Source organism: Ignisphaera sp., from assembly GCA_038831005.1.
Lineage (GTDB): Archaea > Thermoproteota > Thermoprotei_A > Sulfolobales > Ignisphaeraceae > Ignisphaera.
This window is the reverse complement of the sequence record JAWBKZ010000002.1, coordinates 57,672-115,342: the sequence shown is the minus strand read 5'-3', so window position 1 is coordinate 115,342 and position 57,671 is coordinate 57,672. Positions and strand designations below refer to the sequence as shown.

Here is a 57,671-nt window from a genome sequence, read left to right as displayed (position 1 = left end):
GCTTAACCTAAGTATAACCCTATACGTTGTATCTTCTTGTCTAGTATTGATATAGCATGGAAGGATATCTACACCAACATCTAGTGCCTTTCCATGGAGTCTCTTTAGAACATATTTTGTGACAGCAGTTTTACCTGTACCAGTTAATCCATAAATGAATATATTGTTAGGTTTAGATCCTCTCAAAGCAGGGGCAAGTATAGAACCTAGTTTAGCCATCTGCTCTTCTCTATGTGGAAGTTCATTAGGTATGTAATCAGGTCTAAGAACATCTCTATTGGTAAATATCTTTGACTTCAGTGTTTGGGTAAATATATTATCAAGCACATCAAGACCTTTATTAACTGCTACCAACTTTCAGTACCCTAGATATATATAGTCTAAGCTACAGATATAATACGTAAAATCAATTAAAAAGTTGAGAACACTTAAAAACCCACCTAAGTTACTACATGTAGTGTTGACTGAGCATCTAGTTGGGCCGGTAGCTCAGCTGGAAGAGCACTCGGTTCGCACCCGAGGGGTCCCGGGTTCAAATCCCGGCCGGTCCACCAAACAATTACTTGATTTGATGGTTTAAATAATGGTAATAAATGTCTGAATCTTATTATCTACATCTAGAGAATTATGGTTAAAAAGATGATAAAAAATAATTGATGGAGAGATTCTATAGGAAGAGTAGATAGGGTATTAGGACTGAGGCTGCTACAGCCATTACCTTTATCATTATGTTTATAGCTGGTCCTGATGCATCTTTTAATGGATCTCCCACAGTATCTCCAACAACTGCAGCTTTGTGAGTATCAGAACCCTTTCCTCCTAGGTTGCCCATCTCTATGTACTTTTTAGCATTATCCCAGGTGTTACCTACATTTCCTTGGAATAGTCCTAGCAGTAGCCCTGAAGCTACAGCACCTATGAGTAAGCCTCCGACTGCTGCTGCTCCTCTCCACGGGTCTCCTGTTCCATAGCCAAGCACCATGCCTATGAGTATAGGTGTTGCTAATGCTAGTATTCCTGGAGCTATAAGCCTTCTTATGGCATAGAATGTAACTATCCTTACCGCTTTCTCGTAATCTGGTCTCTCTTTCCATTCAAGTATACCTGGTCTCTCTCTAAACTGTCTCCTAATCTCATCGACTAGTTTTCCTGCAGCTGCTGTTGTAGCTTGAATGACCATGGCTACAAAGAATGCAACCATTACAACACCTATGATTATGCCTCCTAAGAAGAATACTCCATAATCTATGTTGCCTATGTTGAATATCTTGCTCAAGACCATCTCTATACTCTCTTTCTTTATATCAGCTATGACGCTCACATAGCTGAATATCAGTCCTAGAGCTGTTAGAGCTGCTGATCCAATTGCATAGCCTTTAGATATAGACTTCATGGTGTTTCCAGCTGAATCGAGTTTATCAGCTAGATCTCTTACAAATTCTTCATAACCTGCTTGTTCAGCTAAACCTGCAGCATTATCTACCACAGGTCCATATGCATCTGCTGCAACAATGATCGGTGCTACAGCAAGCATACCTGTACCAGCTAGTGCTGCGGCATACATACCGGAGAGTAATGGTTCTCTTGTTATAGATGCTCCTAATGTGTAAGAGGCTATTACTGCTAAAGCTATTGCTATACTAGGTATAAACACGCTATAGAATCCCATAGACATACCACTAAGAATTGTTAAAGCAGGACCGAATTGCGAATGTTCAGCCACTATTTTAACAGGTCTGTATAGAGGTGATGTGAAGTAGTCTGATGTAAAGCCCACTATAGCTCCAACTATAAGCCCTAGTACACCTACACCCCATAGTGTTGCTAATGAAGGATTTACTGCAAATGTCGCTATACCGTTGATAAGTATAGCAAAGAGTATAGCTAGAATAGATGCTAGTGTTAATGTTTTGCTAGGCTCTTTGATAGGCGATATAGAGATGAATTGAGACGATATAAGCGATGTTACTAGAGCTATAGATGAGAAAAGTAAGGGATATGCCATTAGATCTGTATTCCCCACTATACTACTGAGTACACCGCCTATAACCATTGGCGCTATTATTGCTTCTACATATGATTCAAAGAGATCTGCACCCATACCAGCACAATCACCAACATTATCACCAACATTATCAGCTATAACGCCTGGATTTCTTGGATCGTCTTCCGGAATACCCCTCTCGACCTTGCCAACAAGGTCTGCACCTACATCTGCAGCTTTTGTATATATACCTCCACCAACTCTTGCAAAAAGAGCTACAGTACTTGCTCCAAAGGCATAGCCTAGAAGTATTTTAGCTGCTTCTACTTCACCTACATATGTCTTTAGGCATATGAAGAGTATTGATATGAGTAGTAACCCTATGCCACCAACCATAAAACCTGTAACAGAGCCTCCTCTAAATGCTAGAGATAGAGCTTCTCTCAAACTTTTTCTAGATAGTGTGTTCAAGACCCTTATATTGGATTCAACAGCCATAAGCATACCAATCACACTTACAGCCATGGAGCTTATACCACCAACAAGATACATAGCACCAGTAAGAACAACAGACATATTGTTGACAACAAAACCTCCAGCAACAATCAAAATTGTTATTGCTCCAACAACAGCCATAATGACTCTATACTGAGCACCTATATATGCTTTAGCAGCACTCATGATATACCCATGTATCTCTATAGCCCGTCTCTCTTCTTCACTATCTCTTGAAGGCAACCTCCTCTTTATATCAAACACTAGTGCAAGAACATAAAACAACGATACCAAACCAGCAACAATACCTAAGTATAGTGATAAACTTAGTATACTACTCATCTATTCATCACCTTCTATGAAACCAAAAAGCCAAAAAGAAGAGATAAAAAACTTAACGCATAAAATCTAGAAGAATATATCTAAAAACAATACATATCTAGACAAATAAACCCAAAAACCCACAAATAGTACTCCACATAGTACCACTCTCTCTGGGCCCGTAGCTCAGCCAGGAATAGAGCGCCGGCCTGCGGAGCCGGTGGTCAGGGGTTCAAATCCCCTCGGGCCCGCCAATCAATTAAGATCATTTGGCTATCTAGAGACATAAAATTATTAACCTAGATCGCTACTTCAGTTCAGAACGAATTAGATGTAGATTAAAGCACTAGATGCAATAGCTTTAGTAATGATGCAGTAGGTAAGGTATATATGTTTCAAATCTAGATAAAGATTCTTGTCACAATATTCTCTTACCTTGTTGATGAATACTGAAAAGAAAGTCTATATAATAAGTTGGGTTTAGCTATATAACGATACAGAGATTGCTGAAAGATGATATCATTCATTAAGTTGGACACATAATCCATCTACTGCAGTTAACTATAATCTAATCAATATTGTCAAGAAAATCGGTAGATATAGGTTGCTTCAGTAGATAAATAGATAATCTTTTTGAGTTAATAAGTAATCTGAGGTGCTTACTCTATGAAGAAGATTTTCGTTGGTCTTATTAGAGATCATAAGACTAGAGTTGGGAGAATTAAGGCTTGTAAAGGTGCATAGTTTTGGTTGTAAGGGTTAAGGTTAGGATTATCTGTGGTAGTAAAAGTATTGATGTAAGTGCTTTAGCTAATAGTGGTTACGAATCAGAAACACCACAAATTTTAATTCCTATACCTGTTGCCCAGACTCTAGGGCTTTGGCCTCCTACACAAAGCTTTGAAGAAACAGTTTTTGAAACTGCTGGAGGACCCTTAAGAGTCTGGATTGCGCCTAGGATCTGTAAATCTGTAGTAGTTGCAGAAGACACTATATCATCTGAAGTAGATATCGATATAGTTATATCGCCTCTAGCTGATGAGGTTCTTTTAAGCGATAAAACTATTAGTGAATTCCAACTTGTGTTAGAAGATGTTGGCAAAGGTTTATGGAGATTTAGGTGGGAACCTACCACCAAACTTAGAAAAAGTGAGCCACCAAAATACTGGAAATAAATGTTACATACTCTAAACATATGATAGAGCAGAAAGATGTCCATCTCTAACGATGAGAATCATTGAATGAGTAAAGAATGTTGCAAATCTCTAACAATTCTTATAGATAGAAGATTCTGACAAGCTATTAAAGCAAAAACATTAACTACTATCACGATTCTCTCACAGAGCTAACAGCAAACCATTTCTAGATACTCCACCCAGTTTTTCAAGCTCTTTCAAAATCTTCTCAAAATTCTCTTGAGCCTCTAACTTCCTCAAAATCTCTTCAATATATCTGCAACTCTCTTCAGCCAAGTTGACCCCATCCCTATACTTCTTCATCTTCTCCTTAACCTCTTTCCTAATTTTAATACTAAAAACAGTATCCACATAAACCACCCAGTATACCATAGTGATCTATCAGCCATCAAACTCTAGTCTTGAGGAGAGAGTTCTGGAGAGGGTTGGAGTTTCTTTTCATTTTATTGAATATCTTGGCTTGAACTAAAGCAATTGTTTAGTGTTTGTCTAGACTAGGTACTGAAATAGTCTACCTATTTCTGAAGGTTTGTAGACATTAGTTATTTTCCCATCTCTTAGTGTGCATATGTTTGTGCATTCTTTAGCCACTAAGATGTCGTGTGTAGCTACAATAAATGTCTGACCAAGCTTATTGTTGAGCTTTTTAATTAAATCTATAAGTTTCTTCGTGTTATCTGTATCTAGTGCTCCTGTGGGTTCATCCATAAGAATTATTGCAGGATTGACTGCTAGAGCACGAGCAATTGCAACACGTTGTTGTTCACCTCCACTAAGTGTATCTGGTGTTCTATTCGCTAAATGTTGAATACCTACAAGCTGGAGCAACTCTATTGCTCTCTCTTTCCTTTCTTTCTCTTTAACACCTAGAAGATACATAGGTAGCTCTACGTTTTCGAGTACCGATAATGTAGGTATTAAGTTGTAGAATTGAAATACGTAGCCTATCTTCCTGAGCCTAAACTCTACTAACTCTCTTTCATTAAGGCTACATAAATCAATTCCATCTACAATTACTTTACCTATATCAACTCTATCCAACCCTCCAATGATATTGAGTAACGTTGTTTTTCCAGAACCCGAAGGCCCAACTATACATACTATTTCGCTTCGTTGAACGTCTAGATCAATTCCTCTAAGTGCTTGAACGTACTGTTTACCGTATCTATAGGTCTTAACAACATTTCTTAGCTGAACAACAACACCCTTAGACATGCTTTAAAGCCTCAACAGGTTTTAGTCTATAAGCTCTATAAGCAGGATAAATACCTGCTATAATGCCTACAGCTATACCCAAGAATAGAGATAATGCTATCGTTAAAGGAGTTATCGATAGACTAAACTGGGTTTGTTGTAAATATGGTTGACTTAATCCTCTTCCAGGTGTGCTGAAAAATCTTTGTATACCTGCTTGAGCTAGTATAGGCGCTATAATATAGGATAGCACTAAACCTATGAATATACCTACGCCACCCCCGATAAAACCAAGAATCGTTGATTCTAATAGAAACAACTTCAAGATAAAACTATTGCTTGCACCAATAGCTTTTAGTATTCCTATCTCTCTTGTTCTCTCAGCTACAGCCATGGTCATGGTATTCATAACACCAAAAACTCCTGCAGTAATAGCCACAAGACCTATTATTGTAAAGAAGTATGTGACAGTATTGATTGCCTGAGATACATTTTGGATTGTGGCGATAGGTACAAATACTGATACACCTGGTACTAAGTTTGTTATTTGTTGCGCTACTTCTTGAGCCTGTGAAGGATCTACACATTTTATAAGTATCTGAGAAATCTTGTTGTTAAGTCCGCTTATGTTTTGCGCAATATCTATAGGAATATAGATAAAGTTTTCAGCAAATCTATTGAGACCCCTATATATACCCACAACAGTGAGAGTAGCACTCTTATTACCGAACTCGAGAACAATATTATCCCCTACAGAAATTTCTAACTCATCAGCTATAGCTCTACCCACCACAACCTCATATACATTTAGTCTACTTAAGAACCTCCCCTCCTCGATTTCGAGTAATGATACTGACATATAACTCGAAGGATCAATACCATAGACATCTACCTCAATCATGTTCCCAGATGACGATACACTAGCTCTATATAGCAGAACTGGTGATAAAGTGAGAATACCCGGAATAGCGGATATATGTTTTAAAGTCTCTATATCAATGTATTGATAAACAAAGGGTTGGAAAGATACACCCTGTCGAGCTCTAGACATTATACTTGTTGAGAAACCTCTAGTACCATTGTAAACAACTATATCTGCCCCTGATATTCTTCTAATAAGCTCTAAAGATCTTTGCGTACCAGATGCTGATATAGATAGAAGTGAAAACATTAATCCTACACCAACAGCTACACCAAGAATAGTTAGCACCGTTCTCGACTTTCTCTTAGCGATACTTCTTAATATGATGGTAAACACATTCATTATTTAAGAACACCTCCAAACCATCGATACCATAGTTAAGAAATTATAAGAATTGCTCACATCTTGTGAAGGGTCATAGACATCTGAATAAAGGTAACATGATGAATCTCGTGTAGCTCATCCACTCTCAAAGCTCTACACAAAGAATAGGTTCTAGAGTTTATCTAGAGTTTACCGACTAGCTAAACTATGAATAAACTCTACCTTTGTTAGGTTTAACCATCGATACTATAACCCAGTAGTTTTCGTTCCACAGATCCCTATCCTCCTACAACAATACTTACTGTAGGTTTAATACACGTAATACTATAACAATCTATAGATAGATCTGAAGTACTTGAATTCGATTCTGATATATTCATAACATTCTGTTTAAGCTAATCACTAACCCCAACAACTATGTCTTCTCACGAAACCATACCTCAATCGCTTTATGGAGTTCATTATGTTTGAAGGTACTGTTTCTTTGTGATGGAGAGAAGTTTTGCGTGATTGCATAGATATGTGATGTTCTTAATGTTTTGACTTAGATCTTGAGGTACACCTATAGCTCGAATATTAGGTTTCTCATTATTGGGTCTGGGATAGTATATGTATCTCCTTTCTTCTCTATTATTATAGCTTTCTCCAGATTTTGGATCATGTCGCTGAGCACTTTGCTATTTATATTCATAGCGTTCTTGAGTTCACTCCATCTAGCTGGCAAAAGCTTCAATAATTTTATGTATTTCTCAGGTATTTTACGCGACTCTAGAAATTTTTTGAGTTCTTCTAGAAGTATTTGTTTTCCTTCTTGATATACTTGTTCTAATGCTTCTTTATGTGTTAATCTACGTACACACCTCATATTTCCGTAGTAAGCTAGCCATCCTGGATATCCTCCAAGTAGATCTATAGCTTCTTCTAGCTCATTTAATGGTGCATCTAGTTTACATTCTCTGAATCCTTTAGAAAGAAATTCTAGGCTTTGCTCATGTGTAAAAGGCTTTAGCGTTATTTTAGCAGGCTGTCTTCCATATAAAGGGCTGTGAGGTGTTGGTTCTAGTAACCCAGTTATAAGCCCTACCATAGAGCCTGTAAAGATAATCCTTATATCATATGTATCCCACACCTTCTTGAGAAGTTTAAGAGTATAGTTCACAGGTAGATCTTGAGCTTCATCAAATCCTATCACCTTTCCATCAAACTTCGAGAAAACATCTTCAGCTAACCTAGACCAAGAAATAGTTAAAGGACCTACACTAACCTCTACACCAAGTTTTCTAGCATACTTCATAAGCTCTTCAACCAACCCTTTAACACTTCTAACACCAGAAAGATTGATGTAGATACCATCAACTTCGTGAAGGAATGTCTTAAGCAAAGACGTTTTCCCCATCATCCTCCTACCTAAGATAACAATCCATTCACTACCTACAAGCCTATGCAATATCTCTAACTCTTCCTCACGATCAAAAAGCTCATCTCTTCTCTCTTTAGGTCTAAGATCAAATAACATAAGCAGTTACCTAGGTAACTAGTTACCTAGGTAACTAATATCCTCTCTAGACAGACACTAAATCATTGTTTCAGTCCAAGCCAAGATATTCAATAAAACAAAAAGAAGCTCTAAACAATAAAATACAGTTTCTAATAAAGGTAACTTAAAATCGTCTCTACAATACCATAAGCCTTATGTTAACAACCTACTAAAAGATACTGTTAAAGGACGAGCTTTTACACAAACAATATTATAGAACTATGTATAGGATGTTTCGGGATCCATATCTATTCATATTGGTTAATGTAGATTGAGTTGCCGTGTTTCCTAGAATCATCGGCAAAGAGAGGTTCATAGAGCTTTACCCTTCGTCAACAGCTCACTAGCTCATCGAATCCGAACTATCCAAACCCTTGGCCATCTATACATCTTTAGGTAATCGATTCTCGGAATCCATAGAAGTATTCCCAATAGTTTAATTCTCGCGTACCTTGCTGAATTCTCAATAAACCTTTAATTTGTAAACATCTGTTTCCCCAATGTTTAGGATGTATTAGTATTTTATTTTCGAGGCTCTTCCAAGCCTTTCTATAGTATCATTATGTTTTCTCTACCATTTACTACACCTATGTATATTTGAATAATTGTAGATGTATTTTATCATAGACTTACGGACTTTAGAACATAGGCTTGTAATCTATGTAGTGATATCACTAGTTGTTGCTATATTAACGTATTTTTTAGCGATATTCATGAGTTTTCTGTCGTCGGTTACTAATGTTAGATTGTTTTTCATTGCGATATATATGTAGGATGCATCATAGATTGTTATCCCTTCTCTTACAGCTATATCCATAACATCTTTCTCGAAACCTCTTATTGTGTGTAGATCTAGTATGTTGAAGATCTTAGAGAGTAGCTCAATTAATTTATAGACTATCTCAATCCTTATCTTCTTAAGAAGATGGTATTCTTTCCAAATAGCATTGGCAGTCTCGTAGATAGCAAGATCTAAGGTATGTCCACCTAGGAGAACCCTTAATTCACCTCTCTTTACGAGATTAAGTATTGCATTTGCATCATAGAGATACAATACTATCTACCTTCCCTATCCTCTCTTATCAGCTCAATAATTTCTTCATCTGATACATGAGATAGCTCCTTAGAGAGCTCTCTAGATACTTCCTCAAGTTCTTCAAGCATTCGTTTTTTAACTTCTTCTTCAAGAGCTCTCCTAATAATAGGACCAGGCTTTATACCATATCTACTTAGAAGCTCTTTCAATTTCTTGGGGATTTTAGCAGATACTGTAACGTAATTCATAAACACACCCTAGGTAGATACTGCAGTAAACCTATATAAAGTTTACCTAATAGGAATACCTTTTTACTAACATAGTTTATCCATTCAATGACTCTCCTTGCTAGAGACAGACATCTTTCTGCCCTAGTTTTTGTGTATGTTATAGTTCTCTACTTAGATAGTGTGATAGAGTGTAGTGAGGTGTTAAGACCTCACAGAATGTAATCAGATCACCACCTACTTCTATATCTTTTAGTGTATCAATTAACTCAACCAAATCGTGTATAAAGATGAACCCTGTGGAAAAACTATTAGGGATTTTAGATATAGAGTTCAGCTACTTGATGTGCCTCAAAACAAGTTAACTAGAAGTGTCTTTCAGTGGGATGTTTTCAGCATTATTTAGAAATACATCAGCTTTTTCAATCCACTTAGTAGCAAGTTTAATGTTTTTCAAAACCCACCTTAATCCATAATCATTACACCGTATTATTAATAAATACTAAATAATAAATATACTGATTTAGAGTATTATAGTAAAGAGGTATACAACATTAACAACAATGCGTCTACTTTCCAAACAACAATATAATCAACATTTAAAGCCCTAGACATCAATTTACCTATGCCAAGATCTTCCTCAAAAACCTTTAGAGTCACGATGCTAAAAGTTTGTTACAGACTATATGGTGTGAAGGATAGAGAAGACCTTATCTATACATCTATACGTTAAGGGGTCTGAAGCCTCTAGCGGTTGGTAATTACCCTTATCCATTAGATAGATCATTTCAGTTATTTTAGGTACTTCAGTTTTTCCAATTCCTCTAGAGCCTTTTCTGATTGTTTCACGTCTCTTAACATTTATCGGGTTGAGCTTTATTATCGGTGTCTATACGACCTGTTCCTTGCTTATAGATCTCCGAGAATCCTCTTAACATCATCGATATCGGATACATCTACATCCATACCCATGTACTTTAGACTATTATTGGCTACACTATAGAAAGCGATAAGCGAATAGACATCTCTTCCGACAACCTTGTAGGCAAGTAGTCTAATGAACTCATTGCTCTTTGCGATTAGAACCACATCCCTTTTTACCCAGTCGACTAAACCCTTGCTGTCTATACATGTGTAGAAGGAATTCAAATCATCAACAGCCAAGTGTCTTTCACAATCGGACACAAGTCTCTTTATATCGTTCTCATCCACATTCATCACCTAAAAGCAGTGACATTCGGTACTTTCCCTGGTTGTCTCCCATCTTTATTTTATTTCGTTGGTTATAAGTTTTTATGGTAGGTTAGGGAGCTGTTTCCTGTCTATAAGTTTCTTCTATAGAGTTTGTGAAAACTATAAACTTACAGAAACCTTGGAATGAAGAACGGTTTTGGAAATCTATCGAACCTCATCAGGAACTGGAGGCTGTTTGATGCTGAGTATTTTGCTGCTGATTGTTTTATTGGTTAGTTTGCTAGTTTTTATACCTATAAAGAATATCTCTTTTACCCATAGCCGTGAATAGTAGAAGAATCTGTAACCAATGATACATCACAAGTTCTGTTACAACTTAAAGGCCTTGTCTTTCATAGTGTGGAGGAGGTTGAAGAGGAAACGGTCTATAACCATGTATAGAGTGAATGCTAAAGAACTTATAACACAATATAGCGAAGATATAGCTATATTCTCTAGTTCTTGCCGTAACATTGTTAAACCATGATGTATAGGAATGTGCTATAAATGAAAAGGATATACCATGAATTTCTTGATCAGTAGCTCTATACCTATATCTAGATGTTATATATGGTCATAGGTCTAGTGACTGTTGTTCTTGATTACATTAATTGATTAATATTTAATCTATATTAGCTTCATAGACAGTATAGGTTAAGAGGTATGCTTTGTAGGGAATATAATCTTCAATCAATACATGATCACAATACCTTATGTAGAATACTATGTTATCCGAGATGTGATTCCACTTGTTTTAACAGAAGGATTGAAGATATAGAGAGATCTGGTATAGATGCTGTATATAGTTTTGGTAAAATAGCTATATCTAGAGGTGTATATGTTGTTGGTAAAGGTCATTCATCTATTGTTGCTCTAGCTCATCATTCTCTGTATGGTGTTGTAGCTCTAAAGATTAGGAGAACAGACTCTAAGAGATTTTCTCTAGTGTGGGAAGCTGAGATGCTCAGTAAAGCTTCAGCAACAGGATTCGTACCTAAAGTCTATATGGCTACAGAAGATGTATTGGTGAGAGAGTATATTGATGGACCGACATTAGCAGAGTTTTTTATGAATATAAAGAATAATCGAGAGATATTGTTAAAAGTTATAGAGAGTTTGCTGAAAGCATCATACCATATGGATAAGATAGGGATAGATCTTGTCGAAATATCTAGACCTTTTAACCAAGTTGTGTATCTTTGTGAAAATCCCTCAAAACCTTTCTTCATTGATCTTGAATCCGCTAAAATATCTCTACAACCTTCAAATGTGACGAAGGTACTTGGATTCATAATCAATGGCACTATCAATGGTGCTAAGATTAGAGAAATCATAGGTATTGAGCCTGATAAAGTAGGTATACTGATGAATTTAGCTAAAAGCTATAAAGCTGACAGTATTTGGAAGAAGAATATTGTTGATGAATTAGTTAAGATCATTATAGGCTAGACTGATATAATAAAAATGTTTAAAAGCATTGAGAAGGTTATTATCATAAGCATAGCTCTTTAAAGTTAGTGAAGACTTTATGGAGTACTACGTATATAGATATATCAATGGAGTAACCATATCTGTTTGGGATGTTGAAGAAATTATCTCAAGGATCAAGAAGGGTGAGACAAGATTTAAAGTAACTGTTGATCTTGGTCTTAGAGAAACTGATATAGAGTATAGAAACGGTGTGGTAGTGATTAGTGGCGATACTATAGACATTAATGAACTTAATGCTGTACGTGAAGGTTTTCTATACAAGTTAATTGATGGTCGTCTCCATAGACTTGACATGTATAGCGATGGTAAGTACTATAAGCTGAGGCCTGTGGCACGAAATAAAGCTCCAACTATAGAGATCAACGGTATACATATGCATAGAATACAGAGTATAGATCCGTGGACCGATAGTTTTACAAAAATTAGGAGTATTTCTAGAAGGATAAAGAATGCTAGAGTTCTAGATATATGTACAGGTCTTGGCTATACAGCCATAGCTGAGGTCATGTTTGGTGCTAAATCTGTAGTTACAGTAGAACTTGATAGCAATGTTCTATATCTAGCATCACTTAATCCCTGGTCTAGAAAACTGGAAGACCCTAAGATCTCTATAGTTTTAGGAGATGCTTTCAATGTGCTAGATGAATTAGGTGAAGAAGACTTCGATGTTGTTGTACATGATCCTCCAAGATTTGAAATAGCTGGAGAACTTTATAGCTATGAATTCTATAAGAAGGTGTATAGAATTCTTAAAAAGAATGGAGTATTTGTACACTACACGGGAAATCCAGCTAAACATAGTAACATCGATATAATTAAGGGTATAAAGAATAGGTTAAGTAGAGCCGAATTTAGTGAAATTCATTGGATAGAAAGTATCAAAGGATTCAAGGCAATTAAAGTAACGTAGACTGTTTCTCTATAAAAGTTTTCAAGATGTTTTAGCCACCATAGTTGTTTAGAAAATTTAAATAATTAACAAAAACAATCAAAGCTTATAGAAATTACTCAAAACACTTTATGATCTATCTATTGTTTATGTAGTTGGTTTAATAGGTATTGTGCATAAGAATACTGTTCTTCCTTTATAGATGTTTCTATAGCTATGAACTTTATTGGGCGGTATGTATATAGCTGTAAAGGGTTTTAGATAATGTTCTTCATCTTCTACAGAAACCTTTAGCTCACCTTCGAGTACTAGAATCTCGTGTTCCCATGGATGACTATGGGCCTCGATGTATCCACCTTCATCCATTTCGAAAATCCTCATCGAAAACGTTGGCATTTCGTCTACAGAAAACAATACCTTTATCCATGTATTCACACCATTCTCAACTCTTTGTTTAGGAACCTCATACACATTAACGATCTTAACACGATTCATGTTTACAACCATTTTGATCATCTTCTGAGTACTTTAGCTAGATACACATATAAGCTTCTGTCTAGCTATAAACTTTGATTCGTAACCTAAATAGGGTGGAAGTATGGCTACAGAAGACTGGAAAACATATGCTAAACCTATAGAGACTGAAATAAAGAAGGATGTACGAGACGAAGTACACGAGTTCTTGACCAAGGTCTTTAATGTTTACATGGTTAAAATGCCTCCACACATGTTTAGGCAGCTAGATGTTGTTAGAGACAAGCTCATTGTGTTAACATCTAGATTCAGTAATGAGTATTATGAAGATCTGTGCGACACCTTCTCTAAGGTCTACAGATTGATAGTTCTAGATAAAGATGTACCTGAAGATGTAAAAAAGCTTGTTAGAGAACTTTCGGAAAAAACAAACAGTTTCTTTAGTTCTAGAGGTATGCATATTTGTGTGAAGGAGTTGAGATACCATAACCTAAGAATCAAAGTACTATTCAATTCATCACCACTTAAAGACACAAATGTTGTAGTAGAAGCTGAAGGAAGGGTTGTAGCATCAAGTAAAACAGATAGCAATGGTGTTTGCGTAGTAGAGGTTCCAGAAGGTAAGTACTCTATCTACACCTATAAATACGTTAAGGAAGGTGAGTATGTATACGAAGAAAAAATTGTGTCTATACCGACAGAATTAGAGGTAATATTCAATGTAACTGAAACCAAGTCTGCTAGCGAAATAGCTAGAGAAAGAGGTGGCAGACCGCTTATAAGAGAGGTTACAGAATCTAATAAGTAGTTTTCCTTTATATACCTTTTCTAGATCTTCCAATACACGTTATTTTGTGGATGGATTCTAAGTCAAATTAGTTAAAGAGTAGCAGTATATTATTTATTGTTATGTGTAGCTAAACTTTGGATAGAGACAGTTATTGATTACATGTTGTATTCGCAGACTCTATACGTCTTCTCTTTATAGCTATAGAATTCGATAACTATTCTATCTTTCGACAGAAGGAAAACTTCATCTAGAGCATTCCATAGATCCTCAATTGTTTTTATCTTGAAATTGTCTATAGCTACTATGATATCTCCTACGCTTATTCCACAGATAGATGAAAGCTTATTATTGAGTATGCTAGACACTACAACTCCTTCAATTCCTTCTTTAGATCCGAACCTGTACTCGATAACCCTTATACCCAACTTAATGTGGTCTATGTATCCGTATTTTTTGAGTATATTGTAGCTGTAATAGATTCTTTTAGAGGGGACTATTAGTGTGAATTCATGGGTGTTGAAAGCACTACCCGTTATTATGCCTACTGCTTTTCCATAGATATCTATCAGGGGACCTCCACTCATTCCCGGTATCACTGGTGCACTGGCTGTTAATAGACCTTCGATATACTCATTACCTATAGCTGCATTTATCTTGTGTCCACTTATTATTCCTAAGGAGAAAAATGGTCTTAGAAGACCGAGAGGCATGCCACATGCTAAAACAATACTCCCTATAGGTGGTACTTCTAGCTCTAGAGAAAGCGGATCCAAGACTCTATTACTTTCTATGAATAACAAATCCCATCTATTGTCGATACCCTTTACTCTACCTTCAGAAGATTCCCCATTGCTATCAATAACGCATACATGGTCCTTTGGCTCTATATGCGCTACAGAAACAACAATATCTCTGTTTATTGCGAAACCTGTAGCAAAATGTTCAAATTCATACCCATTTCTACATGAATAGTCTCTAGGTATAGAAACTATATAGAGAGAATTCAGAGTTTTAGAAATAATAGATACAATCCATTTATTTAGTACCGTGACCACATTACCTTTAAATAAATCATTTGCTATATCTCTATTATTCATACAATATCCCTTATTCTACATATATTATTTGACGTAAAGGTTATTTTGAGTAAATAGCCTTATCAAGCAGTAAAAAGAAAAAGAGAACACCATGGCGAGGCATGATGGCGTGTTTAAAGATATATATTAAAGGTGTTGTTAAAGGAGTAGGGTATCTAGCTTATATCTATATACAGGCCAAAAAACTTGATGTAAAAGGATACGCTCGTTATCTTAGCGATGATTTTGTAGAGGTTATAGCTATAGGTAGTGAAGATGCTATAAATAAGTTAGTAGATAGGTTGAAATATCATGATACCATGGCCATAGTAAATGATGTTAAGATTAATGAGTGTGATATTGTGGCAACTAGTATGGAGGATTTTGAGGTATACTTTAACTAGAGCTTGTTAAGAATAGATCCGATTATCGAATCACATTCGGCATACTTCTTTAGCACCATATAAGCTTTATCAGAAGCAATAAGTTTTCCATTCTCTTCCTTAACCAGGTTCATGAGCTTTAACATATTCACATCAAGTAGTATTTCTTTCGAAACACCTACTCCATATCCATTTTTTCCATTTACTTGGTATCCCGTATCGATACCGTGTTTATGTAGATACGATAAATAGGATGCGATATCCTTAATTGTCAGACCATTCTTGCTTTTGGCTATTATAGCTAAGATAATCATCTGGGGAGGGGTCTTCTGATTCAAGGTCATCTCCAAGGTTGTACTAAGATGATAATACCATATAACTACTGAGACCAACACATAGTCCATATGATGGTGATTTCTATTTTCGAGCAAGCTTAGTAACATTTGACTGAATTTTCTGAAAAAAGTTTCTTTACGATATCTTGGTTTCTATAGGTATCAGAGACAAATTTTATAACATCACACATATTCTCGCTACCCTTCTTGTTTCTAATGATGAGATTAAGAAAGGCTTTATAGCCGGGTACAGTTCTATTGAGTTTCTCCTCATCTATTACTCTCAATGTAATCAGCCTTTCCTAATATCACCAGTAGCATGTATTACAGCAGTATTATCTTTTGAAGCTTAAGCGACTAACAATCATAAGTAAGCAATATAATTTAGTTCGCAGTGAAGAGTCGACCTCTATTTATACCTTTCAGCAGTTAATTAGATTAAATTTAATGTGAAATAGATCTTAGAATAGGCACAAGACGTGTGAAATTTTCAGGGATCTGGAGCATCACTAGATTATTATAGACTGCAGTTTCGTGGTACTAAAGGAACTATTGACTATTCTCTATATGCTATAACATCGATTTCTACCTTTACGCTCCGAGGTAATGCCGACACCTGTACTGTTGTTCTAGCCGGTGGCTCCTTATCGAAGTAGAGACTATAAATGGTATTGAAGTCCTGAAGATCGCTCAAATCGGTCAGATATACTGTGACCTTGACTACATCCTTAAGTGAATAATTGCATGCCTCAAGTATCGACTTTATATTCTCTAGAACTCTTCGTGTTTGACTCTTTATATCTCCTTCGATAACATGACCCGTGGAGGGATCTATGGGTATCTGACCTGAGATAAATAGCCATGGTCCTATCTTTACTGCCTGCGAATAAGGTCCTACAGGTTTTGGTGCTTTGTCTGTGTATATCACCTCTTTAGACATGATGAGTGCCTCAACATCATTACTATATATCTCTAATATCATTCATAGGATATAAATACCTATCTGTTAGCCATTCTTGGTATGTTAACATACTGTCGAATTTTCCGTTTATCGATACGTCGTTATGTTAACGTTTAGACAAACATTTAATCAAGTTGTAACAAATCTCTGTTGTGGTATAGCTTATTGAATTAGATTAACTTATTAAATTAATCCGGTTATGCACTAGTACGTAATAAGTATAGATGTATACAATAATGTTGTTAAATCTTAAATATCTCTATAGCAGTTTCAGAAGCATTAGAATGGGGAATACTGGTGCTACCTACTGTAACAGCTGAGGAACTGATATACGATATTTTAAAAGCTATTCCTTTGTTCATATATATAGTATTTTTAGTGCGTTTCGTTACAAAGCATCTCTACAACTTTATGATCTCTAAAGGCTTAAAACATAATGTTGCTGTATACTTCAATAGAAAGATCATACACATGATGAGTGGAGGTATTGTTGCACTCCTTGTACCGCTATTATTCATCGAGCCTTTTGTCCCGATGTTTTTTGCATATCTATTGGCTATTGCTATATATCTACCACATAGATCCAGAAGGATAACGAGCTGGTTTCAAACTGAAGACAATATATATGAAGTTAATTTCTGTGTAGCTTGGGGAACATCGATATTCGTTTTATGGATCTTAACTGGAGATCCGTGGATAGCCATTCTACCTGCTCTAGCTATATCTTTTGGTGATGCTGTTACAGGTTTGGTCAGAAACATAGTCTTTGGATATAGAACGAAACACTGGGTGGGGAACATAGCCATGGCTATCGTTATGATGCCTATAGGCTATGTATTCTCAGGATTGATAGGTTCTCTAGCTATGGGTATAGCATCAATTGTAGAAAGAATAGAAATAAATCCCGTAGACGATAACATCTTTATAACACTTGCAGTAACAGCTATAATAGCTATAATCTATCTCCTCACACTATAATCGATATATCTATATTACATATCATGAATTACATCATTGGGCGTATTTACTGAAGAACTTGACACGATATATTGTAAAATTTTTACGGCATCTGTAGAATCTAATGACCCATAACTCATTAGGAAGGTTACTAAGAGAAACTTAAATGCCTGATATATTCATTACATTTACCAATATTGTGTGTACCCTGAGATCCATATTTAATCTATGAAATACGCAGATTCTTAATTGTCTAGATACTACATACTATCTTCGTTTGAAGTAGAGTAGTGATGAGAATACTGCTGCAACAATTATTAATGCAATAACTACATAGTTCCTATACTCTTGTACGAAAAACTGTGGAGCATGTTCTTCTCTAGGTTTTTGTGGTATTGTCGTTTGCTGCAGCTGAGTTGTTTCTTCTACTCTGAGTGTTTTTATAGAGCTTTCTGCTGAATATAGTTCGCTTGTTTCTTTTACTATAGCCTTAAGTTTATACTCGCCTGGTGTTGTGGGTATGAATATTGTTTCAGCAAAACCACTACTATCTGTTGTAACGTTAGTGTAGGTTCTCCAGCTATATTCTTTTGGAGATATGTATAGAATTGTTACGGGTGTTTTCATCTTAGGTTCTATTGCTACTCTTATCTTTACCTGTCTACCTACCTCAACAGCTTCTTTGTCTAACTCAAATGATATAGATGGCTTCACTTTCTCTACAGATACAGCAACAATATTGCTTAAACTTTCTCTCAATAATTCGCTTTCTATATTTCTTACTCTAAACAGATGGATACCAGATGTATTTGGTATCCATACATAGCTGAATCTTCCTTCATTATCTGTTGAAATTTCTTCAACTCTGTTCCAGTCAATTCCATCGATACTGGTCTCTAGGATTAGTTTAAGTCCTTGAACTGGATTGGCTGAACCATATAACCTTACTGGTTTAAAAACATAGGTAACAGAAGTATTGATTTGTAGAATTATTCTTGGTACACCTTTTACGTATATCTTTGTCGATGCTATCGAGTACCCTACAAACCCTTCAGATGTTGTATAGTTTATAACTGCCGTAATTATGTATACACCTTGCTTATCTGTAGGTAGAGGAAATCGTGTTGATGTTATATTGAATGGCGACATAATTCTGTAGAACACCGATGTATAGAGAGAGCTATTCACATACATCATGAGGTACACATTGTGTAAAGGATTCGGATAGTTATTTGATGCCTGGACATCAATAATGTAGATAGCATCATACTTATCTACAGATAGGCTTAATCTTACAACAGATGGCAAAATATTAACAGGAATAGCTCTTACTGTAAAGTTCCTTGTAAAGAACTCTCTACCTTTATAACTCTCTACATATCCACCAATATAGATATATAGATCAATTAGCGTCGAACTCTTATTATCGAAAAGGTACCGAGGATCTATCGTAGGTAGACTTAGTGTGATACTCTTCTCCTCTCCTACTCGACTAAACATACCAACATACTTAGATACATCGATTTCTCCTGTAGAAACTCTCAAACTGTATATGGTTAGACCACCTTTCCCCACTTCACGAACTCTGAAAACAGTATCTATATCCACAACACTACCCGCTATCCATACCCACGGAAAAGAGACATGAAATTCCAAGACCCATTCATCTACAGTAATTATAAATGACGCAGATCTTTTTTGATCTCTATCACTTTGCATAGCTATACAAGCGAGATTAGATATCATTGATATGAATAAGAATAAGCTAACAATGTATGGAAATAGTTTCTTGTTCATTTTCTCAACCTCTTGAGATGTACTATCAATAAGATACCTATGCTACTAGGTATTAGAATTATTAAAGTAATAATCAAGGTGTTCAAAGTCGATGCGCTATTTATCAATTCTTGTGATTGACTAGATTTCGTATATTCCATGTAATTGTTAGAGGTATAGAGATGAGTATGCGAGGTTATTGAAGAGATACTAGTAAGAGTATGTTTAGTTGTTGTATCGTTATTAGAGTCCTCCAAAGGACTTAATCCTTCCATATCGATATCTATAGTGATATTCTCGCTAGAGAGACATCTAATAATTAAGATGGTGTAGCTTCTACCATCAACATATATTGTTAAAGGAGATAGACATGGTACTGAAACTGTTACAACACCTTTATCATCTGTATGTAGTACTGTTGAAAAGTTATAGAATGATGCATAAATAGTTATGGGTTTAAATTTCACTGGTGCCCCCTTTTCTGTAACCGTAAGTGTAAGTAATGATGCTGAAGATTTTTTATCTAGCTCTACAACAATTCTACTGTATGTAGATACCTTATCTAGAGGTACTTTATTGTCTTGATATCTATCGACATCAATATATAGTGATAGTATGGTAGATCCCCATCCCAGGTAGTGGATAGTGATTTTCTTCCTATTTATATAGAGATGGATTGAGGTGTTAGCTAATGGTGGTGGAACTGAGGGATTTAGTACTACGTATTGTTCTGTGTGTGTATACTCTATGTCTACTCTATAAAATCCGTAGAGCATAAGGTAGTCAGAGTTTATCGATATGGATTTTTGCTTTAGAGAGTACTCGAAGTATTTATTCAGAAGCATCATGGATTCCTCAACTCTATTACATCGTGCTAAAACAATAATGGATAGTTCTGACAATACATTGTAGTGTAATGCCGAAATATTCAGTTTCTCGATACTACCTATAAAATGATCGATATAGATACACGAGCTATTGGATAATGATGCGAAAGCTAGAACAAGTAACGCATTTTCATCCACATTCTCTACAATACTAGAAGATGGTTTAAGTAATCTACGAGTACTATCTAGGTAGCTATCGATATTCTCGAAATTTCTGCATGCTGTATAGCTACAATATTCTTTCATCTTCTCTAATATGAGGTATGCAAAGCCTATCCTGACAGGATTTAGCGAAGATCCTTTATTTTCAATGTGCGTTATAGTATCGTTATATATTTTCTCTAGATAATGTTCGTTGACATATCTTTCTATGGCTAGCCCATAGACTTTATAGAGATTGATTACGATATCCAGATATGAGTACTGTATTACTGGTTCATCAAGATCGTATAGACCGTGACTAAAACCATTAAGAAGGTATACCAATCCATATCGAAAGTTAGAGAATTTGAATATATATGATAGCGAAATTAGATCAAGAGGATTTACATTAGTAGAAAAATCGGCGTAGCCTATACGTGAAAACCTATTGATTTTTATGTAAATACTAAACGTGTAGAGTTTCTGTATAGACTTGTATTTAGTGACTATCCTAGGTAAATCATTTAGCATATTTGCAAAATATTGTTTAGAGAATTCTATTAGATTGTATACAGAACGTCTATCGATATACATCAATGCTTTGTCAAAACCTATCAATAGATTCATACATCTATTGATACTGATATTCATACTAATGTTTTGTTCTGTGTATCTGTAATCAACAGATGATTTATCTAGAAGAACTAGATACAGTGACTTGTTATTGATCTCTACACTGAAAGCTTTGCTGTAGCTTGAGGCTATGGCGGAAATAGATAGATTTGATGATGCATAGATGTCTAGTGTTATTAGATGTTGTCTAGGATTAGAGAAGCACAACATTAAATAAAACGAGTTATATCTATATAGGGATACTGTGTAAAGTGTGACCTGGGTATCGTCTTCTCCACTTAATTTGTATCTAGATGTGACCCCATATCCATGGAAGACTATACCTGAACTATTAGTATGGATCCAGAGGTACCTTCCATCTATAGCTACCTTAAAGTGTACCTCTAGATATGAATCACCATCGTATAGGTCAAGAAGCTTGGGCACACCTTTATAGATGTATAACGTGGCTATAGTGTTTGAGTATAAAGCTGAATATACGTCTCTTAGAGGTATAATTGCTTCTAGAGACCCATCAAATTCTAGCAAAGGAACATCTAGAGTCTGTCCATAGATATCGACATTACACATACAGCTGAATATGAGTATATAGATCAGTATCGTTGCTAGTAATGCAATTTTCTTCATCACAGACACTACTCTATCAGATATTATCAACAAATTATTATTTGAGCGGAGTAAAGCGACTGGAGGTCGCAAGAGTAAGCAATACATAATTATCTCGTAGAGTGGATATTAATATAGAGATAAGATCATGACTATAACCAAAAGAGCCCTAGTGCTGATAACATTATCTATATCTATTACCCTAGCTGTTGCCGGAGTACTGATGGCTGTTGCACAACCTCCGTTAGAAGTTCTTGGAATCATATCCATGATTCTTGATAATGTAGTTACGTCCATTGTTATGATCATCGTATTTATCTTTGTTTTGATCCTAGGTATAGTGATGGTCTTCACCTCGGATAACGAGTACGTTGTAGCATTAGGAGCACTTTTATCATTTATTTCGATACTTATTATTGTCATAATTATTCCAAGGCTTGTATCTAAAGCTGAAGAGAGTATTAATCAGTTTTTCGAAAATATTTATGAGGAATTAAAACCGTAGGGTATTCTAGCCTGGACCTACGGCAACCATTATATCCTCTATATTTAGTACAGCGAAAATCGATTGAGAGAACGTTGAGGATATAAGCAATGTTGCTCCACTAAGTATCAGCAGAATCGATGTGTGGAGCCATGCTGCTCCCACGAAACCTCCTCTAGCGAACTGCATAGCGAAAGCATTCAACGGTGTTATAATGAATATAAGACCTATTTTCACGAACATAAGCATATCTAGAGGTAGTATTGTGACGGGGAGTATCTGATAAGGTGTTCCAGACATAGTCGAGATAAGTTCATGGAGAATTATAACTAGTGTGAAGACGAATTCCGTTAGAGCTACCATAAGAACGTGAAGCACGTAGATCGTTCCTTGAAAAGCTCTAGCGATCTGTTCTCTCTGTTTCCTCAAGTTAACGAGTCTCTGAGTCAAAATACTTATCATCTGCCCTACTTTAGCTGGATCTCCACCTGCTTCAACAGAATCGTAGAATATGTCCATACCCTTTCTAACAGCCTCACTCCCTGTTTCACCAATAAAGTAGTACATAGCTATTTTTCTATCCACACCATTTCTAAGTCTTGCATAAAGTCTCTGAATAGGTTTTGTAAGTTCACCAAATTCTGTTCTAAGGATGCTTCTGAGAGAAGCTACATAGTTCCTTAAGGACGTATAGGCTAATCCCAAGCTCCTTATGAATACCGCAAAAAAGTTTTCGATATTCTTAACCTTATTCTCTATTTTTCTGCCAATGAATCCCGGCAGAAGTAGGCATAAGCCTGTAGCTATCAATACATAGCATTCCTTTCTAAACACATAGTATATGTAGGTACCTAATGCAATGCTAAGAGCTATAGATATCGTTAGCAGATACCTATACATTTTTCTCTCCCTAAGATTTATAGGCATATCGTGCACGATATCTTGTTTTGGCAAAGACTTCCTTATCAATAATACCAGCAGACCCAACATAATTACAGAAGCTATAAATGATATCACAACTATTTGTATATCACCGAGAAAGAGCATAGAAAGCAGTATGAGGTTCACGTTAATGAATATAGACGAGGACATTGCGGCGGTGTATATACCTAGAAGGATCTTTATAGCCTCTAGCACCCTAGTATAGTCAGCTTCATAGGTTGCCGTTAGAGTATCTTGCTCCATCTGGAGAAACAGCTCTAGATCTTCACCAACATTTATAGCTTCAGAGAGCCTGAGCAAAAAGTCTTTGAATACCACGTTGGTAACGTATTTGGCTTGATGTTTAACAGCATTAACGAATCCGTAACCCCACCGTTTAGCTAGATTAGATATTCTAGCTAATATATGGGTATAGGTTTTATATGTAGTTCCAGAAACATTGTATAGATTGAAAAGCTTTTCATGTGGGGGTCTACCTGTAGAAACACCATACATATGGGTAACAAGATAGAGCATATCTTCATCAACTACTGCTGTTATACCTTTTCTTCTCAATACTATAAGGATGTACCAGAGGATAACAGGTAGAGGTGATATAATTATCATACTGAAGTTATATGGAAAAGGTAGGAATATCCCTACAACAACAAGAGATATGGTTATTAGTAATGGTCTAATCTTAGCTAGTGAAGGCATGCTGATCACATTAAGTCAGTGAACCTCTTTCAAGACGATTCAAAGCTGTTTCCAATCCAATTTCATATGTCTTTATAATGGTGTTCCATACATCAAAATAATTTAATATCTTTTTCTTAACCATTAAGTCTAAGAACCGCGCCCGCATATTTAGTTCCTCGTATATCTGCCTCATATTGATTCTAGAGATACCGCGCATTACCGCTATCTTGTTCTCCAAAAGATAACTTGCACCCTCACCTCTAAATACAAAAACATCTCTAACAGGATCCCACGTGAATACAGGTACATAGATTATCGAGTCTACCTCAGGATCGTAACCAATAATCTCGTTAACACTAATAACTCTCCTAAGCATTATCCCGCCTCTCCATACAGCTGACTGTATTGTAACAAAGTTCAGATTATCCATAAAGCTCTTGGGGATCTTGATCGGCTCACCTGTTAATCTTTGAACAACTCTTTCAACACTTGCTGCATGAAATGTTGATAGTACTGGATGACCCGTCTGCATAGCTTGAAAAGCTATAGCTGCTTCTACTCCTCTAATCTCGCCAACAATTATGTAGTTGGGTCTCTGTCTTAAAGCAGCTCTAAGTAGATCAAACATTGTTACTGAAGACTCTTTAGAACCTGTATCTCTAGTTAATTCTCTTACCCAATTGAGATGAGGTAGCTGTACTTCTGCTGTATCCTCTATAGATACAACTTTGTACGTCGGTGGAATGAAAGCTGATATAGCGTTGAGTAATGTGGTTTTTCCTGAAGCTGTTTCACCACATATGAAGCCGCTCATACTATTGTTGAGGAGCATCCATAGATAAGCAGCAATCTTTACATCTAGTGTGTTCCATGCTATTAATTGAGTTACACTTATGGGTATTTTACTGAATTTCCTAATCGTGAAATTACTCCCATGGAGACTCACATCCCCTCCATAGACAATATTTATTCTTGAACCATCTGGAAGAGTTGCATCAACTATTGGTCTTGCATGAGATACAGGTTTCCCTATTCTTTCAGCAAGTTTAATTACGAAAGAATCAAGTTCTTCAGTAGTTTTGAACTCTATATTGGTTTCGAGAGGACCAAAGATTTTGTGGAAAAGGTATATGAAGCCCATACCTCTACAGGTTATATCTTCTATCCAGATATCCTTTATGAATGGTTCGAGAACACCTAGACCTATTTTATCTTTCGCGATATGGTACCTAAGGTATTCGTAATCTGCTCTATAGACTTGAATAGTCTTTGTACCACTTTTTAATGAACCGTAATTTACTGGTGTATCAACGATTCTTATAATGCTGTCTAGTTTTGATAATATGAGTTTTTTCCTTTCTTCAATATCTTCAACATTATCTTTCTCGGTTATAACATCGGCAAGCCTTATCTCGATTGACTCCAGCAATCTTGGGTGAGGAGAAGGTGGCTCAATAACAACATATTTTCTGTATCCGCTAACAGTTCCTTGAGGAGGCATATAGATATGTATAAAGATCCCTTCACCTATATGGTACATCAGATTCACATTTCGTAGCTTCTTTAAATCGTAACTAAGTTCAGAGACATCAAGAATATTGGGGAAACCTATACTCTTTTCAATATTTTTGATGTATCGTACAACATAAGGTGCTTTCTTTAAAGCGTCTTTAACTTTCTCACTAATTGTTACTGTTTGTAGAGACAAGACTTAATCACCATGTCATGCTTTTGCAAGAGATATCGGTATGATCTTGATACCAAAGGCAGGATCTACATCAAATGCTATCATACTGTCCACAGGTCCTAAAGCACCTCTAAGTTTCACAACCTCCATAACCTTGATGATCATTCCTCCTACGCTGTAGGGCTTCAACCTTATGTATCCATCACATTCGCTTCTCAATCTAATCATTATGTCATCTGTTAATGCTTCTGGATGAACCACGAATACCGTAACCTTTCCTCGCGAGGTAATGTTCTTGGCTCGGGATATGAAGTCTAGTACATCGTTTATAGAGGCATATACTGCTAAAACAGAAAAAGAGTCTATAACCATTAGGTCCCAGTAGTCTACAGTTCTAAGCATAAATTCTCCAACGATATCTAGGAGGTATTTAGCTACACGCTTAGCCCATTTAGCACCCTCTATATGGACGGGAAATATCTTTAGCTTACCTTTGAAGAAGAAGCTTGTCATATCCATACTTAGTCTTTTTGTTTGAAGTAGAAAATCTTTAACTGTGTTTTCTGTTGTGATGTAGTAGACATTCATGTTGTTTCTCAGAGCTCCATATGTTATTTGCTGAGCTAGAACGCTTTTACCAGTGCCATGGTCACCTTCGATGAGTATGAGTGATGGTATCGGTATACCTCCTCCAAGCCTGTTGTCCAGTTCTTCGTTACTTGTTGAAATTGCGAGAACCTTGTTTTCTCTAACCATATTCATCACCAACGATAACTACGAACTCTGCTTTCTCTCCTCTAGATGTATAGACAACTAAAGAAACATATGCATCTAAAGGTAGAAGAGGATATACTGCCTTGATGCACAAAGATTCGCCAGGTCTTAGAGCATAATTATTAACTACATCATATCGGATATTCCCAACATATCTACCGCATATGCTCCAGTAACCCGTATACAAAGTACTACCGTATACCGCCAAGTATGATGCATGTAGATCATTCGCAGTAACTGTAGCTATAATTTCTATCTTCCTCACATCCTCTAGCGCTATAGGACCATAGTTCGTTATGTTTATGTATACTGTGCCATTCGCATATGCTTTAGCACTTGTTATTCTTATCTCTATTTTATGCTGTTCTCTAGCTACATCTCGGTGTAGAGAGGATACCGTCATCAGTACTGTGTACACACTAAACAATGTTAGAATTAGTATTGTAAACCCTACTACGGTAGCTGAAATTGCATCAACAACACCTTTAGTGAGATCTTTAGCCTGAGTAAACATACTCATCACCAATACTGTTAGGTAGAACTACCTTTACATTCAATGGCACCTTGTACTGAGTCCCATTGTAGAGCTTAATGATGAGTGTTTCCCCTTTACTCCAAATACCATCTACAATAACCTCCGTATAGTTCCAACAACCAATATCACAAGTTCTATTGTATCTATATAGTCTCTGTGTAGATCCATCATCTATATAGATGTCAATTAAGTTGACATTATTTAGAGATATATCTCTATTACCTATATTCTTCATATATAGAATAAAGTATCTACCGCTATCGTTTCTACTTACGTTTAATGCAACACTAACTATCTTTATCGATGTCTCTAATCGTTCTCTAGTATTCCTTAGGGAAAGTTTCACAACACTATCTATGGTGTTCATCTGCACCAAGAGTGTTGTTGCTATAGCTGATGCTATTATTATACCTGCTACAACTATTATAGAGACGCTTATGGTTTCAGAAACCATAGAACCACCTACGTTAATGGACCACCCATTTTATCGTTATTCATAGCCATCTTGAGGATCTCTGCATCTGCTTCACTATCATTTATACCAAAGATTTTGGCTAATGTGTATATGTACACTATCTGTTCATTGACCTTTACACCGATCTTTCTAGCATTGTACACAAAATCTATTATAGCTATGAGTACGTTCTTCTCTTCTTCAGTAATTATACCTATATTGGCTATAAATTTCGACAACTCCTCAATAACATCTCTAGGAACTCTGTCAATCATATCATCTATCCATTTCATAAGCTTTATGATTCCCCCGAGACCCAGCCTCTTAACACCTTTACTGAATTCTATACCTAGACTAGGTACAGCTTCAGCTATATTCGTTATATCTATATCCTTAGATACAGCTGTTGACCCCTTAGCTTGTTCACCAGCATCTGTTGCTATACTATTTCCTCCTCGATAGAGTAGCTTCTCAAAAAGTGATAGAAATTCTTTTTTAATCTCTGATCTATCGGTCTTATTTTGAATAGTGGTGGAGGATTTTAACACATTGAATGGATTCATGAATTCAGCAAGTGCTGCTCTTACATCTACTAAAGCATTTCTTACATCATCTAGGCTTTTTGCGAAATTCTCTTGTACATTCTTTACCTCGTTTTCTATCATATCTATACGTTGGTTAATATTTCCCAACTTACTTTCTATAGTAGAAGATAGTTGAGATATTATACTTTCGCTCAGTTTCTCTAAATTAATTGAAGGTATAGAAGGTGAGATTTTTTCTGTCTCTATCTCTAATGATACTGGTTTCGGTGAGCTAGGCTCTTCTATCTCTTCAGACTTGACCTCTTCTTTAGAGCTCATTTCCTTTAATTTGAGGATAGGATAAACAAATACCCTGCATATGGGACATTCGCAGATCCATTTTCTATTAACTGAATTGTCTCTAGACACCTTAGCATCATTCTCTTGATCTAATAGTTCGATAGTCAGAATCTCACCTCACTCTTCGTATAATTGCTACGAGGGTTACAAAGATGATGTGAAATCCTATAAAGAACATAAAAAACGCTAATAAGATAAACACAATAAATGTGTAGAGATCTGGAAGAGATAAACTAAGAAAAGATAATATGCCCCCTACCAGGGCTAGCGTAAATCCTTCAATAAGCACTAAGATAAGTTGTAGAGTAGAATAACTTCTGTTGTCGCTTTCTAATTTAGCTGATATAGCCATAATGTTACCCCATTAACAATATTTGGCAACTCTGTATCGAGATTCTATCTAGACGGTAATGCTTGCTATCGTCAGTATTGTTGTTGAAATTATTATGCATGCTCCTAGAACAAAGGGTGTAATACTTGGTAATGCAAGTGAAAGAAGTAGCGCTAAAGCGGTGACTATCATGACCATTAATGTTGCTCTCTTTATGACAACTCTCGGATGTAGTGTTCCAAATATTGTTGAACCTATTTGTGTTAAGAGATTGTTTTTGAACTTGACGTAGTATGGATGTCTATAGAATACCATTAATCCCTCTTTTGTTAATCTATATGTATGATTATTGTTCAGAATCTTTATACCGATTTTGTTTAGCAAGGGATTCATGATCTCCACGAAAGTCTCTATAACCTTCGATCTCTTCTTCTCTACTTTCTTAAATAAACGGAGGGGACTTCTGCTTTCTGAATACATTTCTAGATATGTTTTTGCTCTATCAACACTAAGTTTCATTCCTTCAGCAATAGTCCTTATAGATGCTTCTTGGTTCTTACTTGTAGCTATAGTTATTACAACATCCGCTATGTGGTGGTACTTAACTAAATCTGATGCTATGTCTAGAACCATAGCCTTTATCTGAGCCTTACTTACTCGTTCTCCTTTATAGTATTCAATAAATCCCAGCATTTTGGCAAGCCTTCCATAGAATTCCATACCTTTCTCCGATAATCTATACAAGTCATATCCATTCTTGTCATCTTTAACCACAAGACCTTTAACCACAAGCTTCCTCATAGCGTCTAGAACTGCTTTAGGTCTCTCATTAAGGATTCTCGCAATATCCTTGACCGTGTAACCATCATCATTTCTGCCTAGTTCCATTATTATATTTAGCTGTAATCCACCACGAGCAAAATCTATTACAGCATCGAGTTCCCTCAACATGTTTATTCTCGTGTTCAGTAAATCTTCTATATCTATTGTTTGCTGAATCGTGTAATGCAACTCATTATCTAGGCTCATGGTGAATCACCCTTTAAGCTATACACGAGTTCCAACATCGATGGAGATTCTATTCTAGAACTATGTATCCTATAGCCATTCTTTTTAGCAAATTCAACAATAGATCTATGTACATTCAATATCTCGTCTATGTAAATTAAGCCAAAAAACCTTATTCTAATCTCATATAGAGAACTATTAATACACAGAGCTACAACATCAATAGCTTCGCTATCTCTAGTACGTTCCTTGATCCCATTACTGAGATCTCTCGTGGATCTACATGTAGATTCTTGTAGTATTAGCTCCACACTTCCACCAATTATAGTATACAGGCAGTAGCAAGCAGTTCTTCAGCTCCACAATGTGGTGTATATATAAGCTTTTCTGCTACTGCTAGGAAGGAAAGTCTTAGACTGCAAAAGCTTCACTCCACGCAATTTTCGCAGTACAACCAGTAGGATTACTGAAACTTAACTATGGTAACATAGAGATTCTGACTAGAATGCAATATAGGTAACATTTCGTTTATCATTTATAGCCAGGTTTATAGAGCAGTCAGAATGTGTTATGGTTACTGAGATGTGATTGTGATGCCCCTTATAGACTTAGAGAAAATTCGAAATGTGTCAAAAGCATTAACATCTGTAGATATAAAGCCTATGGATTTATACGACACTAGATTCTATCCCAACAAAAATGAGTCTTTAGATAAAGTGCTTATGTATTTCATAGTTATGGTGGCTATGGATCATAGACTTAGTAGACCTGGTAAACAATATAGAGCTTTTATATATGGTGAAGAGCTTCATGGAGCAGATCTCCTCTATAGACTAGGAATGAAGATGTATAACGAAAAACTTGAATTTTTTGATCCCAGAAATCTGGTCAAGATAGAGCCTCGAGATATAGTGTCATGGCTAACTATAGGAAGTGCTACTCCCCCCGACCCAGATGTGAGATCCCTGCTTTTACAGGATCTAGGTCTAAAGATGTTGAAGTTATTTGATGGAGATCCTGTAAATCTGCTTATTGTTTCTGAAAATCGGTTAAGAAAAGAAGATGGTGATGGATTTCTAGAGCTCCTCAAGATATTCAAAGCATATCAGGATCCTGTCGAGAAGAAGGGGATGCTTTTAGCTAAATTCCTCAGTTATAGAGGTATCCTCAATATAGTCGATGTGTGTAATAAGAGGGTAGCTGTAGACAATCATTTAACGCGGATAGCCATTAGATTAGGTATAGTAGATCTTGAGAAAAGATACATCGAAAAGATACAGAACATGATACCCATCGAGAGAGAGGAAGATATAGTCATAAGGTATAATGTGAGAGAGGCCTACAGATACTTATCTGAATACTCTAATGTAGATCCATTCCATCTCGATGATATTCTATGGAATCTAGGTAGATCAATATGCATTAAAGTTAAACCTTTATGTGAAATGTGCTACTTCAAGAGCGTATGTAGAGCTTATCTAGAGAATGTGTATCTAGATGAACCGATGTACTTCGATACATGGTATTATTGATTAGTTCAGCCCAGAAACCGTACATCATTAACTCAGCATATCTAGCTTACATCATCTTGCAGAGTATATACCATACAAAAAGATAAATCTGTTTAATTCTTTAAACCTTTCTAGGGGTGTACATGAACATAGGGATTATCGGTATAGGAAGACTTGGTACAGCTCTCATAAAAGGGATAATCCGTGGCGGTATAGATCCAGGTAGTGTAAATGTGTATGATTTGTCTAGAGAAGCTCTAGAAGGTGTGAGAACCTTAGGTGTAAACATATGTAGTAGTGCTGTAGATGTATATATGAGTTCTACCGTAATTATCATTGCTGTTAAACCACAAGATGTTGTAAACGTTATCAAAACATTTCCTCAAACAGTTGACAAAAACAAGATCGTTGTATCTGTAGCTGCCTTCGTCCCCCTTAAGGTTTTAGAGAAACATCTGAAACACGTGAATGTCTATAGAGCTATGCCTAATATAGCTGTGGAAGTCAATAAAGGTTTCATAGCTTTAGCTCCTAGCGATAGAATAAACGATACTGTCGAGAAACTGTTTAAAATTGTTGGTGATACTGTATGGGTTAACGAGGAATTATTAGATCTACTTACAATAGTCTCTGCATCTACGCCTGCAATAGTTGTTGAACTTATTGATGCATTCATACTAGCTGCACTAAAGGCTGGTGTACCCTATGGTATCGCTAAGAGAGCCACATTATCGGTTTTTCAAGGCGTTGGGAAACTTTGTGAATATAGAGACCTTAGCTCAGTTAGAGATTCTGTTATAACTCCTAGAGGAACTACCATAAGTCTTGTGGAGAAGATATATATGTATGAAGTAAAGAGTAGGCTAATGAAGGCGCTTATAGATTCTATTGAAGAATATCTGGATAGGTTAAAGAAGTATAGAGAAAATATCGAAAATTGATTAACTTTAGGGTCTAGATCTAGTTAGTGTAGGTGGTTAAACTGGTGAATGAGATAGGGTATGAATTAGCTGAAGAGATTCTTAATGAAGTTCTTGGTAGGGGTGTTCAAGAGGCTGTTGTTAGAATCCATGAGAAAGTTACTGAAGGTGTTGTATTTGATAATGGAAAGTTGAAGGTTTGTTCATTTTCTAGGGTTAGCGGTATAGGCATAGCTGTATATATGGGAGGTTCTATAGGCTATGGATACACAACGAGATTTGATAGAGAAAGTATTCTGAGAGTTGTAGATGAGGCAGTATCTTTTGCTAGGAATTTGTATAGAGAATCGCTAGAAACTTGTGAATTAAAGAGCATGACTACTAAGAAAGATGTATATAGAGTTCCATATAATATAAATCCGTTGGATGCAGATATAGAACAAAAGATATCTCTTTTAGAGAAACTGAATAGGGAGTCCCTGAGTGTAGAGGGTATAGTTTCTGCTATAACGAGATATGGTTTTGAAAGAGATAGAAGGATTACTGTATCTAGTTTTGGTGCTAAAGTTGATGTAGAGGTAGTAGCTGTAGGTATTTCTCATACTGTTGTAGCTAAACATGTCGATACAGTTGAAAGAGTCTCCGACCAAAAAACATTCATAGGCGGATATGAATATATAGAGAAATACGATTGGTATAACTTCATTACCGAGATAAACAATCTTGCAGTAAAAACAGCGCAAGCTCCTGCAGTAAAACCTGGTGTATATACCGTTGTTATAGATAACGATCTCATAGGGCTTCTCCTGCATGAAGCATTTGGACACGCTTCTGAAGGAGATGTGGTCTACGCCAATATGTCTGTACTTAAGGATAGGGTAGGCGAGGTAGTAGCAAACGAGAATGTATCTATAGTAGATGAAGGTGTTGTTCCAGGAGGATATCCTGTTCCATACGATGATGAGGGTTTTGCTAAAGAAAAAACATATATAGTAAAGAACGGTATCCTTATCAATTACCTCCATAGCATTTTAACAGCTAAAAAGCTAGGCTATACGACTACAGGCAATGCTAGAGCTCAAGATGTATCCTACTACCCTCTAGTTAGACAAACAAATTTGTACATGCTTCCTGGTAATGCAGATATAGATGAGCTCTTCGAAGGTATAAAATACGGGATATATTTGAAAGGAAGAAGCGCTGGAGGAGGACAGGTTAATCCTAGTGTAGGTACATTTACGTTTGGTGTAGGACCATCATATACTATCAGGAACGGTGAGGTATCGGAACTTGTTAGAAATGCCATAGTTAGTGGAAATATTCTGGATGTGCTTAAGGATGTCGAGATAGTGAGTAAAGATCTAAAGATAGAGACCTCGGTATTTGGTGGATGTGGTAAAAATGGTCAATCAGTTCACGTAGGTTTTGGAGGTCCACATATAAGGGTTAAGAAGCTGGTGGTGGGAGCAAGATGATCGATGTAGAGAGGATTATTGAGAAAGGTATAAGAAGAGCAGAAGGACTTGGTGCATCTGAAGTAGAGATATATGTTGTTGATGAGTATTCTACAGCTCTTTCAACAACAATGAAGGGTTTTGAGGGTATCCGGAGAGGTAGTACTCTGACAGCTGATGTAAGGATAGCTATAGGCAAAAAGGTTACAGTCCAAGGAGCTATTATCTCTACTGAAAATGATCTAGATAACTTAATCGAGAAAGCGATATCCATAGCAAAGATAGTACCTGAAGATCCTCAGTGGGTTTCTTTAACGAGAGACTATGGATATACACAAGTATGTGATATAGTTGATGAAAGGGTTAGACACATGGATGAAACCAGCTCAATAGAGCTATTGAGGAGAGCTATAGAGTTACCTAAAGAGGTAGATGCAAGAGCATATACAACTTTAGCTGAGGTTGAATTATCGTACATACGTAAATGGATAGGTAATAGTTATGAGAAACCTTTATCTTATGATAAAACATCGTTTTATTTCGCAATAGATGTGAAGGCTGTAGAAAACGGTTACGAGAGTTCTTACCATAGCTACTATATAGCTCCAACATTAAGAGAATTCGATATGAATGAGTTTATAAAGAATGCTGTAGAAGTAGCAGTATCAACCATTAGGTCAAAACCTATAGATACGGGTAGCTATAACGTTATCTTTATGCCTCAGGTGCTAGCTTCAATTCTTAGGACACTTATAGTACCAGCCTTAAGAGCAGATCAGGTTCAGAAGAATAGATCACCACTAGCCAAGAAGTTGTTTAGCCAAGTTCTATCAGAAGAGATAACTATTATAGATGATGGTGTTGCACCAAATATGATACGTTCTGCACCGTTTGACGATGAAGGTGTGACAATGAAGAGAAAAACTGTTATTGATAAAGGTGTGTTACTAACGTATCTATATGACACCTATACAGCCTACATAGATAACCAGGAATCTACAGGAAATGCTGTTAGACATGGACTAGCATCACCACCTATACCAGATGCAACAAACATTATACTCCTCCCAGGTACCTCATCAATAGAAAATATCGTTAATGATCTCAAAGAAGCTATAGTTGTGTATGCTACAATAGGTGAATGGCTCTCTAATTCTGTAAACGGTAATCTAGGTGCAACAGTAGTGAACGCAGTATATTTCAAAAATGGTACACCATTGCATGGAGTTAAAGGTGTAACAATCTCTGGAAACATACATAACCTTCTCGATAGAGACCTCGTGGCAGTTTCAAGAGACATAGAGCTTGTTGGAAACATGCTGGTACCTGCTATATGCTCTAAAAATGTAGCTATAGCCGGTAAGTAGCAATTACGTTAGAACTTTTTGAAGAACGTTCCTCTCTATAGCCATTCTCAACTCTCTTGAAATTCTTCTACCTGTACTCATAGGTTCATTCCAATAGAGATACGAGTAGGGGCTACCATCTATGTAGAGATTGGTGCCAGCCACTATTCTACCTGAGAATTCGAACACCTTTATATTCATATCTCTATCTATAATGCTCTCGAGGCAGAAAGGCCCTATAATACCCGAAGGTACGAAACTTTTAGCGGCTTCAACAAATTTTATACCATATTCAAGCACTTTTGGTAAGAGGCTTTCTCTAAGTACAAGAGGTATATTACCTACTACAGTAAACGTTGGCTCTAGATCTATATGTATCGATATGTTTGGAGGTATCCTCTTGATACCATCTATATCTGATTCGTATCTTATATCAGCTCCTAGAATCTCAACACGATCTAGTATAGGGCTATAGAAGTAGTGATAATAAGCTGTTACTCCAACAATGTATTCCTGGATTATAATCTCATCAAGATTCTTCACAATTCCTTTCTTCATGTACTCATTAATTTTTTCAATTATTTTATCTTTAGACATGGCTATAAAGTATCCTCTACCACCTTTAGCACCTGGAAGCTTAACCATGACTGGTTTCGTTATTTCATCCCCTAGATTAAATATTTCTGGAATAGGTATACCTGCTTTCTTAAGTAAAGCCATTTTTTTATGTTGATTAGCTTCAATTGAAAACAGATATCTAGAGCCGAATATAGGAATAGGTATATATTCTGCACACTCTAAACCTACATACTCGACATAACTTCCATGAGGAATCAAAACACTATTCCTACTTCTGAGTTGAAGAACAACTTCATCATTACAGAGATCTCTCCAACTCTCAACAACAATAACGTGGTCAATAAGATGCTTAAAGTTGTTGTAGAACCATAGTCTATCTTTAGTACATATTAAAACACTCGAGAGCTTCTCTAGCTTGGCTCCATGAAGAATCTGTAGAGATGAATGACTTGCTAAAGTAGCTACAGATATCTTTTCTGGATCGTATCCAGCGATAACTCTATCTATATTTATCATCGTTTTTCACAATGTACATACAGATTCTATAATGGACTTAGCGTAATTTATTGTTCGTTCAATAAGCTCTCTATAGTTACCCAGATAGTTTCTATAATCAAGAATCTCTCTAAGCTCTTCTTGTGAGAAGTATTTAGCTATTTCTGTATCGTTGATCAGCTGATCTAGAAGAGATCCATTAGAAGAAATACTTCTTGTAATCTCCTGAAGTTTTTTGTGTGCTATATGTCTAGGCATACCTTTTTCTACAAGTTTGATCATAACGGCTTCAGCCATTATAGCTCCTCTACTTAACTCTAGGTTTCTTCTCATAGCGTTTTCATCAACATATATAGTGTTGAGCAACTTCTCCATATCGAGAAGTATCTGGTCTATAACTAGAAACATATGTGGTATTAGTATTCTCTCACTACTACTGTTTGTGAGATCTCTTTCATGCATAAGAGGTATATTCTCTAGAGCAGTTAAGACAAGAGCTCTAGCTATCTTAGCTAATCCTGATATTCTTTCAGCCGTAATAGGATTTCTTTTATGTGGCATCGTACTACTTCCCACCCTCGTGACCGCTTCATATACCTCACCTATCTCTGGTCTCGAAAGTTCTCTTACCTCAAGAGCAAATCTATCCAATTGACTAGCTAGTATAGCCAGATTCGATATAATTTCAGCAAAACCATCTCTAGGAGCTACCTGTGTAGAAATTATATGGGGCTCGAGACGTAGATACTCTAGGGTATACTTCTCGACCTCAAGTCCCTTTCCACTCCATGCAGCCATCGTTCCAACAGCTCCACTAATCTTGCCCTTAACAACCCTTTTGCTAGATTCACACAACCTCTCGTAGCTTCTAGTGAATTCATATACATAGTTCGCCATCTTGAATCCAAATGTCATTGGTATCGCATGCTGTCCATGTGTTCGTCCAACCATGAGTGTATCCCTATGTTTTTCAACTAGATCTATAATCATGTATATGGTTTTCCTCAATCTATTCATAATAATGTTTAGAGCCTCCCTTAATATCAAGGCCCAAGAAGTATCCACAATATCGTATGATGTAGCTCCAAGATGTATATATCTACCACATTCACCACATCTTTCACCCAATATATACGCAAGAGATGCGACATCATGGCCTAGATCTTTTTCCCGTGAATACATTTCAGAAGCTTTCATGTTTTCAGAACATTTTTCGACAACCTCTACACATTCTCTAGGTACTAAACCAGCCTTAGATAGACCAACTATAAGAGCTTTTTCAACAAGTATATAGTGTTTTACTATCGATTCTGCTCTAAATAATTCCCTCATCTCTTCTGATCCATATCTCCACTCTAAGGTACACATAAAGTCTAGAGACATAGAATCACCTCTATCATGTAATTATTTCTTCAATACAGTTCATATATATACAGTCCTTTATCTCCATAGCTATACGTCTACCCATACTTATCGGCTTACCGAAATAGAGCTTACTATACTGACTACCTATACCCATGTGCACATTCGTACCACCACCTATCCTTAGAGCTACATCGAAAACAACTACATCCATATCAGGTGTAACAAAGAGTTGTAATGTGAATGGCCCTATTACTCCGGGAGGCTCTACTCTTTCTACAGCTTCAACAAATCTATCGCCTATCATGAAGAGCTTCTCAAGCATACTCTCTCTAATTGTCGCCATCTCGTGACCTATCTCTATCATCTCTATATCTATGTACTCCTTCAGCTCAAGCTGAATTTCTGCCGGTAACTTGAGGAATCCATCAACATTGGTTTGAAGCCTTCTATCAATACTTATCAACTCTGTATCTCTTCTAGCAATACTTCTAAAGTAGTTAACATTGAAGTGTGCTCCTATAACAAGTTCCTCTATAGAGGCTTTATCGAGATCTTTTTCGCTGATGATACCATCAGCAACGAGTTTTTGGAACTTCTTCCAAAAATCATCTTTATCAACAGCTACAAAAAAGCCTCTCTCAACCCTCTTTTTGGCGTGAGGCATCTTAACCATGACTGGTCTATCTATCTCATTTGGTTCGTTAAAGGTTTTGGGTCTCCTTATACCAGCTACATCTAGTAGTCTGTAGTATGTTTTTTCACCTACTCTTTCCTCATATCTAAGGAGGTACCTATTCCCAAATATAGGGATATTGAACCGCTTTTCAATGTTTTCATAACCTACATACACTGAGAAACTTCTGTTGGGTACGAATATAGAGTTGTAGAGTCTGAGAGTGGATACAACATTTTCATTAACTATATCTGCGAACCTATCGAGAATTATAGGGTGATCCACAATTCTTCTGAATCTAAGATAAGGTGTCTCTCTACCTTTCTGACAAATAGCTACAGTTCTGAATCCCTCATCTTTAGCGCCATCAAATAGGTCAAGAGCTGAATGACTTGCTATTGTCGATATGCTTAGGTGGTCCATATCTAGGCTATAACTCTCCAACAGTTCCTTGGGATTAAACTTCTTATCCAAATATCTCAACCGGATTAATCATAGCTAGTCTCAATATATAAGGCTTTTGAAAACACTATATGTATTAAATAAAGATAGTAATAGAGCGATATATACACGTTTATTTAAATCTAGGATTGGCTACCTAGTCTATGGCTACTGATGTGACCCAATGTATATATCTCTCGATCTTACCTAACGCCACTTCTCTATAGAGGTCCATCAACTTTTTAGTAACTTCACCCACATTACCATTCCCTACAGTTCTACCATCTATCTCTATAATGGGTGTTATTTCTGCAGCTGTACCTGTGAAGAAAACTTCATCACTAGTGTATAGCTCTGCACGCCTAATTCTTCTCTCTTTAACCTTTATACCTAATACTTCTTTTGCTAGAGTAATAACGGTATCCCTGGTTATTCCCTCTAGAATACTGTTATAAACAGGAGGTGTTATTAATTCACCGTTCTTGACTATAAATATGTTTTCGCCAGAACCTTCAGCTACATAGCCTTCGCTATCAAGCAGTACAGCTTCATCATAACCATTTATATGGGCTTCTAAAGCCGTTAAATGGTAAAGCAGATAAATACCTGTTGCTTTAGCTTCAACAGGTATTGAATCTGGCGCTGGTTTTCTCCATGACGATACCATACACCTTATTCCATTAGGTTTAAGATATTTACCAAATTCTACAGATATTATAGCTACATCCACGGGATTCTGAGCTCTTAAACCAAAACTCCCTAATCCTCTAAAGGCTATAGGTCTTATGTATATATCGTTTCTAAACTTATTTGCTTTCACAAGCTCTATAGTTGCATCTATAAGCCTCCTCATAGGATACGGAATATCCATATAGATGATTTTTGCTGATCTATACAATCTCACTATATGATCCTCTAATCTGAATATCTTGATAAACCCATTATCGTAATAACCCCTTATACCCTCGAAAACGCCAGTACCATAGTGGAGAGCATGTGAAAACACGTGAACTTTAGCTTCATCCCATTTAACTATAGATCCGTTGAACCATACATAAGGAGGCCATTTAATAGGTATACCACTTTCCTTAGACATGAATTCAAGCCTCTTTGATTTGGCTATACTAGTAACTCTAGCTAAGGGTAGATATAATAAGTTTATATCAGTATAACTAGCTGATACATGTTTATACATATAAACTATATAGTTATCTAGTCATTGGCTGCTACAAGGATTACCAACAATGTATCCCAATATAGATATTTCATTTATTAGTAAGTAGATATGAGAATGAATGCCATTTGGCGGAGATTTCGCTACACATAAGCTAATTATCTGGATATTCACCAGATGTGCAATAGAGTAACATAGTAAAGGTATATTCATTAAGACTGAAGGATTTATAGTATGGCCTGAAGATAGAGGGAAATCGTTAATGGTTATATACCTAAACACGTAGATGGTACAAAGAGGTAAGGCTCATGGATCTAGATGACTTGGCTAATAAAGCTATCGAGTCATGCAGTAACTACAATGAGTATAGAGATATATTGAAGAAGTTTAAGGATCAACTAGAGTTTGAATATAATATGATGGACAAGAAGATGGTTATTGTCTCGAACAATATCGATAAAGCCGTATTCTTTGGAGATATACATGGAGATCTACACACACTCTATTTATTGATTAAAGAAACAAGGTTACTAGAGCTCTTAAGGAATGGATGGTATGCTGTATTCCTTGGAGATTATATAGATAGAGGTGAAAACCAATTAGAGGTGCTCGCACTCATATCTCTACTTAAGAACGAGTACCCCAGTAGAGTCATAACTTTACGAGGAAACCATGAACCCGTACCTCATCTTGTTCCATATCCCCATGACTACATACATTATCTTGTACATAGGTTTGGGAAAGCTGATGGGCTAGAGCTCTATGAACTTAGTAGAGAATTGTTCAACTATATGCCGTTAGCTCTATACATATATGGAAAACTGTTCGCTGTTCATGGTGGTCCTCCAATTAAACGTGTACAGAAATTTGAGGATCCTCATGAGATACTTTCTATTGAAAACGATATTGAAGCTATAGAAGATATGCTGTGGAGCGACCCTATTGAAAACGATATAGAGTATGTGGATAGTTATAGAGGAGCGGGTAAGTTATGGGGTATACCGATAACAAAACAAACATTAAGGAAACTCAACATAAAGCTCATCGTGAGAGGACATGAACCTGTTAATGGGTATCGTTTTAGTCATGACGGTAAAGTGCTAACATTATTCAGTATGAAGGGCCACTATGGCAATAGTTGTGCTTCATGTCTAAAGCTTCACCTAGATAATCTAGATGAAGATAGTAATGAATCACTTGAAAATGTCATTAAAAACAACATCATCTCTGTATAACCACCATATAATCATTTTCATCACCTAGATAAAGCCTATGATGGGTTCTTCCATTGATAGTCTCTACAAGTTCTATTGTTCCATATGCCTCAACAATATCATCTTCAGTAGCAATCTCGTTGAATCGTCCTCTTAAGCTGTACACCTCAGTAACATTATCTACTTTCACACCATAATCATGTTCAACAATCTCTACTCTATATCTACATGGTGTATATATGGAGTCCTTAGAGTCTACAATTCTGAGTTTAAGGAGAGCTTTACCTAACTTTTTGCATCTATAGGTGCCGTATTGAGGTTCTTCCCACGGATATTTAACTAACCTTATGAAATACTCTCTATTCTTGAAAAACCCTTCAAGTAGCCTCCTAGATTCTTGATAAAGCATCTGATCGAAAGTTATAGGAGTCTCTATAGCTCTTCTTAAGTAAAGTTGTTTGAGAGTTTCTTTAGTGTATCTACGGTATCTATGGTCTCTATCTACAACTTCTTTAAGATAGCTATAGACTCTAAATCCGTTATTCCTACCATAGATAACAATGTCTATATCAGAATCAGCTCTATGTAGCTCTACAAGAACAGAGCCAGAAACGCCAATGGCTTTAACTCCTGTAGAATCAATTATGTCTACCACCATATCCTTTACATCAGTTAATGTTGCATCTGATGTAGATAACTCTATGAGTTCTTCAGCTTTCTTCACAGGATTATATATCTTGGCTATATCTGTAGTAGGTACCAAGACAATACTTCTACAGAAAAATTCATCATGCTTAATATATTTGGTGTATATAGATGTAGCATAGTTGTATTCTTCATTTATACTCGATATCTTTTTGTATCTCATACCATTTCTGTCAACTCTATCACCATTAACATCAACAACATACTTAGGGAAAGAAACAACACTACCTAATGGATGTGTAACTCCTTTTGCATAGAATATGTCTCCTTCTCTGAGCTTAAAGAAGAAACCCTCAATAATACCTATGTCCAACCTTTACCACTCTACAAATAAATACATAGATATATTGTAATAAGCTTTAATATTAGTTCACATGACATGAAGTTTATTGGGGTGTTGAAATGTTTAGATACTCATTTGAGCAAAAGATATTTGAAATAAAGGGTTTAAAGATAGGAGGACAGCCGGGAGAGAATCCACCTATACTAATAGGATCTATATTCTACCATAGACATAAAATTGTTGAAGACGAGAAAAAGGGGATATTCAATAAATCAGAAGCTGAAGCTCTTATAAAGAAGGTAGAGGAGTTATCAGATAAAACCAAGATACCTTATATGTTCGATGTAGTTGGAAGTACTGCTGAAGCTATAGTTAAGTATATAGATTTTGTTGCAACTGTAACACAAGCCCCAATACTAGTTGATGCTTTAAGCGATATAGCTGTAGCTACAGCTGCGCTAAAACATGTTAAAGAAGTTGGTCTAACTGATAGAGCTATATATAACTCTTTAACGGCTAAATCAAAAGATGAAGAATACAAAATTATTCAAGAAAATGGTATTGATAAAGCTGTGCTACTGCTCTATACAGATAAAGTCCTAGATGTTGAAGCAAGGCTGAAGAGCCTTGAAATAATGCTTGAGAAAACCAAGATCTATGGTATTAGCAAACTTCTTGTAGACACTTTTGTCATAGATATACCTACTCTATCAATAGCTATGAAAACAGGCATAGAGGTTAAGAAAAGATATGGACTACCTTTTGGATGTGGTGCGCATAATGCTATATCGGCGCAGAGAAAATCATTTAAAGAGAGATTTGGTAGTGAAGGAGTTAAGGTATGTGAGCTTGCATCTAATCTTGCAACAATTGTTGTAGGAGCAGACTTCTTGCTCTATGGACCTATCGAGGCAGCTATCGATATCTTTCCATCAGTCTACACTATATATACCTCCTATAGATATCTAAAGCGAATGAATCAGACAATACATATATAGATTGTTTTTCAATCCACAGATCGTTCTCTCCAGCCAAATAAATGATTGATGTACTTTACATCATGATATTCTGTTCCAATAAGTCTATGTATCTAAAGATTGAATCAACAATAAGCGTAACTATAGTTGATCTAGGTTCTAGCTCTTTCGATATCTTTAATGCACCAACAATATTTGCTCCCGAGGATATTCCACCTAAGACTCCTTCATCTCTAACTAACCTCAATGACATATCTAGTGCTTCGGAATAAGGAACTTCTATAACCTTGTCTATGATGCTTCTATCTAGTAGTGGTGCTATATCTTTGTGTAGAAGTCCCTCTATTCTATCTATACCAGGTCCTCCAGCAAGTTTTGATCCTTTTGGAGTAACTGCAACAATTACTACATCCCTCTTTCTCTCTTTAAGATACCTACCGACACCTGTAATCGTTCCTCCTGTACCAACACCCATAACGAAACAATCTATAGATCCGTTCAACTGATTCCATATCTCAACAGCTGTAGTTTCATAGTGTGCCCTAACGTTCGCGGGATTTGCATACTGATTTAGGAATACACCACCTCTTTCTTTAGCTATATCTTCAGCAAGCTTAAGATAATAGTTTGGAGATGATGGATCTTCATTACCAAAAACTACTTCAGCACCCATGAGCTTCAATAAACGTACCTTATTTACACTTGTAGCTTTAGGAACTACGATAATAGGGATTAGACCAAATCTTTTAGCTATAAAGGTTACAGATATAGCTGTATTACCGCTAGAAGCTTCAACCACAATATCTCCTTCTTTGAGACCGTACTTTTCTATAGCACTCTTAACCATATATAGAGCAATTCTATCTTTATGACTACCGGTAGGGTTAAAGTATTCAAGTTTAACCAATAGCCTACAGTTGTTAAAGGGTCTAATTCTAGTGAGCTCAAGTATGGGTGTATTCCCTATAAATCTCATTATATCGGTAACACTCATTGTTACAACCCTATGTCATGTATTTTAGCCTATACCTTATAAAAAGCTAAACAAAATTAAGAATTTGATCAAAGATTATCAATGTTAAGCAAATTGTACAGAATATTGATGCAGGTAAAAAATGATAATTTATGTTCAATTCCCTGGCTATACTTCTCGGCTAACTTAATCCAAGTAGTGCTGGATCTATGCCTAAGCTTTGGGCAAGTGTTTTGTACTCATCAAGAGACATGACTACTACTTCATCTCCTGTGGGTGCTACAAACTTTATACTTCTTGTTGAAACTATATCGACCCCTGTATCGTATATTCTGTTTGATGGGTAATTAGGTATCAATTGCTTTATTGCATTATCTATACCCATTTTAGTCATATTGTATAGTAGTTTAACTCCATAATATCCCATGAAGTATTGTCTCTGACCCACTGTAGCTAGAGCATAACCTTCTATGAGTGGTGGTACATTATCTGATGTAACATCAAACTCTATCAATACAACCTTTCCTGGGGATATACCTGCCTGATTTAGTGCTTTAGCCCATGCTGGACCATCGTATGCATAGACACCGAAAGCTATATGGAGATCGGGGTGACTTTGAAGAACCGATAACGCTAGACTTAGTGCTTGGACGGGATCTTCTTGATCATTGTATGGACCTAGCCATATCAAGTTTATGTTGCCTCTTATATCGGGATCTTTTTGTGAACATTCCTCTATGGCTTTCTTAAAGCCATCCATTCGTTCTAGTGAGTTCATAGCTGTAAGAGAGCCCGTAAGCATAGCTATTTTTAGAGTTGCGCCAGGTCTTATGTATCCTTTTTCTTTAGCAAATTGCCAAGCAACTAGACCAGCAAGATATCCTGCTCTCCAGTTACCAGTACCTAGATACACAAGCCTATTACTTTGAGGAGCATCAGTATCTATGGTAATAACAGGTATACCTTGCTGTAGAGCTTTATTTATGTAGGGAGTGGCTGCACCAGGATCAGAAGGAGCTATAGCTATTCCGGCAACTTTCTGAGCTACGTAAGAATCCATTGTACTTAATTGGGCTGGTACATCTTCTTTTGAAGGAACCCAAAATATAGCCTCTACCCCTAGTTCTTCACCAGCCTTCTTAACACCAGCCTCAACAACGCTCCAGTAAGGATGTACTGATTTGCCTATAACAACGAATACAGGTTTCTTAGCAACTTGAGGTCTTATGTACATCCAAGCAATAATTCCACCAACTATAGCTATAATGACGACGGTTATAATTACGTAAGCAAGAGTTTTAGACATAGCTTTCATATCCACACCCTACCTCAAGTATATATATTGTTCTCGTAGATAAAAATTTTCATGAATATTTAAATAATCTACAAACGGTAAACCTAGGTTTATCTACCTTTTCTTCTGTAAAGGTCTATTGCCACAGCAATAGCTAGAATCACGCCCGTTATGGAGTCATACCAGTATGGAGATACTCCTGTAAGAACTAAGGCATTCCTTATTAGTGTTACCAAGAAAGCACCTATAACAGAACCTAGAGCTATTCCTTCACCTCCTGCTAGACTTACACCACCAATGGCATTAGAAGCTATAGCATACAATTCTTGACCTTTTCCAACACCTGGGTAACCAGTCATCATTAATGCTGTAAATATTACTCCAGCTATAGCAGCACATATACTGCTATAAGAATACGCAAATAGACGTGCCTTGTTGATTGGAACACCACTCAATCTAGCAACATCTATATTGCCACCAATAGCATAAAGATATCTACCAACTATTGTATATCTCTGAATGAATATAGTTATGCTTCCAACAATAATGAGAATAAGGGCTAACATCAACGGTTGTGCAATAAGTGATAGTTCTCTATATTCGTGAAGAACTATTGGCCATCCCAGAGTAATTGCACTAGCAAATCCTCCCCAGAATATTAAGCTAGCTAGGGTTATAATGAATGCAGGCATTATTTGAGGCAATGGTGGTGAAAAGAAGCTTACTACAGCTCCATGAAAAAGTCCTATAAGAGCACAAATAAGTATCGTGACTATTATACCTAAAATTATTACCGTTAATGTGCTTCCTGGGACTCTTGTTATAAATAGTGCTAGTATCATTGATGCTGCTGATGCAATAGAGCCTACTGAAAGATCTATACTGCCAGAAATAAGTACCATAGATTCTCCCATGGCTAAAACACTTAATCCTAGAAACCATGTTAGAAGAACTTGCCAATTCTCTATACTCCAAAACCTGGGATTAACTATACCAGTGATTATGGATATTACGGCTATCGCTATAACGATATTGAATATAGGTACGCGGCCTTTGATCAATTCATCAAACTTTATGCTCATGAAAATCCCTACCATCATTATACATAGGATTTATATATAAGTTTTTATATATTTATCGAAATGAGTTGAAACTGGGTAAAGATATGGAAAAACAGCTAGAGAATGCGAAATATTCTTCACCAATACTTGTAGCCAAGAACATCTACAAGCGATTTCCAGGTGTTGTAGCAGTAAAGGGTGTCTCGATAGAGGTTTTTAGAGGCGAAATAGTTGGTCTTGTTGGTGAAAATGGTGCAGGAAAATCTACATTACTCAAATGTATTAGCGGAGTTCTCAGAAAAGACGATGGCACAATTTTTTGGCTTGGTCGAGAAGTTGAATTTCGTTCGCCTCATGAAGCCTTGGAACATGGAATTATGTATGTACCACAAGATATAGTTTTGGCTCGAAATCTATCTATATACGATAACATATTCTTGGGTATGGAGAAAAAAAGAATGTTTTCATTAAAGAGAAGCTCTACAGAAGTTGATGTCGCAAAAAGATTGCTTAACGAACTTGGTATCGATATAGATCCTAAGATCAAGGGAAAAGATATAGGTGCCGCTATAGCTCAAATGGTTCTAATAGCTAGAGCTCTTCACTTTAATGCAAAACTCATAGCTTTTGATGAACCTACATCAGCTCTAGGACCTGTTGAAGTTGAAAAACTTCTGAACATCATGGTTAAACTGAAGAACGTAGGCATATCTATGATATTCGTTAGTCATAAAATAGAGGAGGTCATGAAAGTAGCAGATCGAATATATGTTATGAGAGATGGCCATATAGTTGCAGAATTCACTAGAGATTCATTCAATTTGAATGAGATTATAAGAGCTATGATAGCTAGAGAAATAAAGGAATTCTTCCCAAAAGAAGAGATAAGTATAGGTCCTTCAATTCTAGAGGTTAAAAACTTGTCAGATAGCTATGGCTTCATAAAGAATGTGTCTTTTACTGTTCGAAAAGGAGAAATTTTAGGAATTTATGGAATTGTTGGTTCTGGTAGAAGTGAAATGATATTGACGTTACTGGGCTATAGGCCCAGAAGTGAAGGAGAGATTTATATAGATGGTAGAAGAGTAGAAATAAATAAGCCTTCTGATGCATTTAGGTATGGTTTAGCATATCTCCCCGAAGACTGGAGGCTTTCTCTAGTGTACCTAATGTCGGCAAAAGATAACATAACTCTTCCAATAATAAATAAAATGAAACGTGTAGAGATTGGGTTAATATCGCCAATAAAGTTATCTGAAGAACTAGAGATAGCACATAACTATATCGAGAAACTGAAGATAACTCCGCGAGATCCCTTCAGAAGAGCAATGTTCTTGAGCGGTGGTAATAGACAAAAGGTTGCATTAGCTAAACTATTGGCATCAAATGCAAAAGTATTGATACTTGATGAGCCAACACATGGTATAGATGTAGGAACTAAAGTAGAGATTAGAAAACTCATTGTGGAATTGGCTAAAGAGGGAAAAGGAATAGTGTTAATATCATCAGAACTTCCAGAGATAACAAATATGTGTGATAGAGTTCTTGTAATGAAGAGAGGTACTATTGTAGCTCAATTCGAACGCAAAGAAGTTTCAGAAGATAAAATAGTTAAGGCAGCTGTATTGGAGAGTGCTTAGTTTTCTACGTAGTACCATCGTATAAAGTTAGAAAGATTTCTAAAGGCTATGTCGTTGATTAGCAAATTAACTAACATATTCAATAAACAGAGCTCTATGACTATCGCCAAATCTCTGACAGCTTCAAATTTTCAACTCTATAATTTAGATTATCATTAAGATACATTAAGTAGATAGAATCTTTATGGTTTAACCATGGATATTGTGTCTATATAGTGTTTGTTTCTTCAGATTATTAATGAAGTTACCTAGATTCTCAAATGTTTCTTTTGAGATTAGTGAGCTGTTTTCAAGAAGTATTGAGAGAACTTTTCTTAATGCTCTCTTCATATTTCTCTCCTTCAATATCTTTGTAAGCTCTTCTACCGAGATATCTACATGTTCTTTGTGTTCGCTAAGTACTTTAACTATTTTCCAAGCAAAACTATGTGCATCATGTATATCAATGCTGCTAAGTATTGATGAAAATTCATCTATGTAATTCTTCATCTTAATCACAGCCTTAGCTGCATTATCGTCAATTATTTCTATAAGTTTATCTGTAATGTTTTCTGTTATAAGTAATGCTGCTGATTTCGCATCATATAGGTACTTTACATACATAGCTTCTGGATAAACCTCTGATTCTAGCTCAATCACCATGGGGTTTTCTGGATCTTCTGTAGCTATGTAGGCAAAATATGATCTTGTTTCAACTCTTTTTAAAACCTCTTCATAGAGCGTGTTTAGAGGTTTAGGCTCTATATATTCTGGAGATCTATATGGTATAAGTCTAGATGTTTCACTCCATGTATAGAGCCTGCCGTTTGGATCTCTAGCCATCAGTATATAGAGCTTGTATCTTCTGTAGTCTTCTCCCAACGGATAGGGAGGTTTTGTTATTGCTGGCTCTGGACCTTCCAACACAAATGTAAAGGTCCATCCCCTGAATCTGTCTAGAGATTTATAGACATTCTCTTCCTGAGCTATTCTATCAGCTACATATACATAGGGATTAGCTATAGAGTCTATAGACTCTATAACAAGTCTGCCTCTCTCAAAATACATGTTATGAAGAACATACCGTGTAGCAAAGATCCATCTATTCATTACCGGATTGAAATAAGCTGTAACTTGCCATCCATCAACTCTCCTAGTTACTTCTACAGGTAGTCTATCGCAATACTCATCTTGAGGTACCCCAGGTGATTTAGCGTAACTTAAGGCTTTAGGAATTGGATAAGCAAGCACCTCTTTAGGTTCATTATCGCTAAAGAGTATCACAGTACCATAGAGATGCAGAGTGAGTGGAAATACCTTAAACGGTGTCTTCTGATTCCATGAATATATGCATATAGAGTTACCATCAACCTTGGTACATCTCTTCTCTACATATCTATTGAATAACTGTTCATACCTACTGATCACAACATCAAGCTTCTTAGTTGGTTGACCTAAGATCCATCCAATGAATTTAATCTCGTCTTCCGAAGGCTCGTATTTCTCGTGTTTAACTCTATAGATGAATTTTTCAGCAATAAAAACCCTATTCATAGAGACCCCATTTTAACTATTTATTTTAAGCTACTAATAGTTCTGCTAATTACTTCAGAAAATCTTTAGTTTATATTTAGAGATAAATATCTCTATTTTGTTCTTGTAATAATTCTATTATCTAGTATCAAAACTCTTTAACATCTATAGCGCCTTCCTAGTACATCCAGAACAACTAAATTAATGTATAACAACCATCTCCTATTCTGTTGAACAATACTCGATATTGTATTCATTCTCTATTCTAACTCCGCGAATTTCTGCTATATCCAAAATGCAAGGACTAAATGCTCTAGTCCTATTAGATTTGTGAACAATAAGTCTAGTTTTACATATTGATAATAAACTATCAAGAATGTGAAGTGTGTAAAACTACTATCTATATTTCTTCTAAAAGAACTCAAATTAGTTGATTCTGATCTCTTAACCATTTTAGAGAATATGTTCACATATTGTATTGATTTTATCAAGAAATAAAAGATAATATACAACGACCTTGTATCTGAATAATATTGAATTTAAATAATGATTCTAGAACCGATGTGAAAGGTCATAGTTAAATACAAGCATTTCAACCTAATGCTTAACTTAATCAAGAGAAGCTATCTAAAGTTAATGATATAATCAACTCTTGAGATAAGTGATACCAGAAACAGCTTAAGTCATCTACAGTAATAGTCGTAGCTATATGTATAGTGTATTTGAAGTAACATTATAACTAAAGTAATCAACTCCATATTTTGTCATAACGAGGTATTTATGGTATAAAGATTTAGATAAATCATAAACTTACGGTACTTTTTAATCGAAAAATTTATATAATGATCAGACCAAATTCAGAGTGTTCTGTAGAGAGCTGGATTGGTGCTTATTGTTTTGAATAGATATAGAGTTAAAGAAGTTATAAAGAGGTGGATGATTTTGAGGACACCTGGACTCTATGAATCTATAGAGCCATTATGTTTAAGAGTCTATAGGAGAAGTTGTCTAGATCTGTTCCTAGATGAACCAGACAAATTTAGAGAACTACTGATGATGCAGTTCAGGGATCAGAACTACATCTACTTCTTAATCAGATATACAATAATTAGACCTCTTCTTAAGGAGTTAAGGAGAGAGGAACTGGAGGAAGAACTTGCCACAGATTTTATTAACGATATTGATAAGTTCAAGACAACCTTTAGAGACACTATAGCTGCTGCCTAATATTGATAGCAATACTTAAGTCCTGGACTCTACATACGGATAACTCTATTACCACTAGCAAAATTTTTATATCTTATGCATTAAGTAAGTGGATTAGGTGTTAATTATGTCAAGAGATCAGATAATTGGATTAGGACTTTTAGTAGCATCGATAGCTGTATCGCTACTTATAATATACTTACTGTTCTTTTCAGTAGAAGAGATCGCAATGATAACTATGAAGATAATAGTTATAGCTGCAGTAGTCGCTTTAGCTGGTATTGTTGGATGGATAGGATATACATTAGCAACAACACCACCACCTAAACCAATTGAAGAAATAGAGAAAGAGATAGAGGAAGAACTTAAGAAACTTGAGCAAGAAACCAAAAAAGAAGAACAGAAATAAACATTAAGGATTGGTATTGTATCTATATCTAATATGCTGATACTATCGCTAATGTTCTAGCGCTAGACCTCCAAATATAGTTTAAGTATAATAAATCCCAACCCTGTATCATTTACGTTTATTTAGTATACATCTCGATATTCTAAATAATCTAGATAGATATATTGCTGATTTTGATCTGTTTAAGATCTTGATTACCTTAGCCCTCTATTCTAATTTGAAGGCTAAGACCCCCACCTCACCTCCTCAAAACGAAGGTGCATCAACGGATCGATGTATCATCATTCCTGGTTTTAGAGCAATGTAAGTCTTTCTGGGATCTTTAGATCTCTAGTTGGGTTGTTCTAAACCTGTTAGTCCTTAGTCTTTTTCTTGTCTACTTCAGTATTGTATCTTATGTTAGTGTATGATGTTCCAAAGGTTGTGATATTCATCAATAAATACATCTGAAACAAGCTACCGTTAGATACTTTGTTTGTCTATAGAATTCGTCTACATGGTTTACAGTTTTACAGCGCTATTGAACTCCAATAAATCAACATTTGCGTGATAATGTTAAGCATTGAGTAGAAGATCCTGGAACATGAGTTTGATAGCTTCTTTTCTTTTTCTAGATTCGAATTCCTCGAATGTTCCCTTAACTATTATCTCGTATAGTTTTGCATGTTTGTTTGGTGCAGGTCTTAAGATTCTGCCTAATCTTTGGATGAACTGTCTTCTTGATGATGTGCCTGCTACAATTATGCCGACGTTTGCGTCAGGTATGTCTATACCTTCATCGCCGACTGTTGTTAGAACCAGTACTCTCAGTAATCCTTGTTTAAAGGCTTCTAATCTTCTTCTTCTTGTTGTTTCATCTAGTTCTCCAATTATGTAGTGTGTTTGAAGTTTTTCAGCAAGTTTTTTGGCTTGCTCTACATATTGTGTAAACACTATTATTTTGCTTCCTTGTTCGAGTTCTTTAGATACTATTCCTTCAACAGTTTTAATCTTTTCTTCAGCATTATGTACAAGCATCCTTAGTTCTGCTCTAATTTTTACAGCTTCTAGGGCTTCTGGTATTCCTCTTCTAGCTTCTTCAAGAATTTCTTCAAAAGTTTTTCCAGCCACCAGTCTTCTATATCTCTCTATAAGCTCTTTGTATTTTTTCTTTTCTTCTGGTGTAAGATTTACTTTGATTGACTCTATAGTGAAGGGAGCTATATAACCTAGTTGTGCTAATTCTGCAACAGACCTGCTGTAGACGATACCACCCATTAGTGGGAAGAGCTCGTTATGCCTTCCATCCTCCCTTATGACTGTAGCCGAAAGACCTAGTCTGTATTTTGCAAACATGTTTTCAGCTATATACCTGAATTTGTCTGCAGGCAGATGATGTACTTCATCTACAACTAAGAAGGAGAAATAAGGTGAAAGCGATTTTATGTATCTAAATGCCGATTGATACGTGGTAATGGTTACTGGAGCTATGCGTTTCTCGGAGCTATAGAAAAATCCTATTAGTGATTTAGGTATACCTGTAAAACCAGCTATCTTTTCTCCCCATTGAAACATTTGCTCCTTGGTATAAGTTACTACAAGTGTCTTAACATTAAGTTCAGCTATAGCTGATACAGCAATGATAGTCTTACCTGTACCTGTAGGTAGTGCTACAATACCTCTATAGCCGTTCTTACGCCATGAATCTAGAGCCTCTATCTGGTAGTCCCGTAATTCGCCTTTGAAGGAGATCTTTAACGGTATATCAATTCTATCGCTAATACTGCTCTCATTAATAACGACAATACCATTGTTTTTCAGTGTCTCAATAACATCAAAAAAATACATAGGTTTAAGCAGCTTGAACATCTTCGTAGACCTCTCATATATTATCCACCCCTTCTTCTTAACATCATCGATTTTCTCGCCAAGATAAGTGCTTGGAACCAAAACCACTTCGTTATTCTGCATCTTTACCAACACTTTAGGCATAAAATCTTCAACAATCTTCCTAACATCATCTATACATCCTGTCTCGAATTCAGCATCATAATCAATCAGTATATCTAGCACATCACTAGGCTCTACTTCACCCTCTCTAACTGCTCTAGAAAGTTTATTTGTATCAAGTTGAAATCTTGATTTCCCTTCCTCTCTACCTAGATACTTAGTGAATTTCGTGAGAAGTTTAAAATCCTCTTCATCTATCCAATCACTAATATAAAATACTATTGCCTTATCCATAGTGCTATACCTTAAGATCTAACATACATTACCTCGTGATATCTGCACCACATTATCTGTAGCTAGATACTAAATAAATTATGTGGTGAACAGAAAACATATACCCGTAGATTGTATTAATACATGGAGAACTTCTTTAGTTCTTTTTTAGAGCTGTAAATCAATAGTGTATCCAGTTATACGTGGCTCTATACGATATCCAGAGATTTCCTCAATAAATTTAGGTACAGTATTTTTGATGAAATACTTGATGTTGTTGTCCTTGATGGGTACCAGGAACCCTACAGTTTCTTGAGAACCGTATAGATATCCATTGTATCTCAATAGAACCTTCATTACATACTCCATGTTCATGTTCCTAACTTTATTGGGATCGAGATGTACTATCAACGCTACAGGCCTTAGCTTATTCAGAGCCATGATGTATTCAAAAGATATTCCTGCATATTCTACATCTCGACCTAGATCCAAGATAAAGCTTATAATGTTGTATCCCATGGCTTGAAGCTCTTCTATACCCATGAGGATAATTGACCTATCTTCAACAAATTCCACCAACTCTTCTACTAGTTCGTTTACATATATATTCTACCACCTGAATCTCTGTTTAATATAGTATTCAGATAATAAAAACCTTATAACCTAGCTAGAAATTATGAAAAATACAAGGTAATGAACATGTATAGTGATATTATTGAGTATTTAGAGAATCTTGTGCTAATAAAGTTTACAGAAGATGAGAAGAACAGAATTCAAAAAGAGGTCAAAAATATAATCGATATGTTTAATATGCTAAATACCGTGGAAGACCTAAACAATTGGGAGCCCCTATATCATGTGCATGATATATCGCTTCCTTTACGTGAAGACGAAGAAACTGAAAGTATTGATGAAGAACATGGTATGTTAGAAGAAAATACTATACTTATCGATAACTATGTGAAGGCACCTAGAACTATTTCTGAGTGATTCTCTTTGGATCTGACGTCGTTGTCCATGTACAAGCTTCTAGACCTGTTTCATTCAGACCCTAATCTTATAGTTGAATACCTGTATAGAGTCTACAATAGGATCTACAGAGTTGAAGAGAAAGTAAAAGCATTTATAACGCTAAGGCCTTTAGAAGAGATTATAGCTGAAGCTGAATACCTTATAAAGAGATATGCTGATGGTAGGAATCATCCTAGGTTGTTTGGCATAGCCGTTGCTGTAAAAGACAATATCTCTACGAAAGGTATTAGAACTACATGTGGATCCAGAATGCTTGAGAACTATGTACCTCCCTATGATGCTACAGTAATAACTAGGTTAAAGAGTGAAGGAGCAATAATAATAGGTAAAACGAACATGGATGAATTTGCTATGGGGTCTACTACAGAAACAAGCGCATTTTTTGTGACTAGAAATCCATGGGATTTATCTAGATCTCCTGGAGGATCTTCTGGAGGAAGTGCGGCAGCGTTAGCAGCTGGTGAAGTAACTGTTGCTCTAGGATCGGATACTGGTGGTTCTGTAAGGAATCCATCATCTTTTACAGCTACCTTTGGTTTGAAACCAACTTATGGTCTTGTGAGTAGATATGGTCTTATAGCTTATGGTAGTAGCCTGGATCAGATAGGTCCTATGGCTAGAAATACAGATGATCTAGCGATGTTACTGAATGTTATAGCGGGTCATGATCCAAAGGATTCCACATCTCTACCTACTAAAGTTGGTGATATACGTGAAGAGATGTATGATCTATTTCATAGAGAGCCTAGATTGAAGATAGCAATAGCTAAGGATCTTTTTGAATATTCAGATGATGTTGTTAGAAATGAAACCTACAAAGCTGTGGACAAGCTCTGTAGTTATCATGAATGTGAGGAAATAGAGATACCTTATGCTAAACAATGTGTAGCTGCTTACTACATAATATCTATGGCTGAAGCTAGTTCGAATCTAGCTAGATATGATGGTGTTAGATATGGTTTAAGGATTGAGGTCGAGAACAAGAGCTGGATAGAGACTTATCGTGAAGTAAGAACAAAGGGGTTTGGTTACGAAGTTAAAAAGAGGATAGCTCTAGGTGCCTATGTTCTGAGTATGGGGTATAGAGACATGTACTATCTGAAGGCTCTTAGGTTTCGTAGAATGCTTAAAGAAACATTTAACAAGATATTCAGTAAATATAATGCCATTCTAAGCCCTACCACACCTATTCTACCCCCAAGGATAGGAGAGTTTCTAGAAGATCCTATAAAAATGTACTATGCTGATTTGAATACAGTTATAGCGAACTTGATAGGGGGACCTGCTTTAAGTCTTCCTGTAGGATTTTACAACAATCTTCCTATAGGTCTACAGATCATGACTAACTACATGGATGAGGCTACAGCTTTCTATATATCTAAATCACTAGAAGAGGCTCTAAAACTTAGGGACTTTATTGTTGATGTGTGATACAACATGTCTTCACTATCGGTAAAGATAGGTCTCGAAATACATGTGCAGCTAACATCACTTAAGAGTAAGCTTTTCTGTTCAACACCTACTGATTATAGAGGTGGTAAGCCCAACACATATGTATGTCCAGTATGTCTAGGTCTTCCAGGAACATTACCTACTGTAAACAAGAAAGCCATAGGGTATGCTATAGCTGTAGCTCTAGCACTTAATTGTGAAATAAGTGGTAAACTCGTTTTTGTAAGGAAGCACTACTTCTATCCAGATCTACCTAAGAATTACCAGATAAGTCAGTACGATGGTATAGGGCTTACACCAATAGCTAGGAATGGTTATATAAAGATCTATAGTAATAATAAGTCAAAGATTGTGAGGATAAGAAGGATAAATATTGAGGAAGATCCAGGCAAAATACACTACATAGGTAGCATAGATACTAGTCCCTACAGCCTCGTGGATTATAATAGATCTGGTATTGCTCTACTAGAGATCGTTACCGAACCTGATATAGAGAGCCCTAAAGAGGCTAGAGCTTTTCTTGAAAAACTTATCGCAATTCTCGAATATCTAGGAGCTACAGATACCTCCTTCGAGGGAGCTTTTAGAGTTGATGCGAATATCTCTATAGCTGGTGGAAGTAGAGTTGAGGTAAAGAACATAGGCTCAATAAAAGAAGTTGAGAAGGCACTATCATATGAAATAATAAGACAGAAGAGGATAGTGGAACAAGGTGGAGATATAAAGAGAGAGACAAGACATTGGGATGGCGATAGAGGAGTTACAGTACCTTTAAGATCTAAAGAATTTGAAGAAGACTATAGATATTTTCCAGATCCAGATCTACCGCCTATGCATATAACTGAGAGCTTTATAGAGTCTGTGGCTAAAGATATGCCAGAACTTCCAGATGCAAGAATAGAGAGATTCATGAAACAATACGAACTAGATGAATATAGAGCATCAATTCTAGTACTATCAAAATGGCTTGCAGACTTCTTCGAAAGTTGTGCCAAGATGTATACAAACTACAAGAAACTTTCAGATCTACTTATAACAGACTTTTTGCGATGGATAAAAGAATACAACATAGATGTAAAATCATTGAAGATAGCGCCAACGCATGTTGTTAAACTCCTTCAATATCTAGATCAAGGAGTTATATCGATAAAAATGCTCAAAGAATTGCTGCCCATGATTATAAAAGAAGGACTAGATGTTGATACCTTAATTCGTGAAGGATATGTAAAAATAGAAGATGAGGCTACACTAGAGAGAACAGTTATAGAGGTTATGAATGAGAATCCTAGAGCAGTAAAAGATGCATTAGAGAATCCTAGAGCAGTAAATTACATTGTTGGTCTGGTGATGAAGAAAACTAAAGGACGTGCAGATCCAGTTAAAACTGTAGAAATAGTAAAGAAGTTCTTGGATAGGTATAGATCATAGCGTGGGTTTATCATCATATGTCAGTACTTAAAACCTGCCATCATCTTCATGTAGAGATCTTCATGTAAAGTCTGTAGCACGATATTGTGTACCGTGTTTACAGTATATAAGTTTACCTCGAATCGAAGACCAATACTAATGTATATTATACTGGTGTCATCAGCCACTATAAGAATCGATATTGTGTGTATAGGAAATCGCATTCTCTATAGCATCACTTATTTGTAATCTACTAAGTCCATAAACATGTAAACCACATTGTTAGATTTTAGTCATCCGTGATTTAATTTGGATCATTCTCATCTTAGCCTTCTTAATAATTTCTTCAACTTCTTTTACTGCTTCTACTAACTCTCTATCCTTTATTTCTGATAAGCTAATTGACTTCTGACTCATACTCCTGCAAACATTATTATCTAGTACATAGTTTATTTCTGCAGCTATTCCTTTCCTCGATTCCAGGAATTCTACTAGTTTGTCACAGCTTTCAATAGGTATAATGTTTTCTATTCTAGCTCTTCCCCTCAATACTGTGGCTACAATACGACCTTCTACTTCATTGATGAGCAATATTCGTGTTTCTTTCTTTAGCTGCATTCTTAAGAACCATATCTAGTGTTTCTAAGAATTTGATTGCTATTGCTTTTGCTTCTGCTATAACCTCTTCTAGGATCTCCATA

General features: G+C 36.2%; 55 protein-coding genes and 2 tRNA genes (2 of these 57 cut by a window edge). 21 read left to right on the top strand and 36 right to left on the bottom strand.

Annotation, left to right across the window (positions count from 1 at the left end; genetic code table 11):
- Positions 1–354, bottom strand: the 5' end (the start) of a protein-coding gene (locus QXK50_02260) for an orc1/cdc6 family replication initiation protein (protein MEM2007985.1). The gene continues 870 nt to the left of window position 1, outside the view; only the first 354 of its 1,224 coding nucleotides appear in the window; the start codon lies at positions 352–354; its stop codon lies off the left edge, out of view.
- 124 nt (positions 355–478) lie between these two features.
- On the opposite strand from QXK50_02260, the gene QXK50_02255 reads away from it, so the two are divergent.
- Positions 479–554 (top strand) — tRNA-Ala (locus QXK50_02255).
- A gap of 113 nt (positions 555–667) precedes the next feature.
- On the opposite strand, the gene QXK50_02250 is transcribed toward QXK50_02255, so the two are convergent.
- The gene (locus QXK50_02250) at positions 668–2,821 is read right to left on the bottom strand and encodes a sodium-translocating pyrophosphatase (protein MEM2007984.1); all 2,154 of its coding nucleotides are present in this window, start codon (positions 2,819–2,821) and stop codon (positions 668–670) included.
- Positions 2,822–2,975: 154 nt separating this feature from the next.
- Here QXK50_02250 and QXK50_02245 point away from each other — a divergent pair.
- A tRNA-Arg gene (locus QXK50_02245) sits at positions 2,976–3,054 on the top strand.
- Positions 3,055–3,546: 492 nt separating this feature from the next.
- Entirely contained in the window at positions 3,547–3,975 is a 429-nt protein-coding gene (locus QXK50_02240) for a hypothetical protein (GenBank protein ID MEM2007983.1), read from the top strand.
- A gap of 162 nt (positions 3,976–4,137) precedes the next feature.
- Here the strand turns inward: QXK50_02240 and QXK50_02235 are convergent, their stop codons facing one another.
- The 7 genes from QXK50_02235 to QXK50_02205 form a co-directional block, all read right to left on the bottom strand.
- Entirely contained in the window at positions 4,138–4,347 is a 210-nt protein-coding gene (locus QXK50_02235; GenBank protein ID MEM2007982.1) for a hypothetical protein, read from the bottom strand.
- Between the two features lie 138 nt (positions 4,348–4,485).
- Positions 4,486–5,211: an ABC transporter ATP-binding protein gene (locus tag QXK50_02230; protein MEM2007981.1), complete on the bottom strand. Its 726-nt coding sequence runs from the start codon at positions 5,209–5,211 to the stop codon at positions 4,486–4,488.
- Positions 5,204–6,454 carry an ABC transporter permease gene (locus tag QXK50_02225; GenBank protein ID MEM2007980.1) on the bottom strand — a complete coding sequence of 417 codons (1,251 nt, stop codon included), beginning with the start codon at positions 6,452–6,454 and terminating at the stop codon, positions 5,204–5,206. Before QXK50_02225 ends, QXK50_02230 begins: the two co-directional genes overlap by 8 nt.
- Positions 6,455–6,998: 544 nt before the next feature.
- Positions 6,999–7,952, bottom strand: a complete 954-nt coding sequence (locus QXK50_02220; GenBank protein MEM2007979.1) for an ATP-binding protein — start codon at positions 7,950–7,952, stop codon at positions 6,999–7,001.
- A 679-nt stretch (positions 7,953–8,631) separates the two neighbouring features.
- Entirely contained in the window at positions 8,632–9,027 is a 396-nt protein-coding gene (locus tag QXK50_02215) for a type II toxin-antitoxin system VapC family toxin (GenBank protein MEM2007978.1), read from the bottom strand.
- Positions 9,028–9,029: 2 nt separating this feature from the next.
- Positions 9,030–9,257, bottom strand: coding sequence for a hypothetical protein (locus QXK50_02210; protein MEM2007977.1), 228 nt, complete (start codon positions 9,255–9,257; stop codon positions 9,030–9,032).
- 888 nt (positions 9,258–10,145) lie between these two features.
- The gene (locus QXK50_02205) at positions 10,146–10,448 is read right to left on the bottom strand and encodes a hypothetical protein (GenBank protein ID MEM2007976.1); all 303 of its coding nucleotides are present in this window, start codon (positions 10,446–10,448) and stop codon (positions 10,146–10,148) included.
- Between the two features lie 684 nt (positions 10,449–11,132).
- Between QXK50_02205 and QXK50_02200 the strand changes: the two genes are divergently transcribed.
- Together QXK50_02200 and QXK50_02195 are read left to right on the top strand one after the other, a co-directional pair.
- The gene (locus QXK50_02200) at positions 11,133–11,918 is read left to right on the top strand and encodes a hypothetical protein (protein ID MEM2007975.1); all 786 of its coding nucleotides are present in this window, start codon (positions 11,133–11,135) and stop codon (positions 11,916–11,918) included.
- Positions 11,919–11,997: 79 nt separating this feature from the next.
- Positions 11,998–12,870 (top strand): RsmD family RNA methyltransferase, encoded by an 873-nt coding sequence (locus tag QXK50_02195; protein ID MEM2007974.1) that lies wholly within the window; start codon positions 11,998–12,000, stop codon positions 12,868–12,870.
- 126 nt (positions 12,871–12,996) lie between these two features.
- Here the strand turns inward: QXK50_02195 and QXK50_02190 are convergent, their stop codons facing one another.
- Positions 12,997–13,344, bottom strand: coding sequence for a cupin domain-containing protein (locus QXK50_02190; GenBank protein MEM2007973.1), 348 nt, complete (start codon positions 13,342–13,344; stop codon positions 12,997–12,999).
- A gap of 103 nt (positions 13,345–13,447) precedes the next feature.
- On the opposite strand from QXK50_02190, the gene QXK50_02185 reads away from it, so the two are divergent.
- A complete protein-coding gene (locus QXK50_02185) occupies positions 13,448–14,131 on the top strand; it encodes a hypothetical protein (protein MEM2007972.1) in 684 nt (227 codons plus the stop codon).
- Positions 14,132–14,268: 137 nt separating this feature from the next.
- Here the strand turns inward: QXK50_02185 and QXK50_02180 are convergent, their stop codons facing one another.
- Positions 14,269–15,210, bottom strand: coding sequence for a S1C family serine protease (locus tag QXK50_02180; GenBank protein ID MEM2007971.1), 942 nt, complete (start codon positions 15,208–15,210; stop codon positions 14,269–14,271).
- 104 nt (positions 15,211–15,314) lie between these two features.
- Between QXK50_02180 and QXK50_02175 the strand changes: the two genes are divergently transcribed.
- Entirely contained in the window at positions 15,315–15,593 is a 279-nt protein-coding gene (locus tag QXK50_02175; GenBank protein MEM2007970.1) for an acylphosphatase, read from the top strand.
- On the opposite strand, the gene QXK50_02170 is transcribed toward QXK50_02175, so the two are convergent.
- Positions 15,590–15,910, bottom strand: a complete 321-nt coding sequence (locus QXK50_02170) for a hypothetical protein (protein ID MEM2007969.1) — start codon at positions 15,908–15,910, stop codon at positions 15,590–15,592. The two genes, QXK50_02175 and QXK50_02170, sit on opposite strands and share 4 nt — an antisense overlap.
- A gap of 553 nt (positions 15,911–16,463) precedes the next feature.
- Positions 16,464–16,847, bottom strand: coding sequence for a RidA family protein (locus tag QXK50_02165; protein ID MEM2007968.1), 384 nt, complete (start codon positions 16,845–16,847; stop codon positions 16,464–16,466).
- Between the two features lie 318 nt (positions 16,848–17,165).
- Between QXK50_02165 and QXK50_02160 the strand changes: the two genes are divergently transcribed.
- Positions 17,166–17,846: a dolichol kinase gene (locus tag QXK50_02160; GenBank protein ID MEM2007967.1), complete on the top strand. Its 681-nt coding sequence runs from the start codon at positions 17,166–17,168 to the stop codon at positions 17,844–17,846.
- A 246-nt stretch (positions 17,847–18,092) separates the two neighbouring features.
- Here the strand turns inward: QXK50_02160 and QXK50_02155 are convergent, their stop codons facing one another.
- Both QXK50_02155 and QXK50_02150 read right to left on the bottom strand, forming a co-directional pair.
- Positions 18,093–19,622 carry a hypothetical protein gene (locus tag QXK50_02155; GenBank protein MEM2007966.1) on the bottom strand — a complete coding sequence of 510 codons (1,530 nt, stop codon included), beginning with the start codon at positions 19,620–19,622 and terminating at the stop codon, positions 18,093–18,095.
- Entirely contained in the window at positions 19,619–21,889 is a 2,271-nt protein-coding gene (locus QXK50_02150; protein MEM2007965.1) for a hypothetical protein, read from the bottom strand. The genes QXK50_02155 and QXK50_02150 overlap by 4 nt, the downstream gene beginning before the upstream one ends.
- 127 nt (positions 21,890–22,016) lie before the next feature.
- On the opposite strand from QXK50_02150, the gene QXK50_02145 reads away from it, so the two are divergent.
- Entirely contained in the window at positions 22,017–22,373 is a 357-nt protein-coding gene (locus QXK50_02145; GenBank protein MEM2007964.1) for a hypothetical protein, read from the top strand.
- 6 nt (positions 22,374–22,379) lie between these two features.
- Here the strand turns inward: QXK50_02145 and QXK50_02140 are convergent, their stop codons facing one another.
- From QXK50_02140 to QXK50_02105, 8 genes are all read right to left on the bottom strand, one after another.
- Positions 22,380–23,990, bottom strand: coding sequence for a type II secretion system F family protein (locus tag QXK50_02140; protein ID MEM2007963.1), 1,611 nt, complete (start codon positions 23,988–23,990; stop codon positions 22,380–22,382).
- Between the two features lie 10 nt (positions 23,991–24,000).
- Positions 24,001–25,680, bottom strand: a complete 1,680-nt coding sequence (locus QXK50_02135) for a type II/IV secretion system ATPase subunit (GenBank protein MEM2007962.1) — start codon at positions 25,678–25,680, stop codon at positions 24,001–24,003.
- A 15-nt stretch (positions 25,681–25,695) separates the two neighbouring features.
- Entirely contained in the window at positions 25,696–26,415 is a 720-nt protein-coding gene (locus QXK50_02130; GenBank protein ID MEM2007961.1) for an ATPase domain-containing protein, read from the bottom strand.
- Positions 26,408–26,947, bottom strand: coding sequence for a hypothetical protein (locus tag QXK50_02125; protein MEM2007960.1), 540 nt, complete (start codon positions 26,945–26,947; stop codon positions 26,408–26,410). Before QXK50_02125 ends, QXK50_02130 begins: the two co-directional genes overlap by 8 nt.
- Positions 26,931–27,422, bottom strand: coding sequence for a hypothetical protein (locus QXK50_02120; GenBank protein MEM2007959.1), 492 nt, complete (start codon positions 27,420–27,422; stop codon positions 26,931–26,933). The genes QXK50_02125 and QXK50_02120 overlap by 17 nt, the downstream gene beginning before the upstream one ends.
- 8 nt (positions 27,423–27,430) lie before the next feature.
- Positions 27,431–28,375, bottom strand: coding sequence for a hypothetical protein (locus tag QXK50_02115; GenBank protein ID MEM2007958.1), 945 nt, complete (start codon positions 28,373–28,375; stop codon positions 27,431–27,433).
- 331 nt (positions 28,376–28,706) lie between these two features.
- A complete protein-coding gene (locus tag QXK50_02110) occupies positions 28,707–29,666 on the bottom strand; it encodes a hypothetical protein (protein MEM2007957.1) in 960 nt (319 codons plus the stop codon).
- Positions 29,663–29,956, bottom strand: coding sequence for a hypothetical protein (locus QXK50_02105; GenBank protein ID MEM2007956.1), 294 nt, complete (start codon positions 29,954–29,956; stop codon positions 29,663–29,665). Before QXK50_02105 ends, QXK50_02110 begins: the two co-directional genes overlap by 4 nt.
- Positions 29,957–30,238: 282 nt before the next feature.
- Between QXK50_02105 and QXK50_02100 the strand changes: the two genes are divergently transcribed.
- The 4 genes from QXK50_02100 to QXK50_02085 all read left to right on the top strand — a co-directional run bounded on the left by QXK50_02100 (position 30,239) and on the right by QXK50_02085 (position 34,897).
- Complete coding sequence (locus tag QXK50_02100; protein ID MEM2007955.1) at positions 30,239–31,177, top strand: iron-sulfur cluster loop; 939 nt, start codon at positions 30,239–30,241, stop codon at positions 31,175–31,177.
- A 122-nt stretch (positions 31,178–31,299) separates the two neighbouring features.
- Complete coding sequence (locus QXK50_02095) at positions 31,300–32,097, top strand: pyrroline-5-carboxylate reductase dimerization domain-containing protein (GenBank protein MEM2007954.1); 798 nt, start codon at positions 31,300–31,302, stop codon at positions 32,095–32,097.
- Between the two features lie 44 nt (positions 32,098–32,141).
- The gene (locus QXK50_02090; protein MEM2007953.1) at positions 32,142–33,551 is read left to right on the top strand and encodes a TldD/PmbA family protein; all 1,410 of its coding nucleotides are present in this window, start codon (positions 32,142–32,144) and stop codon (positions 33,549–33,551) included.
- Positions 33,548–34,897, top strand: a complete 1,350-nt coding sequence (locus QXK50_02085) for a TldD/PmbA family protein (protein MEM2007952.1) — start codon at positions 33,548–33,550, stop codon at positions 34,895–34,897. Before QXK50_02090 ends, QXK50_02085 begins: the two co-directional genes overlap by 4 nt.
- Before the next feature lie 3 nt (positions 34,898–34,900).
- Here QXK50_02085 and QXK50_02080 read toward each other — a convergent pair whose 3' ends face one another.
- From QXK50_02080 to QXK50_02065, 4 genes are all read right to left on the bottom strand, one after another.
- Positions 34,901–35,971, bottom strand: a complete 1,071-nt coding sequence (locus QXK50_02080; protein ID MEM2007951.1) for a formate--phosphoribosylaminoimidazolecarboxamide ligase — start codon at positions 35,969–35,971, stop codon at positions 34,901–34,903.
- A gap of 6 nt (positions 35,972–35,977) precedes the next feature.
- Entirely contained in the window at positions 35,978–37,333 is a 1,356-nt protein-coding gene (purB, locus tag QXK50_02075; protein ID MEM2007950.1) for an adenylosuccinate lyase, read from the bottom strand.
- Positions 37,334–37,346: 13 nt separating this feature from the next.
- Positions 37,347–38,462: a formate--phosphoribosylaminoimidazolecarboxamide ligase family protein gene (locus QXK50_02070; protein ID MEM2007949.1), complete on the bottom strand. Its 1,116-nt coding sequence runs from the start codon at positions 38,460–38,462 to the stop codon at positions 37,347–37,349.
- A 124-nt stretch (positions 38,463–38,586) separates the two neighbouring features.
- Positions 38,587–39,525, bottom strand: a complete 939-nt coding sequence (locus tag QXK50_02065; protein MEM2007948.1) for a branched-chain amino acid transaminase — start codon at positions 39,523–39,525, stop codon at positions 38,587–38,589.
- A 386-nt stretch (positions 39,526–39,911) separates the two neighbouring features.
- Here QXK50_02065 and QXK50_02060 point away from each other — a divergent pair, with 386 nt between their 5' ends.
- Entirely contained in the window at positions 39,912–40,838 is a 927-nt protein-coding gene (locus QXK50_02060; protein MEM2007947.1) for a metallophosphoesterase family protein, read from the top strand.
- On the opposite strand, the gene QXK50_02055 is transcribed toward QXK50_02060, so the two are convergent.
- A complete protein-coding gene (locus QXK50_02055) occupies positions 40,825–41,835 on the bottom strand; it encodes a nucleotidyltransferase domain-containing protein (GenBank protein MEM2007946.1) in 1,011 nt (336 codons plus the stop codon). The two genes, QXK50_02060 and QXK50_02055, sit on opposite strands and share 14 nt — an antisense overlap.
- Before the next feature lie 89 nt (positions 41,836–41,924).
- On the opposite strand from QXK50_02055, the gene QXK50_02050 reads away from it, so the two are divergent.
- The gene (locus QXK50_02050; protein ID MEM2007945.1) at positions 41,925–42,803 is read left to right on the top strand and encodes a tetrahydromethanopterin S-methyltransferase subunit H; all 879 of its coding nucleotides are present in this window, start codon (positions 41,925–41,927) and stop codon (positions 42,801–42,803) included.
- Positions 42,804–42,858: 55 nt separating this feature from the next.
- Here QXK50_02050 and QXK50_02045 read toward each other — a convergent pair whose 3' ends face one another.
- From QXK50_02045 to QXK50_02035, 3 genes are all read right to left on the bottom strand, one after another.
- Positions 42,859–43,776, bottom strand: coding sequence for a cysteine synthase family protein (locus QXK50_02045; protein MEM2007944.1), 918 nt, complete (start codon positions 43,774–43,776; stop codon positions 42,859–42,861).
- A 160-nt stretch (positions 43,777–43,936) separates the two neighbouring features.
- Positions 43,937–45,070 carry a sugar-binding protein gene (locus tag QXK50_02040; protein MEM2007943.1) on the bottom strand — a complete coding sequence of 378 codons (1,134 nt, stop codon included), beginning with the start codon at positions 45,068–45,070 and terminating at the stop codon, positions 43,937–43,939.
- A gap of 89 nt (positions 45,071–45,159) precedes the next feature.
- Entirely contained in the window at positions 45,160–46,131 is a 972-nt protein-coding gene (locus QXK50_02035) for an ABC transporter permease (GenBank protein MEM2007942.1), read from the bottom strand.
- Between the two features lie 83 nt (positions 46,132–46,214).
- Between QXK50_02035 and QXK50_02030 the strand changes: the two genes are divergently transcribed.
- Entirely contained in the window at positions 46,215–47,750 is a 1,536-nt protein-coding gene (locus tag QXK50_02030; GenBank protein ID MEM2007941.1) for a sugar ABC transporter ATP-binding protein, read from the top strand.
- A gap of 189 nt (positions 47,751–47,939) precedes the next feature.
- On the opposite strand, the gene QXK50_02025 is transcribed toward QXK50_02030, so the two are convergent.
- Positions 47,940–49,283, bottom strand: coding sequence for a hypothetical protein (locus tag QXK50_02025; protein MEM2007940.1), 1,344 nt, complete (start codon positions 49,281–49,283; stop codon positions 47,940–47,942).
- Between the two features lie 876 nt (positions 49,284–50,159).
- Here QXK50_02025 and QXK50_02020 point away from each other — a divergent pair.
- Both QXK50_02020 and QXK50_02015 read left to right on the top strand, forming a co-directional pair.
- Complete coding sequence (locus QXK50_02020) at positions 50,160–50,489, top strand: hypothetical protein (GenBank protein ID MEM2007939.1); 330 nt, start codon at positions 50,160–50,162, stop codon at positions 50,487–50,489.
- A 106-nt stretch (positions 50,490–50,595) separates the two neighbouring features.
- The gene (locus tag QXK50_02015; GenBank protein ID MEM2007938.1) at positions 50,596–50,877 is read left to right on the top strand and encodes a transcriptional regulator; all 282 of its coding nucleotides are present in this window, start codon (positions 50,596–50,598) and stop codon (positions 50,875–50,877) included.
- 555 nt (positions 50,878–51,432) lie between these two features.
- Here the strand turns inward: QXK50_02015 and QXK50_02010 are convergent.
- A complete protein-coding gene (locus QXK50_02010; GenBank protein MEM2007937.1) occupies positions 51,433–53,100 on the bottom strand; it encodes a DEAD/DEAH box helicase in 1,668 nt (555 codons plus the stop codon).
- A 147-nt stretch (positions 53,101–53,247) separates the two neighbouring features.
- A complete protein-coding gene (locus QXK50_02005; protein ID MEM2007936.1) occupies positions 53,248–53,658 on the bottom strand; it encodes a hypothetical protein in 411 nt (136 codons plus the stop codon).
- Between the two features lie 120 nt (positions 53,659–53,778).
- Here QXK50_02005 and gatC point away from each other — a divergent pair, with 120 nt between their 5' ends.
- The 3 genes from gatC to gatB are packed head-to-tail and all read left to right on the top strand — an operon-like array spanning position 53,779 to position 56,991.
- On the top strand, positions 53,779–54,069 hold the full coding sequence (gene gatC, locus QXK50_02000) for an Asp-tRNA(Asn)/Glu-tRNA(Gln) amidotransferase subunit GatC (GenBank protein ID MEM2007935.1): 291 nt from the start codon (positions 53,779–53,781) through the stop codon (positions 54,067–54,069).
- 6 nt (positions 54,070–54,075) lie between these two features.
- Positions 54,076–55,542 carry an Asp-tRNA(Asn)/Glu-tRNA(Gln) amidotransferase subunit GatA gene (gene gatA, locus QXK50_01995; GenBank protein ID MEM2007934.1) on the top strand — a complete coding sequence of 489 codons (1,467 nt, stop codon included), beginning with the start codon at positions 54,076–54,078 and terminating at the stop codon, positions 55,540–55,542.
- A 6-nt stretch (positions 55,543–55,548) separates the two neighbouring features.
- Positions 55,549–56,991, top strand: a complete 1,443-nt coding sequence (gene gatB / locus QXK50_01990) for an Asp-tRNA(Asn)/Glu-tRNA(Gln) amidotransferase subunit GatB (protein MEM2007933.1) — start codon at positions 55,549–55,551, stop codon at positions 56,989–56,991.
- A 261-nt stretch (positions 56,992–57,252) separates the two neighbouring features.
- Here gatB and QXK50_01985 read toward each other — a convergent pair whose 3' ends face one another.
- Positions 57,253–57,588 carry a hypothetical protein gene (locus tag QXK50_01985; GenBank protein ID MEM2007932.1) on the bottom strand — a complete coding sequence of 112 codons (336 nt, stop codon included), beginning with the start codon at positions 57,586–57,588 and terminating at the stop codon, positions 57,253–57,255.
- A protein-coding gene (locus QXK50_01980) for an RpoL/Rpb11 RNA polymerase subunit family protein (GenBank protein MEM2007931.1) crosses the window boundary here: on the bottom strand, positions 57,548–57,671 show its end. It continues 203 nt past the right edge of the window; only the last 124 of its 327 coding nucleotides appear in the window; the start codon falls outside the window, past its right edge — the gene reads right to left on this strand; it ends in the stop codon at positions 57,548–57,550. Before QXK50_01980 ends, QXK50_01985 begins: the two co-directional genes overlap by 41 nt.

Coding starts and splice junctions, on each gene's coding strand:
- QXK50_02095 (MEM2007954.1), top strand. CDS start 31,300: ATGAACATAGGGATTATCGGTATAGGAAGACTTGGTACAGCTCTCATA.
- QXK50_02200 (MEM2007975.1), top strand. CDS start 11,133: ATGCTTTGTAGGGAATATAATCTTCAATCAATACATGATCACAATACC.
- QXK50_02050 (MEM2007945.1), top strand. CDS start 41,925: ATGTTTAGATACTCATTTGAGCAAAAGATATTTGAAATAAAGGGTTTA.
- QXK50_02185 (MEM2007972.1), top strand. CDS start 13,448: ATGGCTACAGAAGACTGGAAAACATATGCTAAACCTATAGAGACTGAA.
- QXK50_02100 (MEM2007955.1), top strand. CDS start 30,239: ATGCCCCTTATAGACTTAGAGAAAATTCGAAATGTGTCAAAAGCATTA.
- QXK50_02220 (MEM2007979.1), bottom strand. CDS start 7,952: ATGTTATTTGATCTTAGACCTAAAGAGAGAAGAGATGAGCTTTTTGAT.
- QXK50_02155 (MEM2007966.1), bottom strand. CDS start 19,622: ATGAACAAGAAACTATTTCCATACATTGTTAGCTTATTCTTATTCATA.
- QXK50_02010 (MEM2007937.1), bottom strand. CDS start 53,100: ATGGATAAGGCAATAGTATTTTATATTAGTGATTGGATAGATGAAGAG.
- gatB (MEM2007933.1), top strand. CDS start 55,549: ATGTCTTCACTATCGGTAAAGATAGGTCTCGAAATACATGTGCAGCTA.
- QXK50_02110 (MEM2007957.1), bottom strand. CDS start 29,666: ATGAGCCTAGATAATGAGTTGCATTACACGATTCAGCAAACAATAGAT.
- QXK50_02120 (MEM2007959.1), bottom strand. CDS start 27,422: ATGGTTTCTGAAACCATAAGCGTCTCTATAATAGTTGTAGCAGGTATA.
- QXK50_01985 (MEM2007932.1), bottom strand. CDS start 57,588: ATGCAGCTAAAGAAAGAAACACGAATATTGCTCATCAATGAAGTAGAA.
- QXK50_02025 (MEM2007940.1), bottom strand. CDS start 49,283: ATGAATAGGGTTTTTATTGCTGAAAAATTCATCTATAGAGTTAAACAC.
- QXK50_02145 (MEM2007964.1), top strand. CDS start 22,017: ATGACTATAACCAAAAGAGCCCTAGTGCTGATAACATTATCTATATCT.
- QXK50_02180 (MEM2007971.1), bottom strand. CDS start 15,210: ATGAATAATAGAGATATAGCAAATGATTTATTTAAAGGTAATGTGGTC.
- gatC (MEM2007935.1), top strand. CDS start 53,779: ATGTATAGTGATATTATTGAGTATTTAGAGAATCTTGTGCTAATAAAG.
- QXK50_02130 (MEM2007961.1), bottom strand. CDS start 26,415: ATGGTTAGAGAAAACAAGGTTCTCGCAATTTCAACAAGTAACGAAGAA.
- QXK50_02085 (MEM2007952.1), top strand. CDS start 33,548: ATGATCGATGTAGAGAGGATTATTGAGAAAGGTATAAGAAGAGCAGAA.
- QXK50_02035 (MEM2007942.1), bottom strand. CDS start 46,131: ATGAGCATAAAGTTTGATGAATTGATCAAAGGCCGCGTACCTATATTC.
- QXK50_02030 (MEM2007941.1), top strand. CDS start 46,215: ATGGAAAAACAGCTAGAGAATGCGAAATATTCTTCACCAATACTTGTA.
- QXK50_02140 (MEM2007963.1), bottom strand. CDS start 23,990: ATGCCTTCACTAGCTAAGATTAGACCATTACTAATAACCATATCTCTT.
- QXK50_02210 (MEM2007977.1), bottom strand. CDS start 9,257: ATGAATTACGTTACAGTATCTGCTAAAATCCCCAAGAAATTGAAAGAG.
- QXK50_02165 (MEM2007968.1), bottom strand. CDS start 16,847: ATGTCTAAAGAGGTGATATACACAGACAAAGCACCAAAACCTGTAGGA.
- QXK50_02015 (MEM2007938.1), top strand. CDS start 50,596: ATGTCAAGAGATCAGATAATTGGATTAGGACTTTTAGTAGCATCGATA.
- QXK50_02060 (MEM2007947.1), top strand. CDS start 39,912: ATGGATCTAGATGACTTGGCTAATAAAGCTATCGAGTCATGCAGTAAC.
- QXK50_02045 (MEM2007944.1), bottom strand. CDS start 43,776: ATGAGTGTTACCGATATAATGAGATTTATAGGGAATACACCCATACTT.
- QXK50_02250 (MEM2007984.1), bottom strand. CDS start 2,821: ATGAGTAGTATACTAAGTTTATCACTATACTTAGGTATTGTTGCTGGT.
- QXK50_02040 (MEM2007943.1), bottom strand. CDS start 45,070: ATGAAAGCTATGTCTAAAACTCTTGCTTACGTAATTATAACCGTCGTC.
- QXK50_02175 (MEM2007970.1), top strand. CDS start 15,315: ATGGCGTGTTTAAAGATATATATTAAAGGTGTTGTTAAAGGAGTAGGG.
- QXK50_02150 (MEM2007965.1), bottom strand. CDS start 21,889: ATGAAGAAAATTGCATTACTAGCAACGATACTGATCTATATACTCATA.
- QXK50_02230 (MEM2007981.1), bottom strand. CDS start 5,211: ATGTCTAAGGGTGTTGTTGTTCAGCTAAGAAATGTTGTTAAGACCTAT.
- QXK50_02195 (MEM2007974.1), top strand. CDS start 11,998: ATGGAGTACTACGTATATAGATATATCAATGGAGTAACCATATCTGTT.
- QXK50_02080 (MEM2007951.1), bottom strand. CDS start 35,971: ATGATAAATATAGATAGAGTTATCGCTGGATACGATCCAGAAAAGATA.
- QXK50_02225 (MEM2007980.1), bottom strand. CDS start 6,454: ATGAATGTGTTTACCATCATATTAAGAAGTATCGCTAAGAGAAAGTCG.
- QXK50_02190 (MEM2007973.1), bottom strand. CDS start 13,344: ATGAATCGTGTTAAGATCGTTAATGTGTATGAGGTTCCTAAACAAAGA.
- QXK50_02125 (MEM2007960.1), bottom strand. CDS start 26,947: ATGTTTACTCAGGCTAAAGATCTCACTAAAGGTGTTGTTGATGCAATT.
- QXK50_02065 (MEM2007948.1), bottom strand. CDS start 39,525: ATGTCTAAGGAAAGTGGTATACCTATTAAATGGCCTCCTTATGTATGG.
- purB (MEM2007950.1), bottom strand. CDS start 37,333: ATGTCTCTAGACTTTATGTGTACCTTAGAGTGGAGATATGGATCAGAA.